Source organism: Gemmatimonas sp. UBA7669 (assembly GCF_002483225.1).
GTDB lineage: Bacteria > Gemmatimonadota > Gemmatimonadetes > Gemmatimonadales > Gemmatimonadaceae > Gemmatimonas.
The window spans coordinates 57,240-114,910 of the sequence record NZ_DLHL01000054.1; the positions used below are offsets into that span (position 1 = coordinate 57,240).

Here is a 57,671-nt window from a genome sequence, read left to right on the forward strand (position 1 = left end):
GGTATCAGGCACCGATGGCTTCCTTCATCTTGGACCAGAAGCCCTTTTCACGCTGCGGCGGAGCGTCGCCCTTGATGCTGGCGAGACGTTCGATGAGCTGCTTCTCCTCGCCGTCCACGGACTGCGGCGTCCAGAGCTGCACCTTGATGTGCAGATCGCCCACACCAGACGCGTTCACCCGTGGCAGCCCCTTGCCGCGCAGGTGAAACACGGTGCCGCTCTGCGTACCGGCTGGGACGCGCAACGACAGGGTACTGGTGAGACCGGGTACCGTGATGTCCGCTCCAAACACCAACTGCGGATACGTGACCAGGGCCTCGCAGAAAAGATCCTCACCGTCGCGGTCGAAACGCTCGTCATCATCGACCTCGAACACCACCAGCACGTCGCCGCGCGTCCCGCCACGCGGCCCGATGTTGCCGGCACCACGCAGCGTCATGTACTGCCCGGTGGCCACACCCGCCGGCACCTGGATCTTGAGCGTGCGTTCGGCGCGTACCCGACCTTCGCCGCGACACTTCTTGCACGGCGACGACACCACGACCCCCTCACCCGCGCAGGTCGGACAGGGCGCCACCGACACAAATTGACCGAAGAACGAACGCTGCGCGCGCCGCACTTCACCGGCGCCACCACATGTGCCGCAGGTGCTCGGCTTGGTTCCAGGTTCCGCACCCGAGCCTTCACAGGCGTCACAGCCATCGAGCACCTTGAGCACGACGGTCTTTTCGACGCCGGTCGCCACTTCGGTGAGCGTGAGTGGCAGGGGCAACTTGATGTCCGACCCGGAACGCGGTCCGCTGCGCCGGCCGCCGGCTGACGCGCCGAACAGGTCGCCGAAGCCGCCGAAGTCGCGCATGAAGATGTTCAGCGCCTCCGACAGGTCGACGTGCTCGTACGCCGCCTGACCGCTGCCACGCAGGCCGGCCTCGCCGTAGCGATCAAACGCGGCGCGCTTCTGCGGATCACGCAGAATGTCGTACGCCTCGGTGATGTCCTTGAATTTTTCTTCCGCCTCCTTCGATCCCCCGTTGCGATCGGGGTGCCACTGCGTGGCGAGGCGGCGATAAGCCTTCTTGATGTCGTCGTCCGACGCATCGCGCGGTACGCCCAGAACCGCGTAGAAATCAGCCATGGGAACCTATGGGGATATCCGGGAAATCGTGCAGCAACCCCGTAAGATAACCCACCCCGGGCTCCGGCAGGGTGTCAGCCCCGGACCGGGGCACCCAACGCCCCGGGGGCCGAGTCAGCAGAGCAGGTCGGACACCAGCTGGGAGGTGTGATCGACCAGGGCAATGACCTTGTCGTAGGGCATGCGCGTGGGACCGATAACGCCAATGACCCCGCTCAGCGAACCCACATGGTATTCCGCGGTGACCACCGTGAACGGCTCCAGGCGTGGATCGCCATGCTCGTTGCCGATGGTGATGGACAGCCCCTTGCCCCCAGCCCGCGTGCCCAGAAACGTGGCCAGTTGCTGACGGGTCTCCGTGAGCTCGATGAGCTGTCGCAGGCGTTCCCCACTGGCAAACTCCGGCTGGTCGGCCAGCAGCGAAGGCTGGGCGAGGACCACCGTGTCCACCGGCTCAGCGGCTCGGCCAAACACCTGCTCCCCTTCCTGCACGAAGATGTTCAGCAACTCAGCGGCGCCGGGTGATGCGCTGACGTCTCGCAGGCGCGAGGCCAGTCCGCTTCGCACCTGATCGAGCGTGAGGCCCGCAAGGCGCTCGTTGAGGACGATGGTGACGTCAACCAGCGCTTCGTCGGCAATGACACCGGGGACTTCCACGAAGATGGTGCGCACGGCGCCGCCAGAAAGACCAAGCACCATGAGCAGTCGGTCGCTGGCCACGCGCACCAGTTCCACTTTTTGCAGCGTGGCCCGCTCGAGACGCGGACCGAGCGCCACACCCAACTCCTGGGTGAGCACACCCAGTGACTGCGCGGCGCGACGGAGGATGTTCTCGATGGCCGAACTGCCGCTTTCGATTTCCATCTGCAAACGGCGCCGCTGCTCACCAGACAACGGGTCGACGCGCATGAGCGAATCGACGTACACGCGGTAGGCCTTGTCGGTGGGAATCCGGCCGGCCGACGTGTGCGGATGGAAGAGAAAGCCCTTCTCCTCCAGGTCGCTCATGGTGTTGCGAATGGTGGCCGGCGAAATGCCCAGACCGAAGCGACGGGACAGCGTACGCGACCCGGCCGGTTCGGCCGTGGCCACGTAGCTGTGAATGACCGCCTCGAGCACCTGACGTTCGCGCTCGGAGAGCTCACCGCTGTTGGTATTGCCGAAAGGTGTCGTGCCGAAGGCGCTCATGCCGAAGCCTACGAGCGTCCGCGAAACGCTGTCAAGTCGGCAGCGAGTGCATCGAGGCGCAGCCAACCGGTCGCGGTGCAACGCGCACGCCACTCGCCACCGGTTTCAGTGAGCACCACCCATCCGGCCTCGACCCACGGCGCCACATGCAGCCGCTCGCCGGCGTTCAGCACCAGCCCGTCCACCGTTCGCAGCCCGAGGTACACCGCCTCGGCCGCGCGATTGTCCGCCGTGAGCGCCTCGCGGTCTTCCATGGGGTCCCGGCCCTCCTGCACCGCCCGGTCCCAGGCCGCGTAGGCGGACAGATTCCAGCGCCGAAACCTGCCATCAAAATCGTGCGCGCCCGGCCCAAGTCCCACATAGGGCACGCCGCGCCAATAGGCCGAGTTGTGGCGCGCGCGTCGTCCGGCCAACGCGAAGTTGGACACTTCGTAGTGTTCGTAGCCCGCGGCCGTGAGCCGCGCATGCGCGTCGAGAAACTCGGCCTCATAGCGCGACTCATCAGCCTCCTGCACTTCGCCTCGCGCCTGCCAGCGCCCGAGCGGCGTGCCCGGCTCGATGGTGAGGCCATACAGCGACACATGATCGGCGCCAAGCGACAGAATGGCCTGCACATCGCGTGTCCAGTCGCGCGCCAGAGCAGCGGGCGCCGCAAAGATCAGATCCACCGAGAAGTTGGCAATGCCGCCCCTTCGCACGGCGTCCACGACCTGCCGCGCACGCTCGGCGTCATGCACCCGATGCATCCACTGCAGCACGCGGTCATCGAAACTCTGAATGCCGATGGACAGGCGATTGACGCCCGCTGCCCGCCACGACGCGACGGCTTCGTCGGTGATGTCCTCGGGGTTGGCCTCGAGGGTGACTTCGGCATCCGGTGCGAGCTGCACATGCTGCGCGAGGGCCGCGAGCGTGGCCGCCACGCCCTCGGGTCCGAGGCGCGACGGTGTGCCTCCGCCCAGATAGAGCGTGTCCAGCGGCCCGCAACGCGACGCGATCTGTCGGATGCGGCACTCGTCATGCACAGCGCTGGCGTAGCGCTCCCACGGCACGGTGCGACGGACCGCGATGGCAAAATCGCAATAACTGCAGCGCCGCGCACAAAAGGGGACGTGCAGATAGAGATGGCGCGTCAGCGTGTCCGTACTCACACGCCAACGGCGGGCCGCACCTGTCCGCCCGCCTCCACTGTGACGAGCCCGTCGATCTCGAGCATGGCGAGCAGCGCCGCCACGCGGCGCGGCGCGAGGCCCGTGTGTTGGGCGATGAGCGACGGCTCCTGCAAACCCTGTCCGATGGCATCCCAACAGAGGGCGGCGTCGTCACTCAGCACCGGCCCCTGTGGCGGCAGCAGGTCGATCTGCAGTTCCGCCAGTACGTCCTCCGGACGGAGCAGCGCCGTGCCCTGCTTGTGCAACCAGGCATTGCTGCCGCGCGCCTGTGGCACGTCGATGGCATTGGGCACGACATACACACGACGCCCCAACGCCTGCGCCACCTCGGCGGTAATGAGCGCGCCACTGTCTTCCGGCGCTTCGACCACCACGGTGGCCGCGGCGAGCGCCGCAATGATGCGATTGCGACGCGGAAAGGAACCCGCATGCCCCGGATCACCCGGGGCGTGCTCAGACACCAGCAGACCCTCGCGGGCAATGCGCTCCTGCAACGGCCGATGCCCACGCGGATAGTAGTGATCGATGGCCGTACCGAGAACGGCAGCGGTACGACCACCGGCGGCAAGCGCGGCTTCGTGTGCCGCCCCATCAATGCCGCGCGCCAGGCCACTGATGACACTCACGCCATGCCGCGCGCAGCATTCGGCAATGGCCTTGGCGACGCGCAGCCCGTACGGCGAGGCGTGTCGGGTGCCCACAATGGCCACCGCGGGCGCTGCCGCCGCCAACCACGAGCCTCGCACCCACAGTGTCTTGGGTGGATCGCGCAATTCTTCGAGACCCGACGGATAGTCGCGGTCGCCGCGGTGCACGGCGCGTTGCCCACTGTGCTCCGCCGGCTCGACCGGCGCAGCCCCCTGCTTCTCAGGGAAGAAGCTGCGCATCCCGGATGGGCTGTTCGGCCGCCGTGCGCATGGCCAGCAACTGCCGCCACCACCCGTCGAGCAAGTCATCAAGTCCCATGCGGCCGGCGGCCGAAATGGCATAGCGGCCGAAGGCGCCCGGCGCCTCCACCTCGGGGATGTAGTGCTCTCCCAGCAGATCGAGCTTGGTGAACACCACGCAATAGGGCTTGGCCGCCAGTTCCGCCGAGTAGGCCGCGATTTCGTTGCGCAACTGATCGAGCTCTGCCTGCCAGTCCATGGTGTCGATGGGCACCATGAACGCGAGCAGGCGCGTGCGCTCGATGTGGCGCAGAAATTGGAGCCCGAGTCCCTTGCCCTCGTGCGCCCCTTCGATGATGCCGGGAATGTCTGCCACCACAAACGAGCGATGATCGCTGAGCGGCACCACGCCGAGATTGGGCGAGAGCGTGGTGAATGGATAGTCGGCGATCTTGGGGCGCGCGGCGGAAATCACCGACAGCAGCGTGCTCTTGCCTGCGTTGGGTTGGCCCACGAGGCCCACATCGGCAATGAGCTTGAGCTCGAGCTCGAGGGTGCGGGCCTCACCCTCTTCGCCGGGTTGCCACTCGCGAGGCGACTGATGTGTGGCGGTGACAAAGAACGCGTTGCCCTTTCCGCCGCGTCCGCCCTTCGCCACGAGCAGCGAGTCGCCGTGCTCCATCACCTCGCCGATCAGTTCCTTCGTCTTGGCATCACGTACGACGGTGCCGGGCGGCACCGGGAGAATGACATCGTCGCCGGATCGCCCCGTCCGATTGGAGCCCTCACCGTGCTGGCCCCGTTCGGCCTTCCACGAATCGCGATAGGTGTAGTCCAGCAGCGTGGTGAGATTGCGGTCGCCGCGTACAATCACGTCGCCACCGCGTCCACCGTCACCGCCGTCTGGCCCACCCATGGGCACATACTTCTCCCGACGGAACGAAGTCTGTCCCGAGCCACCGGTGCCGGCTTCCACCTTCACTTGTACGCGATCGACGAACATGAGAATCCCGAAAATGTGCGGAGCGCCGTTGCGCTCTTACTTGCCCTGGACGCGCGCCCAGAGCCCCTGATACCGACGAACATCATCCGCGTCCAACAGTGGTGCCACCACCGCCAGCGTGTCGCTTACAACAGCCGCTGACGCGCCGGCGTGCAGCGCCCCGTGCAAATGCGAGTGCAACTGCCGATCCTGTCGAGCAATGGCGCAGGCTGCGACAATGCAGAGCTCCCGGCGCGCCAGATCGAGCGGCGCACGCGAGAGCACCTTGCCATAGCCTTCCTCGATCATCCACTGGTCGAGGGCGGGATGCAGCTCCGCAATGTTGACGCGCAAGCGCTCATAAAAGCGCCCGTACACCGTGGCACAGGTGCGCTCACCCTGCGCCAGTCGCTCCGCCGGATCATCAATGGCTTCGGCATCAACCGTCGGTGCTGACCGACCGCTGATGCGCCGCCATTCGCGCGCCGCATTGAGCGCGCGTGGAAATCCGGCGAAGAGATACGTCTGCAGGATAACCTCCTCCACCCACTCTGCCCGCACCTGCGCCGCGGCACCCGCCAACGCCTCGCGGATATCGCCCTCCGAGCCACCGGCCAGCAAGGCCGCGAGGCGCACCAGCTCCGCCGTTTCCGCGTCGAGTACCGCAAGCGGCGTGTGGCGGGCGGCGGCGTCGGGCAGTGTAACCTGCTCTGCGTGACCCTGTGTCATCGTTTTGTCGCGCATGCCATCTTCACGACGCGCGTTCATGGGTGGCTCATGCGTTGAACTCCCAGACGTCGCCCACGTCGGCATCGCCGACCGTAATCACGCCCACCGACTCCCCGCGCGTATTGCGCACGCTGCGCTGCAACAGGTCACGCAGGGCCTCGGGCAAGGGATTGGGCAAGGCATCGTACGCCGCGAGCAGCGACAGCACCGCCGGGTACTGCGCCCGCGCCGCCCCATCTTCCACCTTGAGCGCGAAGCCAATGCCGCGATCGACCAGTGCAAAGGTGTGCACACCTTCTGCCCCGATCTTGCAAAGCACATTGCCACCACAGGCTTCCATCAGCAGCGTATCGAACCGCTCGGTGCCGCCGACCAGAAAGGGCTGCGAGGTCATCGCGCTCACCACGCGCCGGCTCGGCGTGTCACCGGACGCGGCTGCCTGCACGAGACGCGCATAGGCCAGGGCCATATTGGCGAGCGGCAAGGCGAACACCGACACGCCGCACCCGTCAACCCCCACGGCAATTCGGTCGACCGGCAGCGCCGCCCATTCCGAAACGGCTCGCAGGCAATCCTGTTGCACGGGATGACCGGCGTGCTGATACCCGGCGGTTGGAACCGCTGTTTGCCGTGCCCGTGCGAGCATGGCTGCATGCTTGCCGGAGCAGTTGTTGTGGAGACGGGTGGGACGCTGCGCGGCCTCCCGCAGGCTGCGTACGCCGCGGGACGCGAGGGGCTCATGCGGCCCGCAGGCGAGATCTCCCTCTTCGAGCCCCAGATGCTCCAACATGCGCGCGGCAATCCGCACGTGCTCCGGCTCCCCGCCGTGGGAGGCGCAGGCCAGTGCCAGCTCATCGCTCTCCCAACCCAACGCATCCAGGCCCCCGCTTCGCAGCAGGGGCATGACCTGGAAGGGCTTGGCGCAACTGCGCCACCACACTGGCAGCTCCGGGTCGCGCGACGCGTCCACGAGCACGGCGTCGGCCGTCACGACCGCCGCATGCACCCGATGCCGTGATTCCACGACGCCACCGCGCGTCACGATCACATCAAGTCGACGTGAACGCTGCGGCGGCGAAAAGCCGTCGGCAGCTTGTCCCCGCGACGTCGCGCCAGGGGCCTTGCTCAGAAAGTCAGGGATCCACACCCCCGAAAGGTAATCGACCCGGCTCGGCTTCCGGCCGAACCTACCGGCGACCCTGCCGTCGACGAGGGACCGTCAGGCGGGGACCGTCAGGCGGGGACCGTCAGCGGCGTGCGGCCAGCAAGACGCCGCCCAGCACCAGGGCGCCCCCAAACAGGGTCCAGGGTCCTGGTACCTCGGCAATACCGGGCAGAATCGCCGCCAGCAACGTGGCGCCGACCGGCTCGCCGAGCGTCGTGAGGTTGACCACAAAGGCCGGCAGGTGGCCCAGCGCCCAGTTCATGCCGGTATGCCCGAGCAACATGGGCCCAAGGGCCAGGCCTGCAAAAATGGCCAGCTCCCGCGGGGGCTGCGGCCCCAGCTCGCTCCCTGTTCCGATTGCGAGCGCGAGGCAGACCACAAAGGCAGCCCCGTACACCAGGCCCACGTAGGGCCAGAGATCGAGCCGCTGCCTCAGGCGACGGCCGATGAGGTAGTACCCTGCCGCGGTTACGGCCCCCACGAGGGCCAGCAGGTCACCCAGCAGCGCACGGCTGCCGCTGACCGATCCGGTGGGCGAGAGCGCGTCGGCCAGGCCGGCCAGGCCTCCGGGCACGTCAGCCAGCCCCACCACCAGCGCTCCAATCACGGCCACGCCAACGCCCACCCACTGGCGACGTGACGGCGGCTCGGCAAGGAGCCACGCGGAGGCCGCCGCAATGATGACCGGCTGCAGGTTGACCAGCGCCACGGACGCCGCCACGGTGGTGTAGCGCAGCGAGGCGTTCCACGACCAGAAGTGCAAGGCCAGCAGCGCCCCGGCCCCGCAGGCGAGTCCGAGTTCTGCACGGGACAGTGTGCGCCAGCCACGCCAGCCGCCACCAATGGCCAGCGCCGCCGCGACGATGATCAGTGAAAAACCCAGTCGCCACGTGGCAATGACGAGAGGATCGGCAGCGGAGAGCCGAATGAGCGGCGCGGCAAACGAAATGCCTACCAGCGCGGCGCCGAGCACCAGCCAGGGCGACGGCGCGCGGGCAGCGGGGCGATCGGGATGGGCGGGCGCGGATGTCATCGCCGCCAAGGTAACGCCGAGGTTAGCTTCCCCGCATGACGTCACTCATATCCCGCGACCGTCTGGTCGCGCTGCTCGAGGCTGCGCGGCGGCAGCATGTCGTGATCATTGGCGATGCCATGCTGGACGTGTATTTGCGCGGCGATGTGGACCGCATCTCGCCCGAGGCTCCGGTGCCGGTGGTGCGGGTGCGCGACCGCAAGCTCGCCCTTGGTGGTGCCGCCAACGTGGCGCAGAACGTGGCGGCCATGGGCGCAGGCTGCGATCTGGTGGCCGTGGTTGGAGACGACCGCGCCGGCAGCACCTTGCGCGAGCATCTCGATGCCGGGCGCATGTCTTCGCGGTCGCTCGTAACGGTCGACCGACCCACGACCACCAAGACGCGCGTCATGGCACGGTCGCAGCAGCTCGTGCGCTTCGACGAGGAAGACGACCGCGACCTGCACGACGCCGACGTGGAGGCCGTGCTGGCCGCCATTGCGCGCGCCATGCCCGACGCCACCGCCGTGGTGTTCGAGGATTACAACAAGGGCGTGCTGGTGCCCTCCGTGATCGAGGGCGCGATCGCGATGGCCCGTGCACGAAACCTGCCCGTGGTGGTGGACCCGAAGTACCGCAACTTCTTTGCGTATCGTGGTGCGACGGTGTTCAAGCCCAACCGGCGCGAGCTTGAAAGCGCGCTTGGTGCCGCGGTGGATCTCGACCATCCCGCCACCTTGCCCGACACTCTGGCGCGACTTGGTGTGGAGCACCTCCTGCTCACGCTCGGTGAGCATGGCATGGCGCTGGTGTCGGCCGATACCGCCGCGACCGGCGTGGTGCATCGTGTGCCAACCACGGCGCGCGAGGTCTACGACGTGGTTGGCGCCGGCGATACCGTGACCGCGTATCTGGCCACCATGCTGGCGGCTGGCGCGACAGCGCGCGAGGCCGCCGTGGTGGCCAATTTTGCGGCCGGTGTGGAGGTCGGGAAACTCGGCGCCGCCACCGTGTCGCCAGACGAGGTGCTGGAGGCCTACGATCACCATCTGCACAGCGCCTAGGGTCTTGTGCGGCTGGCACGCGAGCACGGCCTCGCGGTACATTGCCTGTGTAAGACGCGTGCATGGCTACAGCCACCACGTGGGTTCGGTCCGGTAGCTTAGTCGGTCAAAGCGCTCGACTCATAATCGAAGGATCGTGGGTTCAAGTCCCACCCGGACCATGGCACGGCCGTTGGGTTTCCCCCGTGGGGTGTCCCCACGGGCGATTCACAGAGGTGTTGTTTGAATTGTCGCGCGAGGTGTTGGGGGGCTTCCCTCTCCCCGACTCTCCCGTTACGTTCTTGTTCCGCCCAGCAATCGGGCGGTCGCAGTACACGGGCGCGTAGCTCAGCTGGTTAGAGCGCTGCTTTCACACAGCAGAGGTCCGGGGTTCGAGTCCCTGCGCGCCCACTTGCACAACAAGAACGCCGACCATGTTTGCATGGTCGGCGTTCTTGTTGTGGTGTCATGGCAGCGGGACGGTGTGCGCCGACGTGCCCAGCGTGTCCAAGGCCGCCCCAGATGACACGGCGCGTGTCACGCCCTTCGTGACCACCACCCGCGCACCAGCCTGGCGGATGCGACCGATGCTCCGCTCGTCCAGCCTGGCACGCAGCACGATGGTGTCGTCCTCGTTGGTTTGCTCCAGCACTTCGCCATCGCGGTGGATTTCCGCAATGAGTCGACCATTGGACGCCGGGACCCGCACCTCGAGCACCGGCCGCTGGCGCTTGAGACTCTCGCGCAGTTCGTCGCGCAACGGATCCAACCCGCCTGGCTCCACCGCCGACACGAACAGCGAATTGGGCATGAGGTTGGCGACACGCGCACGCACCGCGTCGACCATGTCAGCGGGCACGGCGTCCATCTTGTTCATGACGTACAGCAGCGGTCGACCGGAGAGCCCGAGCTCAGCCAGCACCCCATCAACCACGTCACGGTGCTCCTCCCACGCGGGGTGACTGGAATCGATGACGTGCAGCAACAAATCGGCTTCACGCGCCTCGGCCAGCGTGGCGCGGAACGAGGCCACGAGATGGTGCGGCAGTTTGCGAATGAACCCCACCGTGTCGGTGAGCAGCACGGTGTAGCCATCGCCGATGTCGACCTCGCGCGTCAGCGGATCGAGCGTGGCGAAGAGGCGATCCTCGACGAACACTTCGCCATCGGCCGCGAGCGCGCGCAACACCGACGACTTGCCGGCGTTCGTGTACCCGACGAGCGCCACGCGATAGTGCGACTGCCGCTGCTGTCGCTGGATCTCGCGCGCCCGCTCCACATCGGCCAATCGCTCCTTGAGTACACGGATGCGATGCTGAATGAGGCGACGGTCCGTCTCGAGCTGTGTTTCACCGGGGCCACGCATGCCGATACCACCGCGCATCTTCTCGAGGTGTGTCCACATGCGCGTGAGGCGAGGCAGCATGTACTCGAGCTGCGCGAGTTCCACCTGCATGCGGGCTTCACTCGAGCGTGCGCGGGTGGCAAAAATGTCGAGGATGAGTTCCGCGCGGTCCATCACGCGCGTGTGTACCATGAGCTCGACGTTCTTGCCCTGCGCGGGTGTGAGCTCATCGTCGAAGATGACCAGCGTGGCGCCGAGTTCCTGAATGCGCAGCTTCAGTTCCTCGACCTTGCCGCTGCCGAGGTAGGTGGCCGAATGCGGTCGATCGAGTTGCTGCGTAAGGGTGCCCACCACAATGGCCCCCGCGGTGTCGGCGAGACGCGCCAACTCCTCGAGGTGTTCGTCCACGTGATGCTTGGCGCTGCTGCGTTTGAACGGCGCACTCACGAGGATGGCCCGCTCAACGGGCGGCGTCAGGGAGATGATTTCGCGACTGATGTGTCGTTTCCTGGTTCCGGTGATTCGCTGCGCGTCAGCGCCCGTTGCCGGTCATGGTGGAATAGCGGCCCGTCTGATCGTAGGGTCGCGTGAAATTGCCGATGGGGGTGGCCACCTTGAAGTCGCCGCGCACGCGGTAGTTCACCGTGCCCGACTGCATGAGGGCACGACCCGCCGCGCCAAGCCCGGCATAAGTGAACCGCACGGGCAAGCGCACGGTGGACGAATCTCTCTCCGGCACGACAAATCGCCCGTCGAGCTCGCCTTCACCCAGCTTGATCGCATCGATGTCGACCTGATACGTCATGCTCAGCGCGTCGAGCTTGAAGCCGTTCGGGTTGTACACGGACAGCACCACGTCCACGCTGCCGCCCGTCAGACCGAGACCGGTGACGACAACTTCCTTGAGCTGGACGTCGGGCTCCTTGAAGGTGGCCCGACCAAGTGTCGCGCATCCCGCCGCGGCGAGTCCGACAGCCGCGAAGGCAAGCAGACCGGCCGCGCGTGCGGCGAAACGACGACGAGTGAACATCACAGGGGGTCTCCAGAATGGGAGGACGAGGGTTCGGTACGTTCCACTAGCGTGCTGTTACCCGGCGACTCGAGCGGCGGTCCGCCACGCTCTGCCCACCAGGCCAGCCGCTTGGCAATCTGGCGCTCTTCACCGAAGGGCCCCGGATGATAGTACGTGCTGCCCTGCAGTTCCGCCGGCTGGTATGCTTGCGCCACAAACGCGCCGGGATAGTCGTGCGGGTACGCGTAGCTCGCGCGTCTGGCGGGGTCTGGGCGCTGGGCATTGTCCAGATTGAGCAGGTGCGCGGGCACAGCCAACGACGGTGTGGCTTCGGCCGCAGCGCGCGCCGCGCCCCACGCCAGATGCAAGCGGTTGCTCTTGGGCGCCGTGGCACAATACACGGCAGCCTGCGCCACCGCCCGCTCGCCCTCGGCCGGCCCGAGGCGGCGAAAGGCTTCCCAGGCGTGCATCACCACGCCCAGCGCCTCCGGGTCGGCGAGACCAATATCCTCGGTGGCAATGGCGGCCAGACGCCGCAGAAACACCTGCGGGTCCTCACCGGCCTGCAGCGCGCGAGCCAGCCAGTAGAGCGCGGCATGCGGATCGGAACCACGACACGATTTGTGAAAGGCCGAGAGCACCGCGTGTGAGTCGATGTCCTGCCGGTCGTAGCTCACCACGCGCACGCCAAGCGCTCCCGACAAGGCATCGACGGTCATGGTGTCGCCATCGGGCAAAGTGAGCGCAACGGCCTCGAGTGCCCCCAGCGCACGACGCGCGTCTCCATCGCACTGCTCCGCCAACCACGTCACCGTATCCGCATCGGCCACAAGACGGCGGCGTCCAAGGCCCCGCCGCTCGTCGCGGAGCGCCCGAGTGATGAGCGTCACAATGTCGCTCACTGCAAGCGGGCGCAGCGCGTACACGCGGCAGCGCGAGAGCAACGCGCCCACCACCGCGAATGCGGGCACTTCGGTGGTCGCGCCACACAGGGTGATCACGCCACGTTCCACGTGCGGCAACAAGGCATCCTGCTGCGAGCGCGCCCAGCGGTGAATCTCGTCGACCACCACGAGGGTGCGCGTCCCATCGAAGTCGCGACGCTCGGCTGCCTCGTCCACAATGGCGCGCAGGCGCGGAATACCGTCAGTCACCGCGTTGAGTGATACCACCACCTGTTTGGTGTATCGCCCGATGAGCGAAGCGATGGTGGTCTTGCCGGTGCCAGCGGGCCCCGTGAGGATGACACTGCCAATGGTACCGCGCCGAATGGCGTCACCCAGCGGACGCCCTGCGGCCAGCAGATGCTGCTGCCCCACGACGTCTTCGAGCGTTTCGGGACGCATGCGTGCGGCAAGCGGTTCAGCATCAGGCGAGGCAAACAGCGATGGCCCCTCGGACTTGCGTGCGCTCATCGGTGGGCGCTCATCGGTGGGCGCGCATGGAAGGCGTTCTCATGCGCGACGTTCCTCGAGACCGAGGCGCTCGGCCGCGACCCACAGTGCCTCCTCGAGCGCCGCATCGCGACGACGCGTGACACGCTCCGGATTCCAGGTGGGAGGGGGCAACTGTGAACGTGACTCGAAGCTGGCCGCGTCGAGTCGGTACGTCCAGCGGTCGGTGCGTGAATCAATGATCAGCAGGCGATCGCGCGTAATGGTGAATTGGTCCTGATCGGTATACACCGCACACTCCACGGCGCCGAAGGCCACAAGCGTCTGGCGCAGTCGCCCCACCGCTTCACGCACATCCGGCAACGGCAACAGGCTGCCCTGCCAGGTGCGACCGGATCGCAGATCCCGCAGCAGCATGTCCACGGCCGGATCAAAGAAACCCAGCAGGTGGTACACCACATCCATGACCTGCTCCGCCGGTGCGCCCACGATGCTGCGCCACAGGCCAGCATGTGCCGTGGTCACATACCACGCCCCGCCATGCACGAAGCGCGGGTCCTGCGACGTGGACCGCCACGCGAGTTCACTCATGTGCCGCCTGCCGGAGATGGCCCTGCATCCAATCGCGCGCGTGCCATGGCGCTCAATTCGGACACGGTGTTGCGCGCGGGATCAACGAGCACCGCCTCCAGCATCTCGTGCAGCAGCTGCCCGAGCAGCGGCCCCGGCTTTACGCCAAGGCGACGCAGATCGTCACCATCGATGGCGAGATCTCCGACCTCGATGGCATCACGGAAGGCGATGCGCAGCACACGGCGATGCAGCGCACGCCACGCCGCCGGCGACACCTCGTCACGCACCGCCCAGTGCGCCGCGGCCAGCCGCATGAAGGCGGCCATGCGCAGCCGACCAACCCGCGCTGCGAGCCGCCGGAGCGACGCATCATCCGGCCGTGCAGCGGCGACAAGTTGGCCGGTCAGCGATGGGCCCTCACGATGCCAGCGATCGACCAGCGCCCCAACGGTCGATATGTCGAGGTTGGAGAACCGCAGCGCGCGCAGAGCCTGTTCCGCACGCTTGCCATCAAGTCCGGCGAAGAGCGCCGCCAGCCGCAGCGCCTTGCGCAGCGGGCGGGTTGGGAGGCCGGGCTTGGGCAGACGGTCCACTACTTCGGTCTGCGCATTGCTCACGCTGGCCAGGGCCGGAATGAGCACGGCAAACGCCCCGGCATCGCGCCATCGCTGCAGCGCGAGTGACGGCCTGTCGACCTGCTCCATGGTCTTTTCGAGTTCCTGCTTGACCCGCTCCGGCGACAGACGACCGAGATGCGGTGCACTCTCCACCACCGCCTGCCAGGTGGCGTCATCGAGTGCAAAACCAAAACGGGAAGCAAACCGAATGGCGCGAAGCGCTCGCAGACGATCTTCGGTCAGACGCTCAGACGCCGTACCCACGGCACGCACCACGCCGCGCGACAGATCGTCGCGACCACCGAAGGGATCGTGCAGCGTTTCGGCAATGGGATCCCAGGCAATGGCATTGATGGTGAAGTCACGCCGAGCGAGATCGTCATTCAGCGAGACACCAAACTCCACCACCGCATGACGACCGTCGGTGTGCACGTCGCGGCGAAACGTGGTGACCTCGTGCATGCGCCCGTCCCGGTCCATCACACCGACGGTGCCGAACTCGATGCCCACCGGCACCGTGCGTCGGAACAGACGCTGGACCTGACGTGGTGTGGCGGACGTGGCCAGATCCCAGTCGAGATGCGCATGACCGAGCAGCGCATCGCGCACGGCGCCCCCCACACACCAGGCCTCGAAGCCGGCTTGCTGCAAGGTGGCGGCCAGCTCCACCACCGGTGCCGGTGGACGCAAGCGGTCCCGTTCCGCGTGTGCTGTCACCTGCACGTCATCCGCAGAGCACGCTGCCGCCGTTCACGTTCAGAATCTCTCCCGTGATGTGGCGCGCCAACGGACTCGCGAGAAATACGACCGGACCGGCAATGTCATCTGGCGATGCCACACGGCCCAAGGGAATGTTGGCGGCAATGCGCGACAGGCCTTCGCCGGCAAAGGGGCGCGCGACCGCCTCGGTGTCCACCCAGCCCGGCGCCACGCTATTGACCGTGATGTTGCGCGCGCCCAGTTCGACGGCCAATGACTTCACGAAGGAAATCATGGCCCCCTTGCTGGCCGCGTAGTCGGCATGCCCGGCCTCGCCGCGCTGTCCGGCGGTGCTGGAGATGAAGATCAGACGCCCGCCGTCGCTCATGTGCCCCACCGCGGCTCGCGCGCCGTAGAACAGCCCGTCGAGGTTGGTGGCCATGGTTTCACGCCAACGCGACTCATCCAGCGCCGAGACGGGGACCGCCTCGTCTGGCCAGATGCCGGAGTTGCCAACAAAAATGTCGACCCCGCCCCAGAGCCCCACGGCCTGCGCCACAAAGTCATCGTTGGCGTCCCGTGTGGCGAGATTACCCTGAAACGCAAAGCCACGTCGTCCGCTGGCTTCGATGTCGCGCAGTACCGCGTTCGCCGCATCCTCGCGCGAACGGTAAGCAATGCCCACATCCGCTCCGGCCCGTGCCAGCAAGCGCGCGCAGGCCGCACCGATGCCGCGCGCGCCGCCGGTGACCAGGGCGCGACGTCCGCTGAGGTCGATCACAGCGTGACCTCGATGGCATCACAGATGGCGTGCTGAATGCAGAGGTGCATCTCCTGCGCACGGTCGGTGCGGTCAGTCGGCACCACCAGACACAGGTCCGAGCGGCCCTTGAGCGCACCACCATCCCGCGCCGACAGCGACAGCACGGGAATGCCTTTCGCACGCGCCGCGTCAGCCGCCAGCAACACGTTGGGTGAGTTGCCGCTGGTGGAGTGAATGATGAGCAGGTCGCCTGGCTTGCCAATGGCCTCGATCTGGCGTGCGAACAGCTGATCAAATCCGAAGTCGTTGCCCGTGGCCGTGAGCAGCGAACTGTCCGTGGTCAGCGCAATGGCCGGATAGGCACGCCGGTTGCGCATGTAGCGCACGACGTATTCGGTGGCGAGATGCTGCGCATCGGCCGCGGATCCGCCATTTCCGCAAAAGAGCAGCGTACCGCCGCGCGCCACGGTGTCACGCACCATGCGCAGCGCCGCGGCAATGTCCTGCTCGAGCTGCTGCGCCGTACGTTCGGCGGTAGCCGCCAATTCGCGCAGTGCGCCAAGCAGAGGCGCCACGTCAGCGGCTGAGGACGGTGTACTCATGAACCACGGACTCCGTGAAGGGAGAAAGGAAGCTGGTCTCAGCGACCAAAGAAGCGCTTCACGCGCCCAAGCAAACCGGGCGCAAGTGGCGGCACGGGGATCGGGTCTTCATCACCCAACACACATTCGGCGTTGCCATGGGTGAGCAAATCCACCTGATCTTCCCCGCCCCGGTCAAGCAACCACTGCCGCACCGCAGACAGATCACGATGGTCGCCATGATTGTCGGACGCGAGAATGTCGATGTACCCCAGCGCCAGCATCTCACGCGCGAAGTCACTGGGTGCCCCACGCCCCATGAGTACCGACGCATCCGTTTGAATGACGACGCCCAACTTCCGCCATTCACGCACGAGATCGAGTGTGCAGCCGAAGTAGCGCTCGGGATGCGCGAGAATGGGCGTGCGGGCCTGACGGGTAATGCGCCGCAACTCGCTGGAGGCGCCGGGCGGCAAGCCACCCCGGGTGAACTCGACCAGCAGCGCGCGCGAGTCTCCAAGCGTGAGCTCCGTCGCCGACAGGTCGACACCCGGGCTGTCGAGCATGATTTCCCAGCCAAGCTGCAGTTCGAGACCAGCCGGCGCCTGTCGCTGCAGCTCCTGCAACAGTTCACGATGATACGCATACGGCGCCGTGACGGCCTGACTCGCGTTCAGATGCGGCGTGCATACCACCGTCGTGACTCCGTCATCCGCGAAGCGCTCCAGGATGGGCAGCGACACGTCGAAGGAGGGAGACCCGTCGTCGACTCCAGGAAGCAGGTGCGTGTGGAGGTCGATCACCGGGCACGTCCTCAGGGCACAGCAGCCGGTGGCTGACTGGCCTCTCGGGACAAGGCACCCGGCAAGGCGGCAATGCGCTGCATGGCCGACGTGGCCCGCTCGACAATGTGCGTGGGATCGTCGGCCGCCGCTTCGAATGCGTAGGTCACCAGCGCGTCCACGGCCAGGAGGTCGAGCGCCGTGGCCCGCGATGTGGAGCCGGACTGCAGCAGTGCATCGAGCAACCGCTCACCGGCGGCCAGGCACACCTCGGGCACCTCGCGTGCCGGACGGTTGACCTCGTTGGCCAGCAACTCCTGCAGACGCTGCAGCAGCGCGGCCGGCGGCGCCGGCTCGAGCTGCGTGATCCATGTACCGACCGTGGCCTCCGGGCCCAAGGAGTTCATCCGGCCGCCACCAGCTTGCCCACGATCTCCGCCGCACCGGCGAGGGCTGCATCCACCTGAGCGGGATCGACACCGGCCTGCGCCATATGTGGCTTGCCGCCGCCACGACCACCCACCGTCGCCGCCACATCACGCACCACAATGTCGGCGCGCAGTCCGCGATCTCTCGCGTCATCCGTGGCCACCGCGAGCAGCGCGCCCTTGCCATCGGCAAACGCGGCACCCAGCACGGCCACACCGCTGCCCAGTGCCTCGCGCACCGCGTCGCCGAGGGCCTGCAAGGCCTTGACGTCCGGCACGTCCACGCGAGCAGAGACCACACGCGTGCCGGCAATGTCGCTGGCCGCCGCCACCAGCTGCTGCGCCAAGCCACCACCGGTCGCACCACCGCGCATGGCTTCATCGAGACGCTTCTCGAGTTGCTTGCGCTCATCCATCAGGCCATCGAGCTTCTTTTCGATCTGCTCGAGACCCGAGGTGAGACCCGACATCGGCACCTTGAGACGCGACGCCACCTGCAGGAGCGCCCGCTCGCGATCGGCGAGGAACTGGAAGGCACGAGGGCCCGTGATGGCTTCGATGCGGCGCACGCCGGCCGCCACGCCGCTTTCGGACACGATGCGAATGAGGCCGATCTCCGCTGTGTTGCGCACGTGGGTGCCACCGCACAACTCGACAGAAAGTGCGGGAATCTCCACGACGCGCACGACGTCACCATACTTCTCGCCGAACAACGCCATGGCGCCGCGTGCGACGGCATCGTTGTACGACTCTTCCTGAATGGTCACCGGCACGGACGCCCACACGCCGGCATTGGCATCGGCTTCAATGGCCGCCAACTGCTCTGCGGACAACGGACCGTGGTGCGTGAAATCGAAACGCAAACGATCCGGCGCGACGAGCGAGCCCGCCTGATGCACATGATCGCCGAGGATCTTGCGCAGCGCGGCATGCAGGAGGTGCGTGGCCGTGTGATTGCGCTCCGTGTCCCGACGCCGATCCCGCGGCACCATCGCATGTGCGCGGCCAAAGGCTATCTCGCCCGTGGCTTCACCAATGGCCGCGATGCGCCCGTCCACCTTGCGCACTTCGTTGACGGCCACCGACCAGCCCTCACCGGTGATACGGCCGTGGTCACTGACCTGACCACCCGATTCCGCGTAGAACGGCGATTCACGCAGCATCACAGCCACGCGACCGTCGGGCAGATGACGCACGGCCGTTACCAGCGTGTCCACCTCGATCACGTCGTAGCCCACGAAGCGACCCATGCCCGCTTCATGCTGCTGATCGTGCGTCCACAGTGTCGGGTCGGCAAAATCGTCGGCGCTGACCGCGATCTGCTTGCTCTTGCGCTCATCCTGCGACTGCTTGCGCTGCGCCTGCAACGCGCGCTCAAAACCGGCGATGTCGACAAGGTACCCGCGCTCGCGGGCCATCAGGTCGGTCAGATCGATGGGGAAGCCGAAGGTGTCGTACAGACGGAAGGCGTCTTCACCCGAGAGCGTACCACGCATCGCCGTGCTGCCCTGCGTTGACGCGGCCGGCGCCAGCTCCTCGAAGCGCGACATGCCCGCATCGATGGTGGCGAGGAATCGCTCTTCTTCCGCGCGTGTGGTCTCGAGGATGTGCTTGCGACGCACATGCAGCTCGGGATAGAGGTCGCGCATCGTGTCGATGAGCACCTCCACCACATGGACCAGCGTGGGCTCGCGTCGACCGAGCAACCAGGCGTGACGCACGGCGCGACGCAGGATGCGACGCAGCACGTAGCCACGCCCTTCATTGCTCGGGAACACGCCGTCGGCAAGCAGGAAGCCCACCGCGCGCGCGTGGTCGGCGAGCACACGGAACGAGGCCGGATCGATGGGCCGCCCATCCTTGCCCACCGCGGTCCCCAGACCGACGCCCGGACGGTACGGATAGCCAATGCCCACCACGTCCTCCACCTTCTGAATCAGCGGGCGGAAGAGATCGGTGTGGAAGTTGTTGGTGACACCCTGCAGCACCGCCGCGATGCGCTCGAGTCCTGCACCGGTATCCACACTGGGCTTGGGCAGCGGGACCATCGTCCCATCCGCCTGCCGGTCAAACTGCATGAACACGAGATTCCAGATCTCGAGGAAACGACCCGCCTCGGCGCCTTCGACAAACGCGTCGAGCGAATAGTCCTGGATCTCAGTGTTGGTCCACTCGCCGCTTGCTCCCGACGGAAAGGCCCAGTCGGACGCCATGTGCGCGAGGTCCACGTAGATCTCGGTGCAGGGACCGCAGGGCCCGGTGTCGGCCATCTGCCAGAAGTTGTCCTTGGCACCCAGCCCGTAGATGCGGTTGTCCGGCACGTTGGCCACTTCGCGCCAGAGCGCACGCGCCTCGTCGTCTTCATGGAAGACGGTCACCCGCAGATGCTCCCGGGGAATCTTCAGGTCTTCGGTGATGAACTCCCACGCGAACTTGATGGCGTCGCGCTTGAAGTAGTCGCCGAAGGAGAAATTCCCCAGCATCTCGAAGAACGTGTGGTGGCGGGCCGTATGCCCCACCTGCTCGAGATCGTTGTGCTTGCCACCGGCACGCACGCACTTCTGCGAAGTGGTGGCGCGACGCTTCCCCTCCGGCGGGTCCTCCATACCCAAGAAGACCTTCTTGAACTGGACCATGCCGGCGTTGGTAAACAGCAAGGTCGGATCTTCGGCGGGCACCAGCGACGAGCTGGGGCGGATGGCGTGGCCGTTCTTCTCGAAGTAGGCCAGGAAGCGGGTGCGGATTTCGGCAGCGAGCATATCCGCACAATATAGGCAATCAGTCGACGGTTTCGTCAGCGAGCCGCGCCTCGTCCTCGCCCTCCCAATCGGCGCCACTCTCGTCACGCGCCGACAGGACCTCCCGCGTGACATCACGCGCCACACCCCCGCCATAGCCACGGCGCTGCAGGAACCCCAGCAGCCGCCGCGTCGCGACATCGGGCGGCAAAGCCCTGAGCGCCCTCGCGCGTTTTTCTGCCACCGCTCGGCACGCCGCCCGTTCGTCGAAGTCGTCCTCCGCCATGGCCTCCTGCACCGCCGCCTGCACCACACTGCCCGCCACACCCTTTCGCCGCAGGACCTGCGTCACTCGGCCCGGTGCCTCGCCGCGACGCAACCGCGCCGCCGCCTCCGCCTCGGCCACCTCATTGTCCGACAGCACGCCGCTGGCCTCGAGACGATCCAGCGCTTCACGAACCTGCAGCGCTCGTTCCGCGCCTTCCTCGGGCCTTGGCGCCGGCTGCCCCCGACGCAGTGGCGGACGCAGCAGACGCCGTTCCAGCTCCCGACGCGTGCGGCGCCCTCGCGCCAGCATGTCCAACGCTCGATCAGCCATGGCGGTGACGGCCGACTCATGCAGCAACCGCTCCACGACCTCCGCTGACAACACTGCCCCGACGCGGGTGGCGCCACAATCCGACAGCACACCCACCCCAAGCACCAGGGTGCGGCCATCCGACATCTGCAGCAGGTAGCGCCCCGGACGACGTGGGGACTCGCGCAGGTCCTGGATGCGCAACGCGGGTGCGCTGTGTGCAGACGGTTCGCCCACCGTACCAAACCGTTCAGCGTTCATCAGGAAGATTGGTTCCTTTCAGGGAAGAAAAAGAGTCGAGGGGCAACTCACGATGAGGAGTGGTGATCCGGGCACCACTTCCCACCGCGAGTCACCCCTCGACCCGGGCTCAACGGTCCTCAACCAGCGACCTACTCTTCTGTCTCCTCGGCGCCGGGCGCGGCCTCTGCCGCCTTGTTGACGCCAAGTACGACCTTCACCTTCTCCTCGACTTCAGCCATCAGCGCCGGGTTGTCCTTGAGGAACAACTTGGCATTCTCCCGACCCTGCCCAATGCGCTGCGAGCCGTAGCTGTACCACGCACCCGCCTTGTCGATGATGCCCGACTCGACACCGATATCGACCAGCAACGACGTATGGCTGATGCCCTCGGCGTACATGATGTCGAATTCCGCCTGCTTGAACGGCGGCGCCACCTTGTTCTTCACGACCTTCACGCGCACGTGCGAGCCGATGACGTCTTCCTTCTCCTTCACCGGGCCGATGCGGCGGATGTCGAGCCGAAGTGACGCGTAGAACTTGAGCGCCTTGCCACCCGTCGTGGTTTCCGGGTTGCCGAACATGACGCCGATCTTTTCGCGCAACTGGTTGATGAAAACCACCGACACCTTCGAACGGGCGATCGCACCGGTGAGCTTGCGCAGCGCCTGACTCATGAGGCGCGCCTGCAGGCCCACGTGCGAGTCGCCCATGTCGCCCTCGATTTCCGCCTTGGGCACCAGCGCCGCCACGGAGTCGATGACGATCACGTCGACCGCGCCCGAACGTACGAGGATCTCGCAGATCTCGAGTGCCTGCTCGCCTGTGTCCGGCTGCGAGATGAGCATGTTCTCGACGTCGACACCCAGCTTCTTGGCGTACTCGGTATCGAGCGCATGCTCGGCATCGATGTACGCCGCCACGCCACCGGCCCGCTGCGCGTTGGCCACCACGTGGAGACAGAGCGTGGTCTTGCCGCTGGACTCGGGGCCGTAGATCTCAGTGATGCGACCGCGCGGAATACCACCCACGCCGATGGCCGCATCAAGATTGATCGCGCCCGTCGGGATGGACTCGACGCGCACTTTGGCGTCGGTCCCAAGGCGCATGATGGAGCCCTTGCCGCAGCTCTTTTCGATCTGCGCGACCGCGAGCGCCAGGGCCTTGCGCTTGTCGTCTGTGATTACCGAACCCGCCATAAGGACCGCCGTCGTGAGGGGTGAAGCCGCCATGCCCTGGCTCGCGAGAATCTAGGGCGAACGCGAGCAGGACCAAGACCCGAATAAAGTACGAAGAAACTACGATGTGGACAACTCCCGCAAGTGCCCGAATTTACGGCAGGGGGAAGGCGTTCGGCACATGCCTCACCCGGACAGATTGACCGGAAACGAGGATGCCGATGACGTCAAACCGATAATTCAGCGCTTCCGTGCCATATCTGGCGATCCAGACCCTGGCCGATCGGCAAAGCTCCCGCTGCTTCCGGGTGTGCACGGCCTCCACGGGCGAGCCGAACTGCTCCCCATGACGGGCCTTGACCTCCACAAAGGCCACCTCGGCGTTTCGGTGCACGATGAGATCGATATCGCGGCGCCCGTCCCGAAAGCGATGCGCTACAATGGACCAGCCGTCGCGGCGCAACCAGCGCGCCGCGATACGCTCACCAAGGAGCCCGAAGTCCTGTCGCTGTTTCGTCATGGCGCGAGTGTAGCACGCTTCGCTGCGACGTGTTGCACCAATTGCTTGCGCATTTCATCCTGGCGACGCACCGACGCACCGACGCACCGGCACTCGATGATCTGGCGGGCTCGTTCACAGCTCACACAGAGAAGGAGAGGACGCAGAGACCGCAGAGAACATCAGTCTGGGTCCAACTTCCTCGACGCGGATGACACGGATGGGGCGGAAACGACACGGATGAACAACCTCTCAAGGCCGTTATCATTTCAACCCTGCGTGAGCAGCTGGCGATCCATCGCCACACACGACGCCCAGTGGCGAGCCGAGCGTCAGACTCCGCCGCGTGCGGCGATCATGAGGGCCGGGTCGTCGGAAATGATGCCCTGAATGCCCTGTCGCCAGAGGCGCTGCGCCTTGGCCGGCGAGTTGATGGTCCACACGTGGGTCACCACGCCATGCGGACGCGCGGCGCGTGCGATAGCCGACACCGGAACCGGAATGCCGCGATGCTGCGGAGGAATGCAGAGTGCCTGGAACCATGGACGGGCAATGCGCTGACGCAGCAGCGCCGGCGCGAGCAGTCGCGCGACGTCGGGCGTACTGGCACCGAGCGCGAACCCACCACCACGCAGATCCCGAGTGCTCGCCGGATCGAAGCCAGCCACGATGATACGTGACGCGAGGCCATGCCGGACGATCGCTCGGCGCAGCACCGGTGTGGCGGCTGGCGTCTTGATCTCCACGATGAGTGGCAAGGTGGGGGGGAGGGCCTCGATGACCGCGTCGAAGGTGGGGACGGTGACACCGCGTCCACGCCAGGGAAACGTCCGGCCGTCTTTCGTGAAGCGCGCACCGGCATCGAACTGCGATAGGTCCGCCGCCGTCAATGCGGCCACCGGCCCCTGCCCGTTGGTCGTGCGATCAAGCGTGGGGTCGTGCAGCACCACCAGCACGTCATCCCGCGTCACATGTACGTCGAACTCGAGTGCGTCCGCGCCAAGGGCCACGGCCTCGAGCATCGACGGGATGGTATTCTCGGGGGCGTGCGCGCGATTGCCGCGGTGGCCGATGACCGGTCGCGCGTGTGGGTCGAGCAGAATCATGGGGAAAACATACCGGGGCAACACCCTGTGCAGGATGTCGCCCCGGTCAGAGGTGAGTCACGACGGCTCGGTGAGCCGTCCCCGATACATCAGAACACGTACTGGATGCGCGTCATCACCATGCGGCCGATCTGCGGCACACCGGGGAACGTGCGCACTTCTTCGTTGAGCAGGTTGGTGGCGTTGAGCGACCAGCGCAGCGACTGCCCGTTGAGGTTGAACTTGCGCGAGATGCCAAGGTCGAGCGTGACGATCTCGGGCACGCCCTCGTAGCAGAAGCGGCCCTGCGTGGTGGTGGGGCAGCCGGCGACGGCGTTGGCCGACGTGGTGCCGGTCGCCCCCGGATTGCCGGCGGCAATCGGCCAGGAGGCCGTGGTGCCGTACACGCCCGAGTTGACCTCGTAGCTCTCGGAGTAGTTCACCCGGCTTTCGAGTGACCACACATTGCCCAGCGTCTCGAAGCGCGCCGCGAGGGAGCCACGGTTGGCCGGCGAGTTGGACATGAGCGGCGCGGCGTTGCCACCCTGGATGTCCGGGAAGATGGTGCGGTTCTGGTAGCTGTAGTTGGCGGTGAAGCCAAGGCGCTGGGTGGCCTGGAGGGTGGTGGCCATGTCGAGACCGGTGACCCAGAGCTTCTGGTTGCCGGCGTTGAAGTACGTGGCCAGGATGCGACGGTTGCCACCCGCCTGATCATCCCACGTCACCACGCCAAGCGGCAGCGCGGCGGCAGTCGGGACGACGGCGCCGGCGAGACCCGCAGCGAGTTGCTGCACCTGCGCCGCAGGCACCTGAAGACCAGCCTGTGCCGCCGCACCCTGAATGACCTGCGCCCACTGCGTGGTCACGTATGTGCCGTAGGCCTGCGGACTGCGCGCAAGCACGACGGGGGTGGCCTGTCCGGCGGATGTGCCCACATCACCACGCTGCTGTCGCCAGCCGGAGATGTCGATGAGCAGCTTGCCGTTGGCCAACTGCCCCTTGTAGCCCAACTCATACGTGTTGTTGAACGAGGCACGCAGCGGCGCGATGTCGGCCGGTCCGCTGGCATCGGCAATGAGATTCTGTCCGATGAACAGACCCGTAGGCAGTTCGGCCTCCGTCGGGACCCGCGACTGCAGACGCTGGATGAGCGCCGGCGCCAGTTGCGCGGCAAAGCCCGCTGCTTGCTGCTGCGACAGCCCGAGGTTGGCGATCAGCGCCTGCGTGAGGCCCGCGGTCAGCGTCGGCTGCACCGCCGGCCCGAGTGCCGTCCACACGCCGGGGAGCGCCGCCCCCGCACTCACCGTCTGGAAACCCGTGTTCTGCGTGAAGGGCGAGCGCATGCAAAGCGTGCCGTAGGCCGAGCCTGCCGTACAGGTTCGCGGGAACTGATAGCCTTCCTTGGGCTTGTTGCCCTGCGCAAACACGTCGTACGGGTTGGCCCCCGCCGCGCGCGACTGTACGAGATCGAGGAAGAATGTGAAGTTGGCCGGCGTCTGGAAGGCGCGGTTGTACGTGGCACGGAAGACGTGGTTGTCGCCCACCGGCTTGAACGTGATGGCGGCGCGCGGCGAGAAGAAGGTGCCCTCGATGACGTTGTTGCCGTCCACACGCAGCGCGGTGAGCAACTCCATCTTGCGGTTGAGCACCCGCGTGCTGGACTGCAGATAGCCGCCGTACTCGCGTGTATTGTCGTCGGCCTCGTTGCGGCCGTTGATCGTGCCACCCGTTTCCGGATTGGTCGCGATATAGTCCACGCCGTAGGTGAACGACTGGCGGCCGTCAAGCAGGTCGAGCCCGTGCTGGGCCTGCAGCGCCCAGACATTCGACTTGTCCACGATGGGCTGCCCGCTGCGCAGCAGATAGGTGCCGCCCACGTCCAGCGAATCGTCGTTGCCGGCGTTGCTGGAATTCACGAAGGCCTGGGCAAAGAACCGCCCGAAGCGCACTCGTTGCTGCAAGCTGTTGTAGGTCCAGTTCTTGATCTGCGCACTGCCGTTGGCGCCAGTGAGCTCGATGCCGGAACCCGCGCGCGTGAAGCCGTAGGTCGTGATGAGCTCCACCCCGTCGCGCGGACGCAGGTCGAGTCGCGCTTCACCGGTGAAGCGCTCGAGATCAAAGTCGCGCGCATTGGCCTGTCCGCGGCGGCCGGCCGGCGCCGCATTCGGGAACGTCGCCGGCTCCGACAGGTCGCGATACTGCCAGTCCCGGGCGCGCATGCCTTCACCCGACAGCTTGAACGCCGCCCGGTCGTTCAGTTTGACGGCCGTTCGCGCACCAACGCGCAGCAGATCGCGCTGACCACCGTCCACGCTGAGCGTGGTATTGGAGCGCCGACCGGGTTCCTGGGTGAATGGCGACTTGGTGATCACGTGCAGCACGCCGTTGGCGCTGTTGGGACCGTACAGCGCCGACGCCGGACCGAGCAGCACTTCGATACGATCAATGTCCTCGTTCGTGCCCGTCATCAGGAAGGGCACGTTCACACGCAGCGACGGCACGCCCGCAAAACGATAGTCCTGCAGCATGAGAATGCTGCCGCTGAACGCGTTGTTGAAGCCGCGCGCGACGATGTTGGCCTGCGCAATGCCGCCGCGGTTGACATCCACACCGGGAATGCCCCGGAGCTGGTCGGTGACCGTGACCGCCGGTCGCTCCGCGATGCGCTCACTCGAAATGACCGAGATCTGCGCCGGGGCATCGAGCGCCTTCTCCGGACGACTGCGGCTGGCCGTGACGACCGTCTGTCCGAGCTGCGTCGGCCGCTCCGTCAGCGCGGCATTGATGACCGCGCCAACCCGCTGCGCGGTGAAGACGCGCTGCTCATAGCCGAGGGCGCGCACCGTGACCGTGTAGCTGCCGTCCGGCAGGTTGACCACGCGGAACCCACCATCCGCGCCGGAGATGGCACCGTAGGCCTGCCCGCCCATGAGCTGCGCCTGCACCTGCGCATTCTCGATGGGACGGCCAGTGGTCGCGTCAGTGACCTTGCCGGTGATGCTGCCGGACTGCGCAGCGAGGTTCGACGACGCCGCAGGCATGAAACCGATGGCCAGCATTGCGCTGGCCAGCAGTCGCCGAAGAGGGAGACGCATTACGCACCTCGAGGGAAAAAAGGACTGGGAGAGTCCGGGCACCTGCGTCGATGCACAGGCAAGGGTGGGAACCGCCGGCGACACGGAAAACATGACGCCAGCGGCTAGGTTGCCCCAATCATTGTGTGCCGCGCTTCACTCGTCAATACGGGAACGACGTACGTCGGGCGTTAAAGTATGCCTTTGACAACGCCCGATCAGGACTCGCCACAGATCCGGTCGAGGTCCTGTATGCCGACCAGCACATCGCGGGGACGGGCCGCGCCCTCCGATGGGGCCAGTACGCCAGCCGCTTCCAACTGGTCGATGATCCGCGCTGCCCGCCCATAGCCGATCTTGAGACGACGCTGCAGCAGTGAGGTCGACCCCTGGCGATGCTGGATGACGACTTCCGCGGCTTCACGGAAGCGCGCGTCGCGCTCACTCGATGCCCCGTCGTCGTCCTCGTCGCCGCCCGCCTCTTTGGCTTCGGCGGCCTTCACGGCCTCCAGGATATCCGGCTCAGACTGTGCAGGGGCATCGAGCGCCGCTTCGAACCGTGCCTTGGCGTCGTCATACCAGCGCAGCAGCTTTTCCGTCTCTTCGCTGGAGAGAAACGCACCCTGCAAGCGCGACGCCTCCGACTTTCCCGGTGGAATGAAGAGCATGTCGCCGTTGCCCAGGAGCGCTTCAGCGCCCGCGCCGTCGATGATGGTACGGCTGTCCACCTGTGAGGCCACACGAAACGCGATGCGACAGGGGAAGTTGGCCTTGATGAGACCCGTGATGACATTCACGCTGGGCCGCTGTGTGGCGAGAATGAGGTGAATGCCGATGGCGCGTGCCTTCTGCGCCAGCATGGCAATGGGCGTTTCCACTTCGCCCTGCACCGTCATCATGAGATCGGCCATTTCGTCGATGACCACGACGATGTACGGCAGAATGCCACCGGTATACGTGCGGTCCTCGAAGCCCACTTCAGGATTGCGTGGCTTCTGCGGTGCCGGCCCTTCCCCTGCGGCGTGCTGCGTGACGCGCTTGTTGAACTCCTGCAGATTGCGGCAGGCGTTGGCCTCGAGCAGCCGGTAGCGATCCTGCATCTCCATCACGGCCCACTTGAGCACCGAGGCCGCGTCGCGATTGTCGGTAATGACCTTGTGCCGAAGGTGCGGTAGCGTGTTGTACACGCTGAGCTCGACCATCTTGGGATCGACCATCAGAAAGCGCAGCGTGCGCGGCGTATGCCGATACACCAGGCTGGTAATGATGGTGTTCACACAAACGGACTTGCCGGAGCCCGTGGCGCCGGCAATGAGCAGGTGCGGCATCTTGGCGAGATCCGCCACCACCGGACGTCCCTCGAGATCCTTGCCCAGGGCCACCGGCAACGCCGCACGGGCCGACTGAAACTCCGGCGCCTCCAGCACGTCACGCAGGCCCACCATTTCCGGCGTCGGATTGGGGACCTCCACACCCACCGCGCCGCGGCCCGGAATGGGTGCAACAATGCGAATGCTGGGCGCCCGCATGGCCAACGCGAGGTCATCGGCCAGGGCGGCAATCTGCCGCACCTTCACACCGGCGGCGGGCTCGATCTCGAACTGCGTGACCGTGGGGCCCGACGTGCGCCCCACCAGCTCACCTTCCACCTTGAACGTACGCAAGGTGGCCATGAGCTTGTCGCCCGCCATGTCCAGCTCGCGGCGTCCGACATCCGCGCTGCGCGCAGGCGCCTGCGTCAGCAGCGACGTGGGTGGCAGGTCATCGCTGAACGCCACGGGCTCGGCGGGCTGCTCGAGTACCTGCTCGACCGAGGGCTCACGCGCTGCGCCCTTGGCGTCGCGTGCCCGTCCCTTGGCGGGCTTTCGCGTGTCCGGCTCGACGGCGTCTCGCGACAACGCATCGCGCGAGAGTACGTCACGCGCCAATACATCACGCGCCAGCACGGGGTCGATGGCCGGCATCTCTTCCGGCTCGGGTGCAAGCCGCTCGGCCAGCGTGGGGGACCAGCCACCAGCCTCATTGCTGGTCTGCCCACGCGCGGGCGTCGGGCCGCCGGGGCCAACGAGCAAACGCAGTGGATTCCAGCGCAGGGTGGCCACGGTGAGCGCGCTGGTGGCCAGCAGAAAAACGATCCAGGCGCCCGCCGCGCCAAGCGCCTTGCGCAGGTAATGCGCCACGAAGGTGCCCCAGAGGCCGGCCAGATCGGAATCCGTCGGCGAGCCGCCAATGGCGAGACCGATGGCCACCGGCACCAGCACCACGGTGCCGGCAAAGAGCAGTGTCCAGTCGCTGGCATCGTCGGCCCGACGAATGCGACCGAACAGCGCGAGTGCGACGACGAAGGCGCCCAGCGCGATGAGCACCATGCCGGGAATGCCAACGGCAGCGACGATGGTGCACTTCACGACGGTGCCCACCGGACCGAACGGGCCGTTCGCATCCCAGCACGCCGCCGTCTCCCACTCCACACGCTGGAACAACAGCGCGCCCAACAGGAACACGGCCAGCAGGGTAAGCGCGACGGCGCCCATTTCACGCTGCAACACCTTCCGGTCCATCAGCCTCTCCTCATCGTCCCGACGAATCTGCCGCGCCGATCAGCGCGCAGAACTTCCGCCAGTTGTCGCTCGCAGCAGTTGCCGGTCCACGTACGCTGTGGCCACGCTGAAGGTGTCGAGCGTGAGACATGCAGAAACATCGGCACTGAACCCGGCATCGGCCAGTGAGCGCGCATGCTGTGCGTCGTACGCCAGCGACGACACGCCGCCTACGTAGGGTCGCTCGGCCAGCTCGGCCACGCGCGCGCCGTCCCCACGCGCGACACCCGGCAGGGCGGCGTGCAGCAAACGCACGAGGCGTCCCGCACACACCACATCTTCAAACGCCAGCCGGCGCTCGTGGCCGGCACATACGATGCTCACATCGGCATCGTGCACCGCACACCGCTCGAGCACGGCCTGCACCGTGGCCTGTGCGTTGACAAAACCCGCAAAGAAGCAGGCGCGTGCGCCGGCGGTTGCGGTGAGCGCCACGGTGCCGTTGGTGGTGGTGAACAGCACGGTGCGACCCGCCAGCGCCTCAGGCGTGTACTCCAGCGGCGAGTTACCCAGATCGAACCCGTCGATGCGCTGCATGCGCCGTTCACCGGCCGTCAGCACCTCGCCCCGCGCGTAGACCCGCGCACGCGCCGCCACCTCATCCACTGTCTCAAACGGCACGACGGCCCGCGCCCCATGGGCAAGAGCCGTCGCCACGGTGGTCGCCGCGCGCAGCACGTCGAGCACCACTACCACCCGATCGGCTACATCGGCGGGCACCACCGGTGCCTCGCCGAGCAGCACGTCCACTCGCACTCAGCCAGGCTCCTTCAGCAGGTCGGCGCCCTCGAACTCGAGCCACTTGGTGTGCACCTTGCCCGCCTGGAAGCCGGGATGCTGCATGACACGGGCCAGGAACGGCATGGTCGTCTTCACGCCTTCGACCACAAAGCTCTCGAGCGCAATCTGCATGCGCTTGAGCGCCTCCTCGCGCGTGTTGCCCTGCACGATGAGCTTCGCGATCATCGAGTCGTAGAAAGGGGGCACCGTGTAGCCCGCATACGCATGCGTGTCGATGCGCACGCCGGGGCCGCCGGGCTGATGAAACACTTCGAGCTTGCCGGGCGAGGGTTGGAAGTTGCGCGACGGATCTTCCGCGTTCACCCGGCACTCGATGACGTGTCCACGGAACGGCGGCAGTTCCTTCACCGAGAGCGGCAAGCCCGCGGCCACGCGGATCTGTTCCTTCACGAGATCGACGCCAGTGAGCTGTTCCGTGACCGGATGCTCCACCTGGATGCGCGTGTTCATCTCCATGAAGTAGAACGAGCCATCTTCGTCGAGCAGCATTTCGACGGTGCCGGCTCCCACATAGTTGATGGCCTTGGCGCCACGCACCGCCGCTTCACCCATGCGCTCACGCAGCTCCGGCGTCATCACGGGACATGGCGCCTCCTCGATGAGCTTCTGATGGCGACGCTGCACCGAGCAGTCGCGCTCACCGAGGTGAATGACATTGCCGTGCGTATCGCCAAGCACCTGGAACTCGACGTGACGCGGACGCTCGAGGAACTTCTCCACGTACACGTCGCCGTTGCCGAAAGCGGACAGGGCCTCGGAGCGCGCGAGTTGGAAGGAGCGAAGGAAATCGTCCGGATCGCGCGCCACGCGCATGCCCTTGCCACCACCACCGGCCGCCGCCTTGATGATGACCGGGAAGCCGATTTCACGCGCGAACTCCAGCGCCTCCTCGGGGTCTTCGATCGGTCCGGGCGTACCCGGCACGATGGGCACGCCGACTTCCTGCATGGCCCGGCGCGCCGAGGCCTTGTCGCCCATGACACGGATCTGGTCGGGCGTGGGGCCGATGAACGTGATACCCGATGCGCGGCAGGTCTCGGCAAACTCGGCGTTCTCCGCCAGGAAGCCATAGCCCGGGTGAATGGCGTCGGCTCCCGTAATCTCCGCGGCAGCAATCAGTCGCGGGATCTTGAGATACGAGTCGCGTCCCGATGGCGGTCCGATGCACACGTCATCGTCGGCGAACCGGACATGCAGGGACTCGCGGTCGGCCTCGGAGTACACGGCGACCGTCTGGATATCGAGTTCGCGGCACGCGCGGATGACGCGCAGCGCGATTTCTCCGCGGTTGGCGATGAGGACTTTCTTGAACATCCCGTAAGGTTGGCGACGTCACTGCCTCACCGCCAGTCCCGCTCGCCTACCCATCGTTCGGCGGCCCCCTTGACGGAGCCTCTCCCGCTTCACCTGCCGCGGCGGCTGCCCGACCGCCACGCGGCGCTACGCGGCGCTACGCGGCGCTGCTTCCGGGGCGGAATCCGCTGAACGTGTTGTCGCTGGCCGCGTCCACACCCTGTACGCGCAGTGCGAACTCTGCAGGATTGCTGGCGTTGAACAGCGCACTCTCGTAGGAGATCATGCCGCGCGAGTACCAATCCATGAGCGACTGGTCGAAGCTCTGCATGCCGTAGGCCACACTGCCCTCCTTGATCAGGTCGGGAATGTTGAGCGTGGCGGAGAGATCGCGGATCTGGTCGCGCACCGCTTCGGTGTTGACCAGAATTTCGCAGGCGGGTACGCGACCCGGCTGGTCGGCTCGCGGCACGAGGCGCAGGGACACCACCGCGGACAGCGCATTCGCCAGTGCGAAGCGCACTTCGTTCTGCTGGTGCGGCGGATAGAACGAGAGCACGCGATTGATGGTCAGCGTGGCGTCGGTGGTGTGCAGCGTGGAGAACACCAGGTGACCGGTGCCCGCCGCCTTGAGCGCCACGTCCAGCGTCTCGAGGTCACGGATTTCACCGATCATGATGACGTCCGGATCCTGACGCAGCACGCGCCGCAGCGCCTGCCCGAAGGTGGCGGTGTCGGTGCCCACCTCGCGCTGATTGATGTGGCACTTGATGTCCCGATGCACAAACTCGATCGGGTCTTCAATGGTGATGATATTGGCGCTGCGCCGCTCGTTGATGTGTTGCACCATGGCGGCCAGGGCGGTGCTCTTGCCCGAGCCCGTCACGCCGGTCACCAGCACCAGCCCGCGGGGCTTGAGCGCAATCTGCTCGAGCACCGGTGGCAGATTGAGATCGCGGATGTTGGATGCCGCGTGCGCAATGGCACGCATGGCAAAGGCCACGGTGCCCTTCTGCTGGTACACGTTGACGCGGAAGCGCCCGATGCCCGGCACATTGATGGCGAAGTCGGCTTCGCGCACTTCCACGAATTCGCGCAGCTGCGCTGGCGGCAACAGGTGTTCCGCCAGCGCGCGCAATTCCTCGGGCCGCATGGGCGGCATGTCGAGGGGGACGAGGTCTCCGTGCAGTCGCAGCGTGGGTGGACGACCCACTTTGAGATGCAAGTCTGATGCGCCTTCGCGCACCATGCGCTGCAGGGCCGCCTTGAGGTCGAGCCCCGCTGCTGGCGCCGCTCCGTTGCTGGATGCGGACGCTGGTCCGCTGGGAGCTGTCTGGGCGACGCCGGAGACCATCGTCATGTGATCATGTCTCAGCCGGTCGGATCGATGCGGAAGAGCACCTGGCCATATTCGACAGCGTGTGCATCGGCCACGTTGACCTCGCGCACCACCCCATCGAACTCGGACTCGAGCTCGTTCATGATCTTCATCGCCTCGATGATGCAGACGATCTGCCCCTTGCTGATCCGATCGCCAACCGCGACATACGGCTTGGCGCCCGGCTCCGGCGCGGAATAGAACGTCCCCACCATGGGCGACTTGATCTCGAGGGCCGCAGACTTCGGTGCCTCGGCCTTCGGCGCCGCCGTCCCTCCCTCCTCGGCAGGACGCGCCGCAGCGGCAGCAGGCAACACGGGCGCGGCAACAGGCAGTGGGGCGGCCGGCAGGGCCGGCGCCATGGTGACAGCGGCAGCGCGCTGCTGCGGGCTCTTCGAGATCCGGAGCTTCATCCCCTTGTCGGAGGAGATCTCGATGGAATCCACCGTGGAGCCGTCGAGCATCTCGATCAGCTTCTTCACGTAGCGCAGGTCGATCATGGAGGAGGGAGGCTGGTAGAAAGGAACGTCGCCCCTGCCGCGCGGTCCATTGGACCTGACGACACCGGACAACGCGATGGACGGACTGGACGTGGTGCGCCGAGCGCGGCGACTACGACAACTCAGTGAGCCGACGGTCCAGGCGAGTCAGTACCCGCGCCCCGTCTGCCGTGATGAGCACATCGTCTTCGATCCGCACGCCACCCCACCCCGGCAGGTAGATGCCCGGTTCGACGGTCACCACCATGCCAGCCGCGAGGGGAGCCTCGGCACTCCGGGACAGGCGCGGACCTTCATGCACCTCCAGTCCAATGCCGTGACCGAGAGAATGCCCAAAGGCGTCACCATACCCGCGGGCGTCAATGTACTCTCTTGCGAGCGCATCTGCAGCCATCCCCTGCATTTCAGCCCGAATCGCGCCCGAAGCGCGCACATTGGCCTCGCGCACAATGTCGTGAATCTCCCGCTGGCGCGCTGACGCCGGTCCCAGAACCACCGTCCGGGTAATGTCGGCGCAGTATCCGGCGAAAATCGCCCCGAAGTCGATCAGCACGAAGTCCCCGGGGGCGAGCACGCGCTCGGACGCCCGGGCATGCGGCAGCGCCGACCGGGGGCCTGAGGCCACAATAGTCTCGAAGGGGAAGCCCTCGCTGCCCGCATCACGCAGCTGATGCTCGAGAAGGCCCGCCACGGCCAGCTCGGTCAGACCGGGCCGCAGCTGCTCGAATGTGCGAACCAGCGCGGTCTCGGCAATGGCCACCGCGCGTTCGATGCAGGCCACCTCGCCCTCGTCCTTGCACTCGCGCAATTGTTCGACGCAGTCCACCACCGGGCGCCATTGCCAGCGCGCGCCCTGCTCCAAGAGCCGCGAGAAATCCCGATGCAGGAGATGCGCGGACTCAAAGCCAATGCGCTCCACGCCCGTGGTGGCGGCCAGACGGGCCCAGAGACCGGCCCAGAGGCTGTTGGCTTCAATCTGGACCGTTGCGTGCGCCCCGACCTCGTCTTCCACCTGCGCGGCATAGCGGAAGTCGGTGAACAGCATCAGCTCGAGCGGTGTGACGAGCAGCAGCGCATTGCTGCCGGTGAATCCCGTCAGGTAGCGCACATTGGGCAGCGACGACACCAGCAGGCCGTCGAGATCGGCCCGTCCGAGGGCCTCACGCAGCGCGGCCAGCCGCTCTGGACGCCGATCAATGGCACCTCCCAATGCCGAACGATTCACGCGCGCCGCGCAGCCAGTGCCCGCACGAGGCCACGGAGGCCGTATTCGTAGCCGTCCGCCCCCAACCCGCAGACCATGCCAATGGACGCCGACGCGAGCATGGAGTGGCGACGCTCCGGCTCGCGGGCATGGATGTTGGACAGATGCACTTCGACAAAAGGCAGCGCGGTGGCCGTAAAGGCATCACGCAGCGCGAGACTGGTATGGGTGTAGGCCCCGGCATTCACCACCACGCCATCCACCTCTCCACGCCAGGCATGCAGTGTGTCGATGAGCTGCCCCTCGCCATTGGCCTGCGCCGCGCGCAGCTGCACGCCCAACTCGGCGGCAACGCGCTCGAGGTGGGCGGTGATATCCGCGAGCGTGGCGGTGCCGTACACCGCCGGTTCGCGCGTGCCCAGGAGGTTGAGATTGGGCCCGTTCAGCACGCCAATGATCACGAGTTGCCAAGCCCCTTGAGCCAGGCCGAGAACTGCGCCAGATCGTCAGCGGCCGGTGGCGCGGATGCCGCCGGGTTGCCGGTTACCGAAGGCTCAGCCCCTGATGCAGCGGAGGTCTGCCGGGCCGGATCGGGGAAGAAGCGATCGAACGAAAACTCACCGGTTGCACCAGGCGCGGGAGGCTGCGGCGCGGCCGGGGTGGGCGCAGCGGGAGTGGGTGACGCCGCCACGCCGCGGATGGGCGTGGGTTGACGGACTGTGCCAAAGGCCGGTGTCGGTTCGCGATGACCGGCGGCCCCTGCGAAGAAGCTGTCGCTGAGTGAGCCAACGTCAGGCGACTGCGGGTCGAACGCCGACGCGAGCTGACGCGCCGCGAACTCGTCCTGTGCGGAGGCCGACGCCGGCGCCTCGTCTCCAAACAGCGACGCGAGACTGTCGTCATGCGCGGCCTCGACTCCCGGCGCTTGCACGGCAGGCGTACGAACCGGAGTGGCATAGGCGGCGAGCGACGCGGCGGGTGTGCTGCGCAGCGGCGGCGAGAAGACCGGCGTGGAATACGCCGGCGTGCGGCGCGAGACCCGTCGCGCGGCCAGGCTCGCGAAACGCTCCCGGGCCGTGTACACGGCGATCGGCTCCGCATGGCCTGTCTCGCTCTCCGGAGCGACGATTGCCGCGGAGACGGGTTCGCCGAACGCTGCTCCGTCTGCTTCCGGTGCCACGTCCACGCCAGTAGCCGCGGACTGCTGCATGTCCTGCAGCTCCTGCAAGCGAGCAGCCAGCACGGGGTCATAGGGACGCCGGCGTACCAACTCCTCGTACACGGTCACGGCGCGATCGACAAAGCCCTGAGCCACCAGCAACTCGCCCATGGTCTCGGTGACAAACGCCGGCGACGGTTCAGTCGGTTCTTCGGACGCTTCTTCAGACGGTTCCTCGGTCAGCTCGTCGTTGAGCGACGCAAAAGACTCTTCAGATACCGCGCGTACTTCGGTCTCCGCAACAACGACATCTTCAAACGGCGCGACGATCTCCGGCTCTGTCTCCGCGGCGTGCTCCATCACGTCAGCATCGGCGCCGAACGCACGGACATCGTCGACCACATCATGGACAACATCGTCGACGGCATCATCGACCACACCATTGACGGTGTCGATGGCGCTGTCCGTCAAATCCATCAGCGGCAGGGTGATCGGCGAATCGGTCTGTGCGAAGTGTGCCACGTGCTCGTTTGCAAACTCACTGACAGACTCGGCCACCAACTCCGTCTCCAGCTCCACCTCGATTTCCGGCTCAGGCTCCGGCAGCGGCATGCTGAGCGCGTCGCCCTTCTCGAGCCCAAAAGCCTGTGCCGCGTCGGGCGTGACCGGCACGGAGAGCGGCGTGACCGAACGCGGCGTCTCACGCCGAGCCAACAGGTCCGTGGTATCGGGCCACTCGGGCGCGACGAGGCCTTCTTCAAACGCCATCGCCGCCTCTGATTCAGCCTGGGCGGCCTGCGCTTCCAACTCTTCGGCCCTGGTTTCGGCAAAAGCCGCCGAAGACGCGACCGGCTCAGCCGGCGCAAAGTGGAAGGGGTCCGCCTCGGCTTCAATCGCCCGCATGGCCGAATCGGGGGTCGGCATGGTGGGCAGGATGGCCGGGAAACTCTCGATGGGTGTTGGCGCGAGGGCCGGCGGGAAGGACGGTGCCTCAGCCACCATGCTGTCGAGATCGATGGGGGCGAAGGCCGCCTGACTGATGGGCGTCGGGATGGCCGGCGCGGCGGTGATCGGCGTGGGAATGGCCGGCGCCGCCGAGACCGGCGTGGGAATGGCTGGCGCCGCCGAGACCGGCGTGGGAATGGCAGGTGCTGCCACGACCGGCGTCGGGATGGCCGGCGCCGCCGTCACCGGCGTGGGGATGGCGGCGAGGTCGATGGGTGTGAACGAGGCCGGCGTGGGCATCGACGGGGCCGGCACGCTTCCGGCCGGTACCGGCGCACTGCCCAGCGCGGGCGTGCCGAACGCCGCCATGGGCACCACCGGCGTGAACGAAGCCGGCGCGGGGATGGCGGCTACCGACGGCGTGGGCGTGGCCAACGAGGCCAACTGCGCCGCGATGTCGTCATTGCGCGGATCCGCTTCGAGCACCCGCTCATACCAGCGGCGGGCCACCTGCGGCTGATCCTGCCGCCGGGCAATGTCCCCGAGATGCCGCAGGGCGATGAGGTTCTCCGGGTCGAGCGCCAGCGCCTGCTCGAACACCCCGCGGGCCTCGTCCAGCTCACCCGTTTCATAGAGGGCCTGACCGAACACGATGTACCCGCTCATGTGCCCAGGCTGCTTGGGCAGATGTTCGCGGCACAGCGCAATGGCCTGCGAGAGATCGCCAGCCTTCCGGAGCTCGTTGGCCAGCGGCGCGAAGAAGCGCCGCGGGTTTTCCTCGAACTTCTTCCGGAGTTCGTCGATGCGGGCAGCGGTGCTCATGCGTACAGGGCCCTCTGGTGTGAACCCGGGGCGGCGACAGGACGCACTGTCACGCGGCTGGCACCGACAGGGTCGGTGATCCGGGGGTTGGATGTATTGATTGTCCGGGGCGATCGGGATGTCAATTGCACGGCGAACTCAGGAAGTGATGACGTGTCTTGCCTTTAGGAGAACGCGACCGCTAGGTTTCGAGGCTCTCTTGCTTCTGCCCCCACCCACGGTGCGGTGGAGGCCTTTCCGTTACGCCGTCCTACCCGACCGAAGGAGTTACGCCCCGTGCTGCAATCGATGCGGAGCGCCGCGAAGTACATCTGGATTTTCATCATCGTGGCGTTCGTCGGCAGCTTCCTGCTGTATGAGACCTCGGGGTTGGCCGGCCGCGCGCCCGTGACCACCACCACGTCCATCGCCACGGTCAATGGTGAGGAACTCCTCCTCACCACTTGGCAGAATGCGGTGAACTCGCTCGAGCAGCAGCAGGTCCAGCAGTCGGGCGGTGCGCTGACGCTCGACCAGCGCCAGCAGCTCGAAGACCGGGCGTTCGACGAGCTCGTGACCGACATGTTGCTGCAGCAGGAAATCAGGAAGCGTGGCATCACGGTTACTGACGACGAAATCCTTCAGGCGGCACGCATGGCGCCGCCGCCGCAGGCCATGCAGTCGCCCGACCTGCAGACCGACGGCCAGTTCGACATGCAGAAATACCTCCGCCTGCTCAGCAGCCCGATGGCGCGGCAGAGTGGCATGCTGGCCGGTCTCGAGGCGTACTACCGCAGCGAGATCCCCAAGCAGAAGCTCTTCGACCAGATCGCCAGCGGCGCCTATCTGTCGGACGAGCGCCTGTGGCAGCTCTACAAGGACCGTCACGACAGTGCCACGGTGAGTTACGTGACGCTGCGTGCGGAGAGCCTTTCGGACACGGCCGTCACTGTCACAGACAGCGAGATCCAGCAGTTCTTCGAACGGAACAAGAAGCGTTTCGAGAAGCCGGGCCGCGCCGTGGTGTCGCTGCTCACGGTGCCGCGTATCGTCTCGGCCGCTGACACCGCGGCTGCCAAGGCCCGCATCGAGGCCCTGCGTGCCGAGATCGTGGGTGGCGCAAAGTTCGAGGATGTGGCGCGTCGTGAATCGGCCGACAGCATCTCGGGTGCCAACGGTGGCGCGCTTGGCAAGGGTGGACGCAATCGCTTCACGCCCACGTTCGAAGAAGCGGCCTACGCGCTCAAGACCGGCGAGCTGTCGCAGCCGGTGCTCACGCCGTTCGGCTGGCATCTCATCCGCGTGGACTCGCGTCAGGGTGACACGCTGGACCTGCGTCACATCCTCGTGACCGTGACGCAGAGCGACTCGAGCGCCTCGCGTACCGATCGCAAGGCCGATTCGCTGGCCAACAAGGCCGCCAATCAGGAAGAAGGCAAGGCCTTCGACGACGCCGCCCGTCAGCTCGGCCTCACGCCGGCCACGGTGGTGGTGACCGAGAAGGAGCCGCTGTCGTTCGCCGGCCGCTACGTGCCGTCGGTGTCCGCGTGGGCCTTCACGGGCATCAAGCCCGGCGAGACCAGCGACCTGTTCGACTCGCCGGAGGCCTACTACCTCGCGCGTCTCGACTCCCTCACCAAGGGTGGGCCGCAGTCACTGGCCGAGGTCAAGGAGGACATCCGTCGCCGCCTTGCGCGCGAGAAGCGCCTCGAGAAGCTGCGCCCGATGGGTGAACAGCTGGTGAGCGCCGCCAAGCAGGGCGGCCTGGAAGCGGCAGCCGCGCAGGCCGGTCTGCAGGTCGAGAAGACCTCGCCGTTTGCGCGTGGTGAGCTGGTGCCGGGTCTTGGCCAGTTCACGCCGGCCATTGGCGCGGCGTTCGCCGTGCCGGTTGGTCAGGTGGGTGGCCCGTTCAAGACGGCGGATGCCCTGGTCGTGCTCCGCGTGGATGCGCGTGTGGATGCAGACCGGACCGCCTTCGAAGCGGAGAAGACCATTCAGCGCACGCAGTACACGCAGTCGCTGCGCCAGCAGAAGGTCGACGAGTATCTGAACAACCTGCGCGAGAGCGTGAAGGTTGACGATCGTCGCGTCGAAGTGCTGAGCCAGTTGCGGCGCCAGTCGGGCGTCTGATCGCACACCCCGCATGACAAACGCCCCGTGAGTCTCGAACTCACGGGGCGTTTGCTTTTGTGATGACGATCGCGACGAGCAACTGCTGCTCCTACCCGATCGCTCAGCGAATGCCGGCCGGCGTTACTGCAGCAGGCGCTTGGGCTCGGGCCGCTCTTCCTGCTGAGCCGCAGGTGCCCCTTCAGCAATGCGCTGCTCGGCGCGCGGCGCGGCCGGCGGCGGCTCGGTGATCTGCCGCTGCGCGTCGCTGATGTTGCGCTTGAACTCGTTGATGCCCTTGCCGAGCGACCCCGCGATTTCGGGAATCCGCTTGGCCCCGAACAGGAGAAGCACGATCACCAGGATGATCATGATCTCCATGAAGCCGAAGTTCTGTAGACCCATGGGAAACTCCTAGAAGAGGGACCGCGCGATCAGGTAAGCGATCAATACCCCAAGGAGGCTCAGAAGGGAGACATCCAGGGCAACTGGTCCTACGGCGAACTTCAATATAATCAGGTCGATGGGTAGCGGCCCAACCGCCGGTGTGACGCCGGTGGTGAGGAACTCCTTCACTGCCCCCGCCGGCAGGAACCGGCGAGCCACCTGAGTGATGAGCCCGCCCACCACGAACCCGGTGGACAGGACCAACACATGAAACAGCGGCCGGTGTCTGGAAGGTCCGCGTGCCATCACCAGCGCCGCTCCACGACATACGCGATGGAATCCAAAAGGGATGTACGAGCCGTCCCTTCCGGCAGTTCGAGCAGCGCCTCCTCGGCTTCGCGCGAGAACTGGTCCGCGCGCCGACGCGCGTACTCGAGGCCGCCATGAGTCCGCACGATGCCCACCACCTCGGCAATGGCGTCGTCTTCGGGTTCGGGCGAGGCAAACAGCGCCTCCACCCGCCCGCGGGCGGTCTGATCCATCTCGCGAAGCGCGGCGATGAGCGGCAGTGTGACCTTGTGCTCCTTGAGGTCGAGCCCGCTGGGCTTGCCGGTCATTTCCTGCTGCTCCGTGTAGTCGAGCAGGTCATCGGCCACCTGGAAGGCCATGCCCAGGCGCTCGCCAAAGCGCGTGAGGGGCTCGCGATAGCGCGGCGCACCGCAGAGCGCGCCCACATCGCAGGCCGCCATGAACAACGAGGCCGTCTTGGCGCGGATGAGCGTTTCGTAGTCGCGCTCGGAGAACGCCAGCGCGTCAAAGGCACCAAGCTGCCGGATCTCCCCGAGCGTCATCTCGTTGGACGCGTAGGTGATGCTGCGCATGGCCTCCAGGTCACCGATGCTCACCAACTCTCGCAGCGCGCGCAGATACAGGTAGTCACCCATGATGACGGAGACCTGATGACTGAACAGCGCGTTGACGGTGGGCATGCCGCGACGCAGCGCCGAGTGATCGACGGCGTCATCATGCACCAGCGTGGCAAGATGGATGAGTTCGATGATGGCGGCGAAGGTCACCGCCTTGGACGAGGTGCGCTCTTCAATGCGACTGGCCAGCAGCAGCAGCGTCGGACGGAAGAGTTTCCCCTTCATGCCCATGAGGTGGCCCTGCACTTCCTGCACGAGCGGCACGTCGGCCGCGACGATGCGCCAGAGCTCGTCGGAAACGGCGGCGAGATCGGCCTGCACCGGTGACTGGATGTCGCGCAATGCCGCGGCCAGCGCCGACGGAGTCCGCGTGGTCAGGGTCATCGGGAGGCCTGTTCGACGGCTGCCAGGCGAGCCGTCACGTCTCGGAATTGGATGTCGGTGGCGTACACACGCTGATAATAGCTACGAGCCTCGTCCCAGCGCTGCAGGGCCTCGCAGGCATATGCCAACAAGTACAGCACCCCGACCCGCTGGTCGTCGTTGAGTCCGGGCTCGTGGAGGGCCCGGGAGAGGATGGTGGCGGCCACCTGGTGCCGTCCCTGCTCCACGAAACACTGGCCGAGGGCCTCGTAGGCAGGGAGACGGTGTGAGCGGCTGCGCAGGGCCTTCTGGAACTCCGCGATGGCGTCCTCCAGCAGGCCCATTTCCTTGTAGGCGACCCCGAGGTCGTAATGACTCTCGAAATCGTCTTCTCCCAGTGAACGCGCGACCCCCTCCTTGAAGTGCCGTAAAAGTGAATCGAAGTCGGCCTGTTCGTCGCCCGTGATGGTGGGCTCCCGCATCCGCATGCGGGTGGAGGCGGGCTCGTCATCGTCGCGCAGCCAATCAGCGAGGTCGACAAAGTTGTCGTCCGGGACGGCTGGGGCCGGTGTGGGAAGCGGCGGCGCGGCGGCGCCGAGGGCCGTGCGGGCGCGGTCATCGTACGGGTCGATTTCGAGGACGCGGGCATACACGGCCCGGGCCCGGCCCTCCTCACCCATGCGCACCAGCGCATCAGCCAGATCGAGGTAGGCGCTGCGCAGCCGAGCTTCGCTGTTGGTCTGCACGGCCAGTTCAACGCGGCGCTGGTGATACGGCACCCGGTCCGGACTGACCTGCACCAGCTCGTCGGCGATTTCTGCGGCCGACTCGAACTCTCCGGCGGCCTGGAGGCCCGACTGCGCCGTTTCGAGTTCCGCCAACGCGGCGTCACGCTCTCCAGCCTCGAACAGGGCCTCGGCCAGGCGACGGCGCAGCAGCCAGTTCTGCGGCATGCGAGCCACCGCCGCACGCAGCGAGTCCCGGCGCGCCGTAGCCACCTGCTGGGCCTCAGCCGCGACGGCGGCAATGGGCAGCGCCGGCGTGACGGAAACCGGACGCCCCTCGGGCTCGACAGCCGGCGACTCCAGCTCGTCGTCAGCGATTTCAACGTCCAGCACTTCAGTCGCGGGCGCATCAGGGGCCAGCGCCTGAGCCTCAGACGCCTCCCCCTCAGCCGCCTCAGCCTCAGAAGCGTCAGCTTCCGGTGGCAGATCGTCGACCAACACCGTCGTCGCTTCCGAACGCAGGTCGGATGACACCGGCTCGGAAAGCTCTGGGGCCTGGTCTGGCTCGCCCGTGGACTCGTCCAGTTCCGGATCGAACAACAGATCCAGCTCCACCGGAGCGGCGGGCACTCCGCCGGACTCCGGCGCAGCAGTATCGCCCAGGCCGAGCGACACGGCGCCATCGTCGAGCATGAGCGGCGGCAGCTCGCCCGGCAGAATGAAATCGTGCGGATCGATGCGATACGGCGGCCGATAGGGCGGTGCAAACTCGTCGACGGCTTCGAGCTCGATAACCGGCGTGCCACGCGGCGTGGGCCGCACGGCACGCATGGCGTCCGCCACTCTTGCGGCCTCTTCGGCTCGTGCCACCAGTTCCTCGCCGGCAGCGATGGCCGCATCCAGCTCCGGCACCGGCTCGATCTCGAGCGGTGTGAGTTCGGCCAGGCCCGCCTCTGGCGCAGGCGAAGCGGCCGGCGCTGGCTCCGTCACCTCGAGAACGGAATCCACGACCAGCGGCGTCGGGTCCACCAACCGCGGCGGTTCCTGACCAGTGGACGGCACGCCAAAGGTCTGGGACACCGCCTCTTCCGTCGGCCCGCCCTGGAAGTCTTCGACGAGGAGCTCGTCGAGGATCGGGATGCCGGCGGCGTCGGCCTCTGCGCCACGTGAGGTCAAGTCGAGCGGGGTGACCACTTCGGCGGCCGCGCTGGCCTCGACCTTGGGCAGATCGTCGGAGGTGAATCCGTCGAGAACAGGCACCGCGTCGCCGATGAATTCGCCGTTGGCCTCGAGACCGAGCAAGGGCTCCACCACCGGCGGCGCCTCGGTGGCCTGCGCGATGGTTTCGGTGGGCGGCGGGGTCACCAGCCGCACAGTCGGCGGCGTTTCGATGACCGGGACCGGTGGCGGTGTCACGCGCTTCACCGGTGGCGGCGTCACCAACCTGACTGGCGGGGGGGTGGGCGAACGCGGGGTGTCGACGATGAACGGCAACTCAACCACGGGCTCGGCCGGCGTCGGGACCTTGGTGGTGGCGATCGGCGTCGGGATGCGCGGTGCCGACATCGGTGTGCGGGAGGCCGGCGCGCCGTAGTCGATGTCGAGGAAGACGAGATCGGCCGACTTGAGTTCCCGGCCCGGCGGCGCGTCGCTCTCTACGGCGACACTGCGCGCGGGCGTCTTGCGACGAGGCAGCGTGATGCCGGCGCGCTGCGCGTGCTCCTCCACCATGCGCCGCACTTCCGTGAGCTCGGGCATGAGGTCGGCCACTTCCGCGAGGGCACGCATGCCTTCGTCCACGCGTCCTTCCTGCTGCATGCGCGTGGCGTACTCGAGAAAGTTGCGCGTCGCGTCACCCCGCAGACCCTTGCGGGCGCAGATGCGACCGAGGGTGAAGTACACATTGGCTCGGCCCGGCGCATTGCGCAGAATCTTGTTGCAGAGCGCAATGGCGTTGTTGAAAAGGCCGGAGGTCGCATAGTGCTCGACGGCCCGCTCGTAGTAGGTGATGGCATCGGGCACCCGGCCCTGCCGGAGCGCGAGGTCGCCCACCTTGTTCAGCAGCGCGACGTCAATGTCCTCGCCAGCCGCCTCGCTCTCCTCGATGGCTTTGACGTAGGAGGCGATGGCGCGGTCGATCTGCTTCAGCTGCTCGAACTCAGCCGCCTTCTTTCGGTGCTTCGCGGCGTTGGACATGCGTTCGAGGCTGACTCCACGTGACGGAAGGGCCGAGGGGCCCGGAGGGAGGACGGGACCCGGGGATCGTACCCCGAAGCTCGCCCACGTTCAAGGGACGCGTGGCCCCGGTGTGAGACGAGGAGTGCACAGAGCACGCAACGCCCGTGGCCTCCCTGCCCCACACTCCGTGGCTCAGGGTCTCACCACCGGCAGGATCCGTTCCGGACGCGCCACCTCAGGCTGTACCGTGGCCATCACATCGCGAATGCGGGACATCACACGCAGGGGGGCCTGTGCCTCGCCACGACAGGCGTAGAAGCAGTCGTTGCAGTCGATGGGGGCGTAGCCCTTGTACTGCTCCCAGGGGCCGTCGGCCGGAAAGTCCGGACAGCGCCGCACCTGGCCCTGCGGGTCAATGTGAATGGTGGTGTTGCCGCTCTCACAGGGCTCGGTCATCTCGCCGCGCACGTAGCGCGGAATCTGCTCGAGGTAGTAGTCGGAATTGGTGATGACGCCGGCCCGACGACGCTTGTAGGCCAGCAACTCGTCCACCACGGCCTGCACCGCCGCCGGGTCGAGATCCTGCAAGAGGTGGTCGCGATTGCCATTCTTGAGCGCCGTGTAGACCGAGAAATTGACCCCCGCGCCCATGGCGGCCGCCTGATGCACAATGGGCAGAATCTGGTCCAGATTGTCGCGCTTGATGACGGTGTTGAACTTGACGCCACCGATGCCGGCCGCACGCATGCGGGGCACGAGGTCGAGAATCTTGTTGGTCAGACCCGGGATGCCCCGCGCCTCATCGTGCCGGCCGTCGAGATAGTCGAGCGAGATGTTGAACTGATCCACGCCCGCATCCCACAGTGACTGGGCCCGATCGAGCGACAGCATGCCCGCATGCGTGATGAGCTGCACGTAGGTGTAGCGCACCGACTGGCGCACGGCACGCACCAGGTCCTCCAGGTCGCGCCGGAGCGTGGGTTCGCCGCCCGTGAACGTCACCAGCATGGGAGAAAAACGCCGCGCGATGGCGCTGAAGTCGGCGAGCTCCTGCGCCTTGGCGCTGGCCGGCGTCTGCCAGTAGTTGCAGAAACCACAGCGCGCATTGCAGCGCATGGTGACTTCGAAATTCAGCAGCACCGGCCGCCGGCGTAAACGCAGCCAGGCGTATTTGGCCAGAAAGATGGGAACGTGATACGGGCGATACCGGCTGGAAAGCATGGCCGGCGCTCAGAAGTTGCCGGAGCGGTACGTCTGCCGGTCGTAGTTGAACTTGAGCTCCGGCTGCGCCTTGAGGGCAATGAAGAAGTTGAACGCGAAGTTGCCGCTCGGCGTCTGCGAGAAGGAGAACACGGCGTTCCAGTCGTGCAGCGAGCGCTGCAGACCCACCTGCTGGCTGGAGAAGCGCGCACGCTCCACGTCGTACTGCGTGGACCACTGCGCCGACCAGTTGCGCGTGATACCGAACGAGAGGTTGGCCGAGACGTTCTGCGTGGGCGGCTGGATGAACACCGGCGCACCGATGGCGCTCTGACCGGAGTTGAGGCCGGTGGACGGCGCGGTCTGCGCATTCAGGATGCACCGCTCATACGCCACCACACCGAACGGCCGCTGGCCTTCACACAAGGTGGCCGGATCGTTGTTGATCTGGGTGCCGCCCACGGGCGGCCGCTGCCGCGCGGCGTTGTACTGGAGACTGAGGTTCCAGCCCTCGCCCGACTCAGGCAACGACAACTGCATGCCGCGCATGGCCCCACCACCAGCGGCATTCATGCTGCGGGCCTGCCGATCAATGGATTGATCGGACGCTGTCGTAGCGGCGGAGTCAGCGCGCAGCTCAGTATCCACGCCAAACAGCCGGCCGAGAATGCCGAAGATGCCCGACTTGCTGTTGAGCGAGAAGGTGACACCAAACTCGGTGCGGAACGGCTTGAACACGGCCGTGTCCGACGCCGGATCACCCTGGAAAAGTTCGTAGGTGGTGCGGAAATCGAGACCGGGCAACAGATCGGTGCGCCCGTTGATGGAGAATGTGCGATCGGTGAAGCCGTTGCCCGTGGTGTCGGCGCGCACGAAGTCGTACGTGAGCGACGAAAAGCCAAGCGAGAGCAGTTTGATCTTCTGGCCCGCGTCCGGATTGGAGTCGTTGGGCGCCCGCAGCTTGGCTTCGAGGTTGGTGGACATGGTGAGCGCCACCCGATTCTGCGCCAGCGCGCCAATGTAGCCCACGCGGCTGCGGCCGATGGCCTGCAGATAGGCGTCACTCACCGAGGCCGTTGGCGAGTAGCTGTACGACAACGCCGGCGTGATGGCGTGGCGGAAACGCGCCACTGGCCCAAGGCCCGGCAACATGGCGTACAACGTGGGCGAAGAGCTCACGCCGTAGCTGAGTCGCTTGTTCTGCGCCACCCAGCGCCCATTGCTGCGCTCGGTGCGCACGAACAGGCCGCCCTGATCCACGTTGGCCACGCTCACCGAGGGCGACACGTTCCAGGTGCCCTGGAAGAAGCGCGGCAGATTGAAGGAGGTGTTCCAGTCGACCGTGGTTTCGTAGGTCTGGGCGTAAATGCGTGTGACCTTCTGCGACGAATCACGCACGCCAACGATCTCACGCTGCTCGGGAAAGTCGCGGAATTGCTCGTTGATGGTGAAGGAGTTCTGCCACTGGAAATCCCAGATCTTGATGGGCGTATCAAAGGCGAACTGCATGTTGCGACGGCTCGCATTGAAACGCGTGCTGTCGATGCCCCCATCAGCGCGGCGATTGTACACGAAGGGGAACTGCAGCCCCTGGTCGATCCGGCTCTGACCCGAAATGGCGAGACGCAGATTGGGCGTCCAGGCTACCGGCCCCGCCTCCAGGGTTCCCGAGGTCACGTTGAGCGACGGAAAGTCCATGTCCACCTGCGTGCGACCCGGATACTGCACCCGCGAGCCACCGATGTTGATCTGCGCCGGCCCCAGCTTGGTCTGGTAGTTGAGCTGGGAGCGGATGGTGGCGTTGGCGGCCACCGGGTTGATGGTGGTGTTGCGTTGCACCAGGGTGTTCTGCACCCAGTTGAGGCGCGCGGTGAGCTTGGTGTTGCGTGAGAAATCCTGGTTGTGATTCCAGGTGTACGAGGTATTGGTGGTGCCGTTGCCGAGGCTCATATACGACGCGGCCAGCTCACCGTTGATGAAGCGATCGATCCAGCGATAGCGCCACTCGGCGTTGCCACGAACGAAGCCCGGGTCGATATCAGACTGGCGGGCACCTGATCGCCAGTCGAACGACACCTCGGCATTCATGTAGTCGTTGATGGCAAAGAAGTAGCCGAGATTCTGCAGGCTGCGGCGATACGACGGACTGTTGCGCAGCAACTCGGCCACACCGAAGCCCGGTGTGAGCAGGCCACTGCGGCGCCCGGACCGCACGTCCTGGAAGAAGAACGGAATCCAGAACACCGGCACCTCGCCGATGTACAGGATGCCCGGCCGCGCCACCATGATGTTCTGCGACACGAACTTCATGTCGCGTGTTTCAAAGTGAAAATGCGGCTCGGCGTGGTCGCAGTAGGTGAAGGAGCCGTTGCGCGCGAACACCAGGTGCCGGCCGCTGACCAGGGTGTCGGACACGATGGCACTGCGCCGCGCACTCATGTACAGGCGCTGCCCCGACTCGAAGCTGGTGGCAAAGGCGCCGGTGATGCCCGAGCGGCTTTGCAGGTCGTACTCGATGCGTCCGTTGGCGATGAAGTCGTCGGCGTCGCGCTGCGAGGGGTCGCGCAGCAACACCGTGTCACCCAGAGCCAACACTTTCTTGGTGGAGTCGTTGTACACGATCGAGTCGCCCACCAGCATGGTCTCGTCACGCTGGACGGCCGAGGGCTTGCCCTTGAGCACCAGCACGCGGGAGGCCGCGTCGAAGCGCACCGTATCGCCCTGGTACTGCACGGAGCGATACCCGTCGAGCTCCATCAGGCGGCGCATGACGGAGTCGGGCGTGGTCCAATTGAAAACCGTGCGATCCTTGCTGAGCGGCTTGGTGCTGTCGCCCGGCGCCCGCTGTCCGGCGCGGCCGGTGGCCGGCGGCTGACCGGGCCGCACCGGGATGGCCTGCGCATCTGCACGCGTGACCGGCATCACACCAAGTGCGCCAGCCAACACCACACCCAGGTTGAGAGCGCGCCGCAGTCGGCGCACGAAGCCCCCCACAGCGCTCACGCGACCTCGGCGGCGAGACTGCGCTCCCGGCGCCGGACGATGAGGCGGGAGAGGCCAATGGACACTTCGTACAGCCCGTACAGCGGAATGGTGAGCAGCAGCAGCGAGGTCGGGTCACTACCCGGCGTGATGATGGCCGCGCCAATGAGGCAGCCCACCGCCGCGTGACGGCGGAACTTGGCCAGCAGCTGCGGCTGGACGATGCCCAACGCGGACAGCAACGCGATGACCACCGGCAACTCGAACACGGCCCCGAAGGCCAGACACATGGCAATGACGAAGCCCATGTAGTCCTTGACGGTGGGCATGATTTCCACGACGCCACTCTGGAAGGACGCGAAGAAGCCCAGCGTGACTGGCACGACGTACTTGAAGGCCAGCGTCGCGCCGGCCAGGAACAACAGGGCCGCGCCCACCAGGGCCGGGATAACCACCTTCTTTTCGTGCGTGTAGAGGGCCGGCGACAGGAAGCCCCAGATCTGCCACACGATGACCGGCGACGCGGCAATGAGCCCGAGTGTAATGGCCGCGTTCATGGCAATATCGAACAGATCGGCCGGGTGCGTCACGATGAGCTTGCCGCGGATGAACGGGCGGATGGGCTCAGACAGAATGGCGACCACGTCGATCTGCTTGGAGAAAATCAGGAAGAACGACACACCGATCCCGATGGCGAGCGCCACCGCGACCTTGAACAGGCGCCAGCGCAGTTCCTCGAGGTGCTCGAGGAAGGGCATCTCGCCCGGGTTGTTACCGGCCATGGTGGCTGTACGCGTGGTCGTTCATGCAGCAGTTACCGCAGGGTCTTGAGCGTTTCCGTAGCCAACTCGGCTTCATCACTGCGCGGATAGCGGGCCACGACCTGCTCGAGCAGCTGACGGGCCTGCGGCGTGTTACCCTGCTTGATGAGCAACTGCGCCCGCTTGTAGAGCGCCGTCGGCGCCTTGGGCGCATTGGGATAGGTGCTCACCACGGCCGCATAGGCTGCATCGGCGGCCGCGACGTTGTTTTCCTTGGCCAGCGACTCCGCAATCCAGAACTGCGCATCGGGCGCATAGTCCGAATCGGGATAGTTGGTGAGCAGCTCCTGGAACAGCGTGCGCGCGGTGGCGCTACTGCCCCGCGTGAGCTGGTCGCGACCGTTCACGAACAACTGGCTGGGTCCCGGCGTGTTGGACGCCGTAGCGGTCGTGTCAGGCCGCGCCGTCTGCGAAGCCGGCGGCGTGTTGGCTGGCGCGGGACGGGAGCCCGCTGGCACCGAAGCAGAGCCCGTGGGCGCCGCACCGGCCGTGGGCGGCACTGCAGCGGCCGCGGCGCGCTGCTCTTCAAGCTCCGCCCGAAGCCGGGAAATGGTGGCCTGGCTCTGGCCCAGCAGTGTCTGCACCTGCAGCAACTGCTCACGCACGGCGCGGAACTCGCCGCGCACATCGCCCTGAATGCCCACGGTGCGCGCACTCACGCGCGAGAGCGAATCACTGGCCACCTGCAGCAGACGCTGCGTCTGCAGCAGCGCCTCCATGTGCTCCTGCTGCTTGCGCAGCACTTCGGCCCGCAGGGCGAGGATGTCGTTCTGGATGATGCGAACGTCGCCGCGCGTGGCAAAGCAGCCCCCCGTGGCCATCAGGGCCACGAGGGGAATCATCCGCCACACACGGCGGCCAGCAAGCACGGACCGCGTCACGCGGTCACCGGGTGTGGCGTTCATGTTCAACGGGCGGGCTTGAGGTTCTCGCCGCCGGCCACGATTTCGAACTCGTCGCGGCGGTTCTTCGACCACGCATCCTCACCACCGCCCTGCACCGCCGGCCGCTCACGACCAAACGAGGCGGTTTCGATGCGCGACCCATCAATGCCGCGGTCCGTCAGGTAACGCTTGGCCGCTTCGGCACGACGACGGCCGAGGGCGATGTTGTACTCGTCGCTGCCACGCTCGTCGCAGTGGCCGTTGACCTTGATGCGCAGACCGGGATTGGCGTTCAGAATGGCCAGCTTGGCGTCGAGTGAGGCGCGGGCGTCGTCGCGCAACTCATCGGCATCGTACTCGAAGTAGATGGTTTCGAGCAGACGCAGACGGGCCGCCGCCACTTTCTCGTTGTATTCGGCCATCGTGTCACGCGGCGCGGGCGCCGGCGTATTGCGCACCGGGGCCGTTTCCGCAGGGGCCGGAGCCGGTGCGGGAGCGGGCGCCGGGGCCGGCTTCTTCTTGCACGCGCCAAGCGCGAGCGAGGAGGACACGAGGACCAACATCAGACGAGAAGAACGGTTCATCTCGATAACTCCGGTATGTAGTGGAGGGGAGTGAAAGAGCCAGCGAACAGCGAGGAAAACGCCTACGGACCTGCCTACTGCCCGAGCAGGCGCGGCGACCAGGCCGACAAGCGCGCTTCCTGCGCACCGAAGGTCAGTTGCCGTGCCCGTCCGGTTTCCGCGTCCACCACCCAGAGCTGGCGAATGCCACTCCGGGTGGACGTGAGAACCAGGTGACGCGAGTCGGGTGCCCACGACGGGTCGTCATTCCGGCCGTCGTTGGTGACGCTGCGCACCGCCTGGTCTCGCAGGTTGATGATCATGATCTGAAACGTGCCGCCGTTTCGCGACTGAAAGGCGACCTGGCGTCCGTCGGGCGACCAGTCTGGCGCCGCGCGGTAGTCCCGGTCTCCAAAGGCCGCGGCCGTCAGCAATTCCGCGTTGGTACCGTCCAGATCGGAAATATAAACCTCCGGGTGCCCCGAACGATCACTCATGAACGCCACGCGCTGGCCGTCCGGACTGAAGCTCGGCTGCGCGCTGGCACGACCACGCCCCACCGTCACGCGCCGCGCGGACCCACCGTCGATGGGCTGCGCGTAGAGATCGGTTCCGACCGCGGTACCACGCGCATAGACCAGCGTGCGCCCATCGGGCGAAACGGCCGGTGTGGTATGCTCCACCCCGTTCTCACTGACCAACGTACGCTGCGCGCCGCTCACCAGATCCTTGAACATGATGGGATTGCGGCTGCCGTCGAGCACGGCGTACACCAGCCCGCGCCCGCTGGGCAGCCACTGGGGCGACATGCCGTTTGGCGTGACGGCCGTGGCGTTGGCTCCATCGCTGTCCACCACCCAGACGCGGCCACCGCGCTCGAAGGCGATGCGCGACTGCGCAATGCCGCGCTGTCCCGTGACCCACTCTTCAATGCCATCGGACACGCCGTGCACGGCCATGCGCCAGTCGCGTGTCTGGGCCGGCGAAGGCAAAGGGAAATCCTTGCTGTTGCGCACCTTCTTGAGCCCGACATCATGCAGTGCCACGCGAAGCCAGCCGGATGGCAGCACCGAGGCCTGCACGATGCCGTCCACGCCGAGCCGCGTAAAGAGCGCGTAGTTGGGCGTACCCGTGGTGGCCGGCGCACTGCTCGAACCAACCACCGTGAAGCGGTCGCTGTAATCGAGATCACGCGACAACATGCGCGTGAGTGTGTCGCCATTGGCGCCCGCAATCGGCAGCACGATGATGGACGTCTTGGCACCCTCACGATACTGAATGCCAAGGCTCACGCCACGGTCTTGCGCACTGGCTACGCTACCGGGCCCAAGGGGCAGCAGCCCGAGGCCAATCAGGAGCGCCGACGCGACAGCGGTAGCCGACACGGTGGCGCGGCGCAGAACACGAAATGGCGCGAGGCCGCGCAAACGGGGCATCACAGACGGGTGAAAACGTGGAGACACGGGGTTACTGCGGACGCAGGGCATAATCGAACGTGAAATAGACCACCAGCACATCGTCGGCCCAACCGGCGGGCAAGGGGCCGAAGCTGCGGGCCTGACCCACGGCCTCCACAGCGCCCACCGCATCAAGGTCGTAGAGCCGATTGCCCGACGCCTTGACCACCTCGATACCGGCCACCGTGCCATCGCGACGGATCATGAACTTGACCTCGGTCACGAGCGCGGCTGACATACGAGCTGTGCGCCAACTCAGTGTGATTTGGCGAACGATGTTGTTGAGGTACCCGGGAAAGGGAAACGCGATCCCGTCCGTACGCAGGTTGGCCACGTCGGCGCCTTTGGTTCCGGTGGCGCCTGCGCCGGCCTTAGGTGCGGCGGTGCTCTTTGCGGACGTGGTGGCGGTCTTGCTGCCCGCCTTGCGCGTCCGCTCGGTGGACGGCGTGGCGCGCGGCGACGGGGCCGTGGACTTCTTGGTGCTGGTTTTGGGCGCGATCTTTTCTTCCGGCACGCGCTCGGCGCCAGCCACGTTGGGCCCGGCCGCCGTGGGCGCTGCCGTCGGCGACTCGACACCCGCCTGACGCAGACCGGCCCGGCCCATCAGTTCCACGCGATACACCGGCGGACGCGGGGGCTCAACCTGGCTGCCCGCCCACCACGCCAGCGCGACCAGAGCCCCGTGCACGGCCAGCGCCCCCACGAAGCCGCTGCGCAGCCAGGTGGGATGCTGGGCCGAGAGCGCGGCCGCTCGCGCCATTAGCGGCGCTCCTCCGGCTCGGCCACGAGGCCGATGTCGGTGATACCACGCTCACGCATGGCCGCCAGCACGCGCACCACCTGGCCATAGTCGGCGCGCGCGTCGGCGCTCACGAACACACCGCCGCCGCCCTTGCGCTCGGACAGCGCCTTGATGCTGCCCTCAAATTCCTCGAAAGTGAGCGCGGTCTTGTCGACAAAGATGCGTCCGGCGCGATCGACCGTGACCACGAGACCATTCTTGGGCTCGAGCGGCGCCACCTGCGCCTGCGGCAGCTGAATGTCCACGCCACCCTGCATCATGGGCGCCGTGATCATGAAGATGATCATGAGCAGCATCATGACGTCAATCAGCGAGACCACGTTGATCTCGGCATTGACGCCCATGCGCTCACCGCGGCGGCCGCGTCGCATGTTAAATGCGTCCCTCGCGCACCATCAGCGCGATGAGCTCGGAGCCAAAGCCCTCGAGTTCGTTGTCGAAGCGATTGAGCCGCGCCGCGTACACGTTGTACGCAAAGGCCGCCGGAATGGCCACGGCCAGCGCTGCCGCCGTGGCGATGAGCGCCGTCGCAATACCGGGCGCCACCGCGCCAATGTTGCCCGATCCCTTGGTGGCGATGCCCTCGAAGGCTTCGATGACACCAAGCACGGTACCGAAGAGACCGATGAGCGGACTGACACTGCCCACCGTGGCCAGCCAGGGAATGAAGCGCCCGAGTTCCTCGCGCTCCTTGCCCGACTGCGAATCGAGCACGAGCCGCAACGCTTCCACCTGCGAACCGCTGAGGCGCGCGGTGCGGTCAGTGGTGGCGGCCAGCGCCGGCTTGGTATCGCCAAGGAATTGCACGGCTCGCGAGAATACAGCGGTGAAGGCGCTGGGCTTGGAGCGCTGCGCGAGCAACATGGCGTCATCGATGCCACGCGCGCGCTCAAACTCCCGCACAAACGTCTCGCCGTTCTTCTCGGCCGTGCTGAAGGCCCGCCACTTGGCGAACATGATGGTCCACGACAGCAGCGACAGCACAGCCAGCAGCAACAACACGGCCTTGGTGACCGGGTCACTGGTGATGATGAGCCCAACAATGGACCGTGAGGCTGCCTCACCGCCCTGCGTGGAGAGCTGCAACATGAGGAGCGCGCTCAAGCCGGCACTCACGCTCACGCCGACGCCTTCGCGCGCCGCGCGGCAAAGAACTGATAGGTGCGCTGCAGTCCTTCCTGGAGCGACACCGTGGGCTGCCAGCCCAACACCTCACGCGCCTTGGCCGTGTTGAGTGCCGAGCGCGCCAGTTCGCCCGCGCGTGCGGGCGCGTAGTCGATGGGTGCGGTGGCCCCCGACACCTGCCGCAACGTTTCTGCCAGCGTGTTCACTGAGGTCTCGATTCCCGTGCCGATGTTGAACGCGCGCGCATCGAGGCGCCCGCGTGGCGGGAGCGTGCGCGTGGCGGCCGCGAAGTTTGCACCGGCCACATCGCCCGCATACACGTAATCGCGTGTTTGAGTGCCATCACCGAAGACGGTGAGTGCGCGTCCGTCGAGCAGCCGGTTGCAGAAGATGGCCACCACACCCGCCTCGCCGTGCGGATCCTGCCGCGGTCCGTACACGTTGCCATAGCGCAACGCCACGGTGTCGAGACCATGCACACGCCCGTAGTAGGCGAGGTAGTACTCCACCGACAGCTTGGCGATGCCGTAGGGCGCCTCGGGATCCTTGGCGAGCGTCTCCGCACTCGGAGGCGGATCGAAGTCGCCGTACAGCGCGCCACCAGTGGACGAAAAAATCGTGCGCGTCGCGTGGCCGCCGGCCTTCACGGCCTCCATGAGATTGAGCGTGCCAAGAATATTGCGCGTGGCGTCGTAGACCGGGTCGAGCACGCTGCGGCGCACATCGATTTGCGCGGCCAGATGACAGAGCACGTCGAACTTGCCGTCACGCACCAGCGCCGCCGCTTCGGGCGTCGTGATGTCGCCGCGCACAAAGCGCGCCGCCGACGGAATGTTCTCCTCCCGTCCGCTCGACAGGTCGTCGAGAATGGTGACCTGCCAGCCTTCCGCCAGGAATCTGTCCGCCACGTGCGAGCCGATAAAACCGGCGCCGCCCGTCACCAGAACCGTGTTCGCCATGCTGTGCCCTGCCTCGGGATCGAATGGTGGGTGGATGGGTCCAATGTAAACGCGCGCCGGGCCCCACGGGGGACCCGGCGCGCACCAGATTTGTGACAGGGCTCTCGGGAGCCCCTGAGCACGCCCGAACTTACTCGGGCGCCTTGGCGAAACGGCGGGCGCTCATGCCCACGGCAATCTCGCGGCCCTGCTGGCTGACGATCACGGCCGTGCTGGACGAGGCGTCCACCCGGACAATGCGCGCGGTGGCCATCACACTTTCCTGCGCGCCGGCCACGGCGGCGTAGAGCGCCACCTCGTCGCCTGGCTTGAGCCCCTTGTCGGCGCCGGCGCCCAGCACCAGGTAGCTGGAGAGCGTGGGCAGCAGTTCGTTGGGGTCGAGCCAGAGCACCGAGGTATTCACATCGGGCGACGCCAGCTTCTGCGCCTGGACACGCGGCGCGGCCTCACCGGCCGCGGCCACGAGCTGCTGGCCCTGTTCGACGCGACCCGACTGACGCAGCACTTCGGCGATGGCCACCGAGCCACCCTCCGCCTTGCGTACCTCCAGGACGCCAGTGGGCACCACCACCTGCCGCCCCTTGTTGGCGCCACTCAGCGTTTGGGTGGTGAAGGCCACCAGGCGCTGGCCCACGGCCCAGGTGGTCCCGGTCGGCGGCCGGACCTCCACTTCGTCGGTCTTGAGAGCGCGCTGCGGATAGGTCTGGTCGGCCTCGGCCGACGCTCCACGCCGAGCCACGATACGCCCAGTGCTCCTGACGAGGGATTCGGTGGCCAGATAGGGCGCGGCCTCAAACTCCGCCTGACGCAGCACCGGCACATTGGGACGCAGGGCAGCCCGGGTGCGACGCTCCGCCTCGGCCGCATCGGGCATGTCGAGATGGAAGATCGTCTCGCCCTCCGCCGGCTTGCGCGACGCCGCCTGAGTGGACTGGTCCACCAGCCCGATGCGCTTGAGACTGCGCTCACCCAGCATGGTGCCGACCTGCGGCGTGAGGTTGGCACGAGAAGTGTCAGCCTGCGCCTGGGACTGCGCGGACGACTGCGCGGGCTTGGGAGCCGCGGCCTGTGCAGTCGGTCTGGAGCCGGCCGTGCCGGCGGCGTTGGACTTGCCTGCGGTCTGCGCAGCCAGTGACCCCCGACCCGCAGGAGCCGCCGAGCGGGCCGCTGCCGGCGGCGTGGGCAGCGTGCCCTCGCCCGCCTTGGCCAGCGCCACGCGCGGCACGGTGCTGTCGGCCGGGGCCGCCGCGGCGGCGGCAGCCTTGCTGCCACTGGCCACACGACGCGCCGGCACGGTAAGACGCTGACCCACGCGGAGTGGCGCCCCATCGGTGGCGGCAATGCCATTGCGACGCGCCAGCTCCTGCCACTGATGCCCATCGCCGTAATAGCGGGCCGCCAGGCTCCACAGCGTTTCGCCCGGCTTGACCACGTGGGTGGTGGTGGCGGGCGGCTGACGTGTGGCTTGCGCCTGTGCCGACGACGGTGCGGCGGCGGAGTCGGAGGCCTGTGCCTCCACCGACTGCGCGCCCTGCGCGTGCACCACGCGCGGTCGCCATACGATGAGCAGCGCCGCGGTGGCCACCACAGCCATCAACAGGCGATAAAGCAGCGCGGCAGCCTGCCGCGAGGGCACGACCGACGTGGACTGCGCTCGACGGACAGCGCGCATCGCACAACCTCTACGAAGTAAGGAAGTCATCCCGCACCCCTCCCATCGATCGGGTGATCGCGTCGGTGCGGGCCCCCTCACCCTGAGGCGCGGGGGCTCACACCGGAGACGCCTGCGACGATGTCACGTAACGCCCGCAGCCGTCACGCTGATGGCGGTTTCCGTCACACGCGCCAGGCCGGCCTCACCGGCCGGGCGCGCGTGACCATTGAACCTGCAGAACAGGGCAAATCAGAACGGGAGATCGTCGTCTTCGTCTTCCAGCGCGCCGGGGAAGTCATTGAAGTCATCCCCACCGGCCGCCGGAGCCGCCGCAGCCTTGGGACGCGAGGCCGGCGCGGGCGAACGACGCGGCGCGCTGTCCATTTCGTCGCCACCTCCACCGCCACCCGCGCGGCCACCAAGCAGCATGAGCTCCTTGACCTTGATCTCGGTGGTGTAGCGGGTCTGACCGTCCTTGTCCTGCCACTGACGGTACTCGATCTCGCCCTCCACATAGACCTTCTCGCCCTTGCGCACGTACTTCTCGACGACGTCGGCGAGACCGCTGCCACGCGCGCTGTTCCACACCACGCAGCGGTGCCACTCGGTCTTCTCCTGCTTGTTGCCGTTGGCATCGTTCCAGGTGCGACCCGTGGCCAGCGAGAACGTGGCCACTCGGCCTCCCGTCCCCACAGTGCGCACTTCGGGGTCGCCCCCCACGTTGCCGATCAGGATGGCCTTGTTCAGACTGCGGCTCACGGTACCTCCTTGCGATGAACGAACGGGTGAAGTGATTCGAGAAACTTTCGGAACACTGGGGTGGCGCCTGTCCTACGGCACCCATGCTAAAGCCGATACTGCGGGACCGTTGCACCATTCACACGCGCATGGTGCTCTGGCAACGCAAGGCGCAGCCGTCGGCACACTGCGGCAAAGATGAGCGGAAATCAGCGAGTC

The 57,671-nt window shown here is 66.6% G+C and carries 49 protein-coding genes and 2 tRNA genes; 4 read left to right on the forward strand and 47 right to left on the reverse strand.

The genetic code is table 11. From position 1 onward, the window contains the following. Positions 1-4 precede the first annotated feature (4 nt). From dnaJ to B2747_RS16695, 8 genes are all read right to left on the reverse strand, one after another. The gene (dnaJ, locus tag B2747_RS16660) at positions 5-1,135 is read right to left on the reverse strand and encodes a molecular chaperone DnaJ (protein ID WP_291163505.1); all 1,131 of its coding nucleotides are present in this window, start codon (positions 1,133-1,135) and stop codon (positions 5-7) included. 114 nt (positions 1,136-1,249) lie between these two features. Further along, positions 1,250-2,323 carry a heat-inducible transcriptional repressor HrcA gene (hrcA, locus tag B2747_RS16665; RefSeq protein WP_291163508.1) on the reverse strand — a complete coding sequence of 358 codons (1,074 nt, stop codon included), beginning with the start codon at positions 2,321-2,323 and terminating at the stop codon, positions 1,250-1,252. 8 nt (positions 2,324-2,331) lie between these two features. Next, positions 2,332-3,474 carry a radical SAM family heme chaperone HemW gene (gene hemW / locus B2747_RS16670; RefSeq protein ID WP_291163511.1) on the reverse strand — a complete coding sequence of 381 codons (1,143 nt, stop codon included), beginning with the start codon at positions 3,472-3,474 and terminating at the stop codon, positions 2,332-2,334. Continuing rightward, positions 3,471-4,382 (reverse strand): DNA-processing protein DprA, encoded by a 912-nt coding sequence (gene dprA, locus B2747_RS16675; protein WP_291163514.1) that lies wholly within the window; start codon positions 4,380-4,382, stop codon positions 3,471-3,473. The genes hemW and dprA overlap by 4 nt, the downstream gene beginning before the upstream one ends. Further along, complete coding sequence (gene obgE / locus B2747_RS16680; protein ID WP_291163517.1) at positions 4,363-5,385, reverse strand: GTPase ObgE; 1,023 nt, start codon at positions 5,383-5,385, stop codon at positions 4,363-4,365. Before obgE ends, dprA begins: the two co-directional genes overlap by 20 nt. A 36-nt stretch (positions 5,386-5,421) precedes the next feature. Then, positions 5,422-6,132 (reverse strand): carboxymuconolactone decarboxylase family protein, encoded by a 711-nt coding sequence (locus tag B2747_RS16685; protein WP_291163520.1) that lies wholly within the window; start codon positions 6,130-6,132, stop codon positions 5,422-5,424. A gap of 7 nt (positions 6,133-6,139) precedes the next feature. Beyond that, entirely contained in the window at positions 6,140-7,240 is a 1,101-nt protein-coding gene (locus B2747_RS16690; protein ID WP_291163523.1) for an asparaginase, read from the reverse strand. A gap of 100 nt (positions 7,241-7,340) precedes the next feature. Further along, positions 7,341-8,291, reverse strand: coding sequence for a DMT family transporter (locus tag B2747_RS16695; RefSeq protein ID WP_291163526.1), 951 nt, complete (start codon positions 8,289-8,291; stop codon positions 7,341-7,343). Between the two features lie 35 nt (positions 8,292-8,326). Between B2747_RS16695 and B2747_RS16700 the strand changes: the two genes are divergently transcribed. From B2747_RS16700 to B2747_RS16710, 3 genes are all read left to right on the forward strand, one after another. Beyond that, positions 8,327-9,334 (forward strand): bifunctional heptose 7-phosphate kinase/heptose 1-phosphate adenyltransferase, encoded by a 1,008-nt coding sequence (locus tag B2747_RS16700; protein WP_291163532.1) that lies wholly within the window; start codon positions 8,327-8,329, stop codon positions 9,332-9,334. 87 nt (positions 9,335-9,421) lie between these two features. Beyond that, positions 9,422-9,495 (forward strand) — tRNA-Ile (locus B2747_RS16705). A 155-nt stretch (positions 9,496-9,650) separates the two neighbouring features. Then, positions 9,651-9,724: transfer RNA gene (locus tag B2747_RS16710), tRNA-Val, on the forward strand. Positions 9,725-9,779: 55 nt separating this feature from the next. Here B2747_RS16710 and hflX read toward each other — a convergent pair. The 23 genes from hflX to B2747_RS16825 form a co-directional block, all read right to left on the reverse strand. Beyond that, positions 9,780-11,105, reverse strand: coding sequence for a GTPase HflX (gene hflX, locus B2747_RS16715; RefSeq protein WP_291163535.1), 1,326 nt, complete (start codon positions 11,103-11,105; stop codon positions 9,780-9,782). Between the two features lie 85 nt (positions 11,106-11,190). Next, complete coding sequence (locus B2747_RS16720) at positions 11,191-11,688, reverse strand: LEA type 2 family protein (protein ID WP_291163538.1); 498 nt, start codon at positions 11,686-11,688, stop codon at positions 11,191-11,193. Then, positions 11,688-13,085 (reverse strand): replication-associated recombination protein A, encoded by a 1,398-nt coding sequence (locus B2747_RS16725; RefSeq protein ID WP_291163541.1) that lies wholly within the window; start codon positions 13,083-13,085, stop codon positions 11,688-11,690. The genes B2747_RS16720 and B2747_RS16725 overlap by 1 nt, the downstream gene beginning before the upstream one ends. A gap of 39 nt (positions 13,086-13,124) precedes the next feature. After that, on the reverse strand, positions 13,125-13,655 hold the full coding sequence (locus B2747_RS16730) for a hypothetical protein (RefSeq protein ID WP_291163543.1): 531 nt from the start codon (positions 13,653-13,655) through the stop codon (positions 13,125-13,127). Continuing rightward, on the reverse strand, positions 13,652-14,971 hold the full coding sequence (locus B2747_RS16735; RefSeq protein ID WP_291163545.1) for a CCA tRNA nucleotidyltransferase: 1,320 nt from the start codon (positions 14,969-14,971) through the stop codon (positions 13,652-13,654). Before B2747_RS16735 ends, B2747_RS16730 begins: the two co-directional genes overlap by 4 nt. A gap of 7 nt (positions 14,972-14,978) precedes the next feature. Further along, positions 14,979-15,734, reverse strand: coding sequence for an SDR family NAD(P)-dependent oxidoreductase (locus B2747_RS16740; protein WP_291163548.1), 756 nt, complete (start codon positions 15,732-15,734; stop codon positions 14,979-14,981). Continuing rightward, positions 15,731-16,318: a D-sedoheptulose-7-phosphate isomerase gene (locus B2747_RS16745; protein WP_291163551.1), complete on the reverse strand. Its 588-nt coding sequence runs from the start codon at positions 16,316-16,318 to the stop codon at positions 15,731-15,733. The genes B2747_RS16740 and B2747_RS16745 overlap by 4 nt, the downstream gene beginning before the upstream one ends. A 38-nt stretch (positions 16,319-16,356) precedes the next feature. Further along, the gene (locus tag B2747_RS16750; RefSeq protein WP_291163553.1) at positions 16,357-17,100 is read right to left on the reverse strand and encodes a tyrosine-protein phosphatase; all 744 of its coding nucleotides are present in this window, start codon (positions 17,098-17,100) and stop codon (positions 16,357-16,359) included. A gap of 11 nt (positions 17,101-17,111) precedes the next feature. Then, positions 17,112-17,486 carry a hypothetical protein gene (locus B2747_RS16755; RefSeq protein ID WP_291163556.1) on the reverse strand — a complete coding sequence of 125 codons (375 nt, stop codon included), beginning with the start codon at positions 17,484-17,486 and terminating at the stop codon, positions 17,112-17,114. Further along, on the reverse strand, positions 17,483-20,266 hold the full coding sequence (gene alaS / locus B2747_RS16760; RefSeq protein WP_291163559.1) for an alanine--tRNA ligase: 2,784 nt from the start codon (positions 20,264-20,266) through the stop codon (positions 17,483-17,485). Before alaS ends, B2747_RS16755 begins: the two co-directional genes overlap by 4 nt. Before the next feature lie 19 nt (positions 20,267-20,285). Further along, on the reverse strand, positions 20,286-21,083 hold the full coding sequence (locus tag B2747_RS16765; protein WP_291163562.1) for a regulatory protein RecX: 798 nt from the start codon (positions 21,081-21,083) through the stop codon (positions 20,286-20,288). A gap of 131 nt (positions 21,084-21,214) precedes the next feature. Beyond that, positions 21,215-22,294 (reverse strand): recombinase RecA, encoded by a 1,080-nt coding sequence (gene recA / locus B2747_RS16770; protein ID WP_291163565.1) that lies wholly within the window; start codon positions 22,292-22,294, stop codon positions 21,215-21,217. Between the two features lie 100 nt (positions 22,295-22,394). Next, entirely contained in the window at positions 22,395-22,760 is a 366-nt protein-coding gene (locus tag B2747_RS16775) for a YraN family protein (protein WP_291163568.1), read from the reverse strand. A gap of 311 nt (positions 22,761-23,071) precedes the next feature. Further along, on the reverse strand, positions 23,072-23,845 hold the full coding sequence (locus B2747_RS16780) for a glycerophosphodiester phosphodiesterase family protein (RefSeq protein ID WP_291163571.1): 774 nt from the start codon (positions 23,843-23,845) through the stop codon (positions 23,072-23,074). Between the two features lie 89 nt (positions 23,846-23,934). Further along, positions 23,935-26,919, reverse strand: a complete 2,985-nt coding sequence (locus B2747_RS16785; RefSeq protein WP_291163573.1) for a TonB-dependent receptor — start codon at positions 26,917-26,919, stop codon at positions 23,935-23,937. A 197-nt stretch (positions 26,920-27,116) separates the two neighbouring features. After that, the gene (locus B2747_RS16790; protein ID WP_291163576.1) at positions 27,117-29,459 is read right to left on the reverse strand and encodes an FtsK/SpoIIIE family DNA translocase; all 2,343 of its coding nucleotides are present in this window, start codon (positions 29,457-29,459) and stop codon (positions 27,117-27,119) included. Between the two features lie 39 nt (positions 29,460-29,498). Further along, positions 29,499-30,248: a 2-phosphosulfolactate phosphatase gene (locus B2747_RS16795; protein ID WP_291163578.1), complete on the reverse strand. Its 750-nt coding sequence runs from the start codon at positions 30,246-30,248 to the stop codon at positions 29,499-29,501. A 6-nt stretch (positions 30,249-30,254) separates the two neighbouring features. Then, complete coding sequence (gene accC, locus B2747_RS16800; protein ID WP_291163581.1) at positions 30,255-31,613, reverse strand: acetyl-CoA carboxylase biotin carboxylase subunit; 1,359 nt, start codon at positions 31,611-31,613, stop codon at positions 30,255-30,257. A gap of 136 nt (positions 31,614-31,749) precedes the next feature. After that, positions 31,750-32,952, reverse strand: coding sequence for a type IV pilus twitching motility protein PilT (locus B2747_RS16805; protein WP_291163584.1), 1,203 nt, complete (start codon positions 32,950-32,952; stop codon positions 31,750-31,752). An 11-nt stretch (positions 32,953-32,963) separates the two neighbouring features. Further along, entirely contained in the window at positions 32,964-33,470 is a 507-nt protein-coding gene (gene accB / locus B2747_RS16810) for an acetyl-CoA carboxylase biotin carboxyl carrier protein (protein ID WP_291163587.1), read from the reverse strand. A 112-nt stretch (positions 33,471-33,582) separates the two neighbouring features. Continuing rightward, positions 33,583-34,695 (reverse strand): M24 family metallopeptidase, encoded by a 1,113-nt coding sequence (locus B2747_RS16815; protein ID WP_291163590.1) that lies wholly within the window; start codon positions 34,693-34,695, stop codon positions 33,583-33,585. Beyond that, positions 34,692-35,135 carry a type II 3-dehydroquinate dehydratase gene (aroQ, locus tag B2747_RS16820; RefSeq protein WP_343125915.1) on the reverse strand — a complete coding sequence of 148 codons (444 nt, stop codon included), beginning with the start codon at positions 35,133-35,135 and terminating at the stop codon, positions 34,692-34,694. Before aroQ ends, B2747_RS16815 begins: the two co-directional genes overlap by 4 nt. Then, positions 35,132-37,600, reverse strand: coding sequence for a tetratricopeptide repeat protein (locus B2747_RS16825; protein WP_291163595.1), 2,469 nt, complete (start codon positions 37,598-37,600; stop codon positions 35,132-35,134). The genes aroQ and B2747_RS16825 overlap by 4 nt, the downstream gene beginning before the upstream one ends. A 276-nt stretch (positions 37,601-37,876) precedes the next feature. On the opposite strand from B2747_RS16825, the gene B2747_RS16830 reads away from it, so the two are divergent. Beyond that, entirely contained in the window at positions 37,877-39,709 is a 1,833-nt protein-coding gene (locus B2747_RS16830; protein WP_291163597.1) for a peptidyl-prolyl cis-trans isomerase, read from the forward strand. A 123-nt stretch (positions 39,710-39,832) separates the two neighbouring features. Here the strand turns inward: B2747_RS16830 and B2747_RS16835 are convergent, their stop codons facing one another. From B2747_RS16835 to B2747_RS16910, 16 genes are all read right to left on the reverse strand, one after another. Beyond that, positions 39,833-40,093, reverse strand: a complete 261-nt coding sequence (locus B2747_RS16835; RefSeq protein WP_291163600.1) for a Sec-independent protein translocase subunit TatA/TatB — start codon at positions 40,091-40,093, stop codon at positions 39,833-39,835. Between the two features lie 9 nt (positions 40,094-40,102). Next, positions 40,103-40,342, reverse strand: coding sequence for a DUF4321 domain-containing protein (locus B2747_RS16840; RefSeq protein ID WP_291163603.1), 240 nt, complete (start codon positions 40,340-40,342; stop codon positions 40,103-40,105). A 38-nt stretch (positions 40,343-40,380) separates the two neighbouring features. After that, complete coding sequence (locus B2747_RS16845) at positions 40,381-41,385, reverse strand: polyprenyl synthetase family protein (protein WP_291163606.1); 1,005 nt, start codon at positions 41,383-41,385, stop codon at positions 40,381-40,383. After that, positions 41,382-44,285, reverse strand: a complete 2,904-nt coding sequence (locus B2747_RS16850; RefSeq protein ID WP_291163609.1) for a tetratricopeptide repeat protein — start codon at positions 44,283-44,285, stop codon at positions 41,382-41,384. The genes B2747_RS16845 and B2747_RS16850 overlap by 4 nt, the downstream gene beginning before the upstream one ends. 174 nt (positions 44,286-44,459) lie before the next feature. Then, on the reverse strand, positions 44,460-45,488 hold the full coding sequence (locus B2747_RS16855) for a radical SAM protein (protein WP_291163612.1): 1,029 nt from the start codon (positions 45,486-45,488) through the stop codon (positions 44,460-44,462). 9 nt (positions 45,489-45,497) lie between these two features. Continuing rightward, positions 45,498-48,470: a putative LPS assembly protein LptD gene (locus B2747_RS16860; RefSeq protein ID WP_291163615.1), complete on the reverse strand. Its 2,973-nt coding sequence runs from the start codon at positions 48,468-48,470 to the stop codon at positions 45,498-45,500. After that, positions 48,467-49,231 carry a twin-arginine translocase subunit TatC gene (gene tatC, locus B2747_RS16865; RefSeq protein ID WP_291163618.1) on the reverse strand — a complete coding sequence of 255 codons (765 nt, stop codon included), beginning with the start codon at positions 49,229-49,231 and terminating at the stop codon, positions 48,467-48,469. Before tatC ends, B2747_RS16860 begins: the two co-directional genes overlap by 4 nt. 32 nt (positions 49,232-49,263) lie before the next feature. Next, complete coding sequence (gene ybgF, locus B2747_RS16870) at positions 49,264-50,175, reverse strand: tol-pal system protein YbgF (protein WP_291163621.1); 912 nt, start codon at positions 50,173-50,175, stop codon at positions 49,264-49,266. Between the two features lie 2 nt (positions 50,176-50,177). Beyond that, the gene (locus tag B2747_RS16875; RefSeq protein ID WP_291163623.1) at positions 50,178-50,738 is read right to left on the reverse strand and encodes an OmpA family protein; all 561 of its coding nucleotides are present in this window, start codon (positions 50,736-50,738) and stop codon (positions 50,178-50,180) included. A gap of 74 nt (positions 50,739-50,812) precedes the next feature. After that, positions 50,813-52,153 (reverse strand): hypothetical protein, encoded by a 1,341-nt coding sequence (locus B2747_RS16880; RefSeq protein ID WP_291163626.1) that lies wholly within the window; start codon positions 52,151-52,153, stop codon positions 50,813-50,815. 31 nt (positions 52,154-52,184) lie between these two features. Continuing rightward, positions 52,185-52,934 (reverse strand): energy transducer TonB, encoded by a 750-nt coding sequence (locus tag B2747_RS16885; RefSeq protein ID WP_291163628.1) that lies wholly within the window; start codon positions 52,932-52,934, stop codon positions 52,185-52,187. Next, entirely contained in the window at positions 52,934-53,347 is a 414-nt protein-coding gene (locus B2747_RS16890; protein WP_291163631.1) for a biopolymer transporter ExbD, read from the reverse strand. Before B2747_RS16890 ends, B2747_RS16885 begins: the two co-directional genes overlap by 1 nt. A gap of 1 nt (position 53,348) precedes the next feature. Continuing rightward, complete coding sequence (locus B2747_RS16895) at positions 53,349-54,080, reverse strand: MotA/TolQ/ExbB proton channel family protein (protein WP_291163634.1); 732 nt, start codon at positions 54,078-54,080, stop codon at positions 53,349-53,351. 14 nt (positions 54,081-54,094) lie between these two features. After that, positions 54,095-55,060, reverse strand: a complete 966-nt coding sequence (locus B2747_RS16900; RefSeq protein WP_291163637.1) for an NAD-dependent epimerase/dehydratase family protein — start codon at positions 55,058-55,060, stop codon at positions 54,095-54,097. A 130-nt stretch (positions 55,061-55,190) separates the two neighbouring features. After that, positions 55,191-56,732, reverse strand: a complete 1,542-nt coding sequence (locus B2747_RS16905) for a LysM peptidoglycan-binding domain-containing protein (protein ID WP_291163640.1) — start codon at positions 56,730-56,732, stop codon at positions 55,191-55,193. 231 nt (positions 56,733-56,963) lie between these two features. Then, the gene (locus B2747_RS16910) at positions 56,964-57,473 is read right to left on the reverse strand and encodes a single-stranded DNA-binding protein (RefSeq protein ID WP_291163643.1); all 510 of its coding nucleotides are present in this window, start codon (positions 57,471-57,473) and stop codon (positions 56,964-56,966) included. Positions 57,474-57,671 lie beyond the last annotated feature (198 nt).

Bases quoted from the DNA above. Each gene is read 5' to 3' on its own strand.
- ybgF (WP_291163621.1), bottom strand. From the start codon at position 50,175: ATGAACGCCACACCCGGTGACCGCGTGACGCGGTCCGTGCTTGCTGGC.
- B2747_RS16850 (WP_291163609.1), bottom strand. From the start codon at position 44,285: ATGTCCAACGCCGCGAAGCACCGAAAGAAGGCGGCTGAGTTCGAGCAG.
- B2747_RS16845 (WP_291163606.1), bottom strand. From the start codon at position 41,385: ATGACCCTGACCACGCGGACTCCGTCGGCGCTGGCCGCGGCATTGCGC.
- accC (WP_291163581.1), bottom strand. From the start codon at position 31,613: ATGTTCAAGAAAGTCCTCATCGCCAACCGCGGAGAAATCGCGCTGCGC.
- B2747_RS16725 (WP_291163541.1), bottom strand. From the start codon at position 13,085: ATGAGCGCACGCAAGTCCGAGGGGCCATCGCTGTTTGCCTCGCCTGAT.
- B2747_RS16835 (WP_291163600.1), bottom strand. From the start codon at position 40,093: ATGGGTCTACAGAACTTCGGCTTCATGGAGATCATGATCATCCTGGTG.
- B2747_RS16900 (WP_291163637.1), bottom strand. From the start codon at position 55,060: ATGGCGAACACGGTTCTGGTGACGGGCGGCGCCGGTTTTATCGGCTCG.
- dprA (WP_291163514.1), bottom strand. From the start codon at position 4,382: ATGCGCAGCTTCTTCCCTGAGAAGCAGGGGGCTGCGCCGGTCGAGCCG.
- B2747_RS16905 (WP_291163640.1), bottom strand. From the start codon at position 56,732: ATGCGCGCTGTCCGTCGAGCGCAGTCCACGTCGGTCGTGCCCTCGCGG.
- B2747_RS16790 (WP_291163576.1), bottom strand. From the start codon at position 29,459: ATGGACCGGAAGGTGTTGCAGCGTGAAATGGGCGCCGTCGCGCTTACC.
- tatC (WP_291163618.1), bottom strand. From the start codon at position 49,231: ATGGCCGGTAACAACCCGGGCGAGATGCCCTTCCTCGAGCACCTCGAG.
- B2747_RS16875 (WP_291163623.1), bottom strand. From the start codon at position 50,738: ATGAACCGTTCTTCTCGTCTGATGTTGGTCCTCGTGTCCTCCTCGCTC.
- B2747_RS16730 (WP_291163543.1), bottom strand. From the start codon at position 13,655: ATGAGTGAACTCGCGTGGCGGTCCACGTCGCAGGACCCGCGCTTCGTG.
- recA (WP_291163565.1), bottom strand. From the start codon at position 22,294: ATGGCGGCTTCACCCCTCACGACGGCGGTCCTTATGGCGGGTTCGGTA.
- B2747_RS16825 (WP_291163595.1), bottom strand. From the start codon at position 37,600: ATGAGCACCGCTGCCCGCATCGACGAACTCCGGAAGAAGTTCGAGGAA.
- obgE (WP_291163517.1), bottom strand. From the start codon at position 5,385: ATGTTCGTCGATCGCGTACAAGTGAAGGTGGAAGCCGGCACCGGTGGC.
- B2747_RS16855 (WP_291163612.1), bottom strand. From the start codon at position 45,488: ATGCTTTCCAGCCGGTATCGCCCGTATCACGTTCCCATCTTTCTGGCC.
- B2747_RS16890 (WP_291163631.1), bottom strand. From the start codon at position 53,347: ATGCGACGCGGCCGCCGCGGTGAGCGCATGGGCGTCAATGCCGAGATC.
- B2747_RS16685 (WP_291163520.1), bottom strand. From the start codon at position 6,132: ATGAACGCGCGTCGTGAAGATGGCATGCGCGACAAAACGATGACACAG.
- B2747_RS16885 (WP_291163628.1), bottom strand. From the start codon at position 52,934: ATGGCGCGAGCGGCCGCGCTCTCGGCCCAGCATCCCACCTGGCTGCGC.
- alaS (WP_291163559.1), bottom strand. From the start codon at position 20,266: ATGCTCGCTGCCGAAATCCGCACCCGCTTCCTGGCCTACTTCGAGAAG.
- B2747_RS16745 (WP_291163551.1), bottom strand. From the start codon at position 16,318: ATGAGTACACCGTCCTCAGCCGCTGACGTGGCGCCTCTGCTTGGCGCA.
- B2747_RS16785 (WP_291163573.1), bottom strand. From the start codon at position 26,919: ATGCGTCTCCCTCTTCGGCGACTGCTGGCCAGCGCAATGCTGGCCATC.
- B2747_RS16780 (WP_291163571.1), bottom strand. From the start codon at position 23,845: ATGATTCTGCTCGACCCACACGCGCGACCGGTCATCGGCCACCGCGGC.
- B2747_RS16695 (WP_291163526.1), bottom strand. From the start codon at position 8,291: ATGACATCCGCGCCCGCCCATCCCGATCGCCCCGCTGCCCGCGCGCCG.
- B2747_RS16775 (WP_291163568.1), bottom strand. From the start codon at position 22,760: ATGACGAAACAGCGACAGGACTTCGGGCTCCTTGGTGAGCGTATCGCG.
- B2747_RS16805 (WP_291163584.1), bottom strand. From the start codon at position 32,952: ATGACGATGGTCTCCGGCGTCGCCCAGACAGCTCCCAGCGGACCAGCG.
- B2747_RS16720 (WP_291163538.1), bottom strand. From the start codon at position 11,688: ATGTTCACTCGTCGTCGTTTCGCCGCACGCGCGGCCGGTCTGCTTGCC.
- accB (WP_291163587.1), bottom strand. From the start codon at position 33,470: ATGATCGACCTGCGCTACGTGAAGAAGCTGATCGAGATGCTCGACGGC.
- dnaJ (WP_291163505.1), bottom strand. From the start codon at position 1,135: ATGGCTGATTTCTACGCGGTTCTGGGCGTACCGCGCGATGCGTCGGAC.
- B2747_RS16755 (WP_291163556.1), bottom strand. From the start codon at position 17,486: ATGAACTCCTTGGGCCCGGAGGCCACGGTCGGTACATGGATCACGCAG.
- B2747_RS16880 (WP_291163626.1), bottom strand. From the start codon at position 52,153: ATGCCCCGTTTGCGCGGCCTCGCGCCATTTCGTGTTCTGCGCCGCGCC.
- B2747_RS16700 (WP_291163532.1), top strand. From the start codon at position 8,327: ATGACGTCACTCATATCCCGCGACCGTCTGGTCGCGCTGCTCGAGGCT.
- hrcA (WP_291163508.1), bottom strand. From the start codon at position 2,323: ATGAGCGCCTTCGGCACGACACCTTTCGGCAATACCAACAGCGGTGAG.
- B2747_RS16765 (WP_291163562.1), bottom strand. From the start codon at position 21,083: ATGAACGCTGAACGGTTTGGTACGGTGGGCGAACCGTCTGCACACAGC.